The sequence below is a fragment of the Microbacterium hominis NBRC 15708 genome (assembly GCF_001592125.1).
In the GTDB taxonomy this organism is placed as follows: domain Bacteria; phylum Actinomycetota; class Actinomycetes; order Actinomycetales; family Microbacteriaceae; genus Microbacterium; species Microbacterium hominis.
Map to the genome: position 1 here is coordinate 57672 of NZ_BCWI01000002.1, position 56725 is coordinate 114396.

Annotated in this window: 49 protein-coding genes and 1 tRNA gene (2 of these 50 only partly in view); 19 read left to right on the top strand and 31 right to left on the bottom strand. The window is 71.9% G+C overall.

Annotated elements, in window-relative coordinates:
- Window positions 1–162, bottom strand: partial view of an FAD-dependent oxidoreductase gene (locus MHO01S_RS03860; protein ID WP_061781855.1) — the beginning only. 1398 nt of this gene lie to the left of the window's left edge; only the first 162 of its 1560 coding nucleotides appear in the window; its start codon is at window positions 160–162; its stop codon lies off the left edge, out of view.
- Window positions 163–249: 87 nt separating this feature from the next.
- Between MHO01S_RS03860 and MHO01S_RS03865 the strand changes: the two genes are divergently transcribed.
- Window positions 250–927: a TetR/AcrR family transcriptional regulator gene (locus tag MHO01S_RS03865; RefSeq protein WP_061781856.1), complete on the top strand. Its 678-nt coding sequence runs from the start codon at window positions 250–252 to the stop codon at window positions 925–927.
- Between the two features lie 1041 nt (window positions 928–1968).
- Here the strand turns inward: MHO01S_RS03865 and MHO01S_RS03870 are convergent.
- Window positions 1969–3708 (bottom strand): acyl-CoA dehydrogenase family protein, encoded by a 1740-nt coding sequence (locus MHO01S_RS03870; RefSeq protein ID WP_061781857.1) that lies wholly within the window; start codon window positions 3706–3708, stop codon window positions 1969–1971.
- A gap of 114 nt (window positions 3709–3822) precedes the next feature.
- Here MHO01S_RS03870 and MHO01S_RS03875 point away from each other — a divergent pair, with 114 nt between their 5' ends.
- From MHO01S_RS03875 to MHO01S_RS03885, 3 genes are all read left to right on the top strand, one after another.
- Window positions 3823–4869, top strand: a complete 1047-nt coding sequence (locus tag MHO01S_RS03875) for an ATP-dependent DNA ligase (RefSeq protein ID WP_060959783.1) — start codon at window positions 3823–3825, stop codon at window positions 4867–4869.
- 274 nt (window positions 4870–5143) lie between these two features.
- Window positions 5144–6463 carry a threonine/serine exporter family protein gene (locus tag MHO01S_RS03880; RefSeq protein ID WP_061781858.1) on the top strand — a complete coding sequence of 440 codons (1320 nt, stop codon included), beginning with the start codon at window positions 5144–5146 and terminating at the stop codon, window positions 6461–6463.
- Between the two features lie 37 nt (window positions 6464–6500).
- Window positions 6501–7679, top strand: a complete 1179-nt coding sequence (locus MHO01S_RS03885; protein WP_060959785.1) for an AI-2E family transporter — start codon at window positions 6501–6503, stop codon at window positions 7677–7679.
- A 33-nt stretch (window positions 7680–7712) separates the two neighbouring features.
- Here MHO01S_RS03885 and MHO01S_RS03890 read toward each other — a convergent pair whose 3' ends face one another.
- Window positions 7713–8396: a hypothetical protein gene (locus tag MHO01S_RS03890; protein ID WP_231735098.1), complete on the bottom strand. Its 684-nt coding sequence runs from the start codon at window positions 8394–8396 to the stop codon at window positions 7713–7715.
- Window positions 8397–8507: 111 nt separating this feature from the next.
- Here MHO01S_RS03890 and MHO01S_RS03895 point away from each other — a divergent pair, with 111 nt between their 5' ends.
- The 3 genes from MHO01S_RS03895 to MHO01S_RS03905 all read left to right on the top strand — a co-directional run bounded on the left by MHO01S_RS03895 (window position 8508) and on the right by MHO01S_RS03905 (window position 13141).
- On the top strand, window positions 8508–9734 hold the full coding sequence (locus MHO01S_RS03895; RefSeq protein ID WP_060959786.1) for a HupE/UreJ family protein: 1227 nt from the start codon (window positions 8508–8510) through the stop codon (window positions 9732–9734).
- Between the two features lie 147 nt (window positions 9735–9881).
- Window positions 9882–11882, top strand: coding sequence for a purple acid phosphatase family protein (locus MHO01S_RS03900; RefSeq protein ID WP_223848730.1), 2001 nt, complete (start codon window positions 9882–9884; stop codon window positions 11880–11882).
- 95 nt (window positions 11883–11977) lie between these two features.
- Window positions 11978–13141 carry a WxL protein peptidoglycan domain-containing protein gene (locus tag MHO01S_RS03905; protein ID WP_082808022.1) on the top strand — a complete coding sequence of 388 codons (1164 nt, stop codon included), beginning with the start codon at window positions 11978–11980 and terminating at the stop codon, window positions 13139–13141.
- 14 nt (window positions 13142–13155) lie between these two features.
- Here the strand turns inward: MHO01S_RS03905 and MHO01S_RS03910 are convergent, their stop codons facing one another.
- The 4 genes from MHO01S_RS03910 to MHO01S_RS03925 form a co-directional block, all read right to left on the bottom strand.
- Window positions 13156–13488, bottom strand: coding sequence for a hypothetical protein (locus MHO01S_RS03910; protein ID WP_061781859.1), 333 nt, complete (start codon window positions 13486–13488; stop codon window positions 13156–13158).
- Between the two features lie 94 nt (window positions 13489–13582).
- On the bottom strand, window positions 13583–14593 hold the full coding sequence (gene ligD / locus MHO01S_RS03915) for a non-homologous end-joining DNA ligase (protein ID WP_060960345.1): 1011 nt from the start codon (window positions 14591–14593) through the stop codon (window positions 13583–13585).
- A gap of 144 nt (window positions 14594–14737) precedes the next feature.
- The gene (locus tag MHO01S_RS03920; RefSeq protein ID WP_061781860.1) at window positions 14738–15748 is read right to left on the bottom strand and encodes an SseB family protein; all 1011 of its coding nucleotides are present in this window, start codon (window positions 15746–15748) and stop codon (window positions 14738–14740) included.
- Window positions 15749–15805: 57 nt separating this feature from the next.
- Window positions 15806–18223, bottom strand: a complete 2418-nt coding sequence (locus MHO01S_RS03925; protein ID WP_060960344.1) for an ATP-dependent helicase — start codon at window positions 18221–18223, stop codon at window positions 15806–15808.
- A 102-nt stretch (window positions 18224–18325) separates the two neighbouring features.
- Here MHO01S_RS03925 and MHO01S_RS03930 point away from each other — a divergent pair, with 102 nt between their 5' ends.
- From MHO01S_RS03930 to MHO01S_RS03935, 3 genes are all read left to right on the top strand, one after another.
- On the top strand, window positions 18326–18724 hold the full coding sequence (locus tag MHO01S_RS03930; protein WP_060960343.1) for a YccF domain-containing protein: 399 nt from the start codon (window positions 18326–18328) through the stop codon (window positions 18722–18724).
- 111 nt (window positions 18725–18835) lie between these two features.
- Window positions 18836–18911: transfer RNA gene (locus MHO01S_RS16435), tRNA-Met, on the top strand.
- Between the two features lie 133 nt (window positions 18912–19044).
- Complete coding sequence (locus MHO01S_RS03935; protein WP_060960342.1) at window positions 19045–19461, top strand: DUF8738 domain-containing protein; 417 nt, start codon at window positions 19045–19047, stop codon at window positions 19459–19461.
- Window positions 19462–19527: 66 nt separating this feature from the next.
- On the opposite strand, the gene MHO01S_RS03940 is transcribed toward MHO01S_RS03935, so the two are convergent.
- The 4 genes from MHO01S_RS03940 to MHO01S_RS03955 form a co-directional block, all read right to left on the bottom strand.
- Window positions 19528–22638: a S8 family peptidase gene (locus MHO01S_RS03940; RefSeq protein WP_061781861.1), complete on the bottom strand. Its 3111-nt coding sequence runs from the start codon at window positions 22636–22638 to the stop codon at window positions 19528–19530.
- Window positions 22639–22769: 131 nt separating this feature from the next.
- Complete coding sequence (locus MHO01S_RS03945) at window positions 22770–23858, bottom strand: ABC transporter permease (protein ID WP_060960340.1); 1089 nt, start codon at window positions 23856–23858, stop codon at window positions 22770–22772.
- A complete protein-coding gene (locus tag MHO01S_RS03950; protein WP_061781862.1) occupies window positions 23855–24787 on the bottom strand; it encodes an ABC transporter ATP-binding protein in 933 nt (310 codons plus the stop codon). Before MHO01S_RS03950 ends, MHO01S_RS03945 begins: the two co-directional genes overlap by 4 nt.
- A 56-nt stretch (window positions 24788–24843) precedes the next feature.
- Window positions 24844–25851 (bottom strand): glycerophosphodiester phosphodiesterase family protein, encoded by a 1008-nt coding sequence (locus MHO01S_RS03955; protein WP_060960338.1) that lies wholly within the window; start codon window positions 25849–25851, stop codon window positions 24844–24846.
- A gap of 159 nt (window positions 25852–26010) precedes the next feature.
- Here MHO01S_RS03955 and MHO01S_RS03960 point away from each other — a divergent pair, with 159 nt between their 5' ends.
- Window positions 26011–26937, top strand: a complete 927-nt coding sequence (locus MHO01S_RS03960) for a Bax inhibitor-1/YccA family protein (protein ID WP_060960337.1) — start codon at window positions 26011–26013, stop codon at window positions 26935–26937.
- A gap of 202 nt (window positions 26938–27139) precedes the next feature.
- Here the strand turns inward: MHO01S_RS03960 and guaA are convergent, their stop codons facing one another.
- The 6 genes from guaA to MHO01S_RS03990 all read right to left on the bottom strand — a co-directional run bounded on the left by guaA (window position 27140) and on the right by MHO01S_RS03990 (window position 33614).
- Complete coding sequence (gene guaA, locus MHO01S_RS03965; protein WP_060960336.1) at window positions 27140–28723, bottom strand: glutamine-hydrolyzing GMP synthase; 1584 nt, start codon at window positions 28721–28723, stop codon at window positions 27140–27142.
- Window positions 28720–29190 carry a DUF3817 domain-containing protein gene (locus MHO01S_RS03970; RefSeq protein ID WP_060960335.1) on the bottom strand — a complete coding sequence of 157 codons (471 nt, stop codon included), beginning with the start codon at window positions 29188–29190 and terminating at the stop codon, window positions 28720–28722. The genes guaA and MHO01S_RS03970 overlap by 4 nt, the downstream gene beginning before the upstream one ends.
- 78 nt (window positions 29191–29268) lie before the next feature.
- Window positions 29269–30090: an SURF1 family protein gene (locus MHO01S_RS03975; RefSeq protein ID WP_060960334.1), complete on the bottom strand. Its 822-nt coding sequence runs from the start codon at window positions 30088–30090 to the stop codon at window positions 29269–29271.
- On the bottom strand, window positions 30087–31208 hold the full coding sequence (locus MHO01S_RS03980) for a GuaB3 family IMP dehydrogenase-related protein (RefSeq protein ID WP_060960333.1): 1122 nt from the start codon (window positions 31206–31208) through the stop codon (window positions 30087–30089). Before MHO01S_RS03980 ends, MHO01S_RS03975 begins: the two co-directional genes overlap by 4 nt.
- 15 nt (window positions 31209–31223) lie before the next feature.
- Window positions 31224–31916: a TMEM175 family protein gene (locus MHO01S_RS03985; protein WP_082808023.1), complete on the bottom strand. Its 693-nt coding sequence runs from the start codon at window positions 31914–31916 to the stop codon at window positions 31224–31226.
- 9 nt (window positions 31917–31925) lie between these two features.
- The gene (locus tag MHO01S_RS03990) at window positions 31926–33614 is read right to left on the bottom strand and encodes an ABC-F family ATP-binding cassette domain-containing protein (RefSeq protein WP_060960332.1); all 1689 of its coding nucleotides are present in this window, start codon (window positions 33612–33614) and stop codon (window positions 31926–31928) included.
- A 211-nt stretch (window positions 33615–33825) separates the two neighbouring features.
- Here MHO01S_RS03990 and MHO01S_RS03995 point away from each other — a divergent pair, with 211 nt between their 5' ends.
- A complete protein-coding gene (locus tag MHO01S_RS03995) occupies window positions 33826–34932 on the top strand; it encodes an FAD-dependent oxidoreductase (protein ID WP_061781863.1) in 1107 nt (368 codons plus the stop codon).
- A gap of 23 nt (window positions 34933–34955) precedes the next feature.
- Here the strand turns inward: MHO01S_RS03995 and guaB are convergent, their stop codons facing one another.
- Window positions 34956–36458, bottom strand: coding sequence for an IMP dehydrogenase (gene guaB, locus MHO01S_RS04000; protein ID WP_061781864.1), 1503 nt, complete (start codon window positions 36456–36458; stop codon window positions 34956–34958).
- A 231-nt stretch (window positions 36459–36689) separates the two neighbouring features.
- Here guaB and MHO01S_RS04005 point away from each other — a divergent pair, with 231 nt between their 5' ends.
- From MHO01S_RS04005 to MHO01S_RS04020, 4 genes are all read left to right on the top strand, one after another.
- Entirely contained in the window at window positions 36690–38045 is a 1356-nt protein-coding gene (locus MHO01S_RS04005; protein ID WP_060960329.1) for a branched-chain amino acid ABC transporter permease, read from the top strand.
- A gap of 5 nt (window positions 38046–38050) precedes the next feature.
- Entirely contained in the window at window positions 38051–39040 is a 990-nt protein-coding gene (locus MHO01S_RS04010; RefSeq protein WP_060960328.1) for a branched-chain amino acid ABC transporter permease, read from the top strand.
- 130 nt (window positions 39041–39170) lie between these two features.
- Complete coding sequence (locus MHO01S_RS04015; RefSeq protein WP_197425781.1) at window positions 39171–40046, top strand: ABC transporter ATP-binding protein; 876 nt, start codon at window positions 39171–39173, stop codon at window positions 40044–40046.
- 56 nt (window positions 40047–40102) lie between these two features.
- Window positions 40103–40828 (top strand): ABC transporter ATP-binding protein, encoded by a 726-nt coding sequence (locus MHO01S_RS04020; protein ID WP_101307269.1) that lies wholly within the window; start codon window positions 40103–40105, stop codon window positions 40826–40828.
- Window positions 40829–41035: 207 nt separating this feature from the next.
- Here the strand turns inward: MHO01S_RS04020 and MHO01S_RS04025 are convergent, their stop codons facing one another.
- The 3 genes from MHO01S_RS04025 to groES form a co-directional block, all read right to left on the bottom strand.
- Entirely contained in the window at window positions 41036–42298 is a 1263-nt protein-coding gene (locus MHO01S_RS04025) for an ABC transporter substrate-binding protein (protein WP_060960326.1), read from the bottom strand.
- A gap of 181 nt (window positions 42299–42479) precedes the next feature.
- Complete coding sequence (rarD, locus tag MHO01S_RS04030; RefSeq protein WP_060960325.1) at window positions 42480–43412, bottom strand: EamA family transporter RarD; 933 nt, start codon at window positions 43410–43412, stop codon at window positions 42480–42482.
- Window positions 43413–43610: 198 nt separating this feature from the next.
- Entirely contained in the window at window positions 43611–43907 is a 297-nt protein-coding gene (groES, locus tag MHO01S_RS04035) for a co-chaperone GroES (RefSeq protein ID WP_005050391.1), read from the bottom strand.
- Between the two features lie 241 nt (window positions 43908–44148).
- Between groES and MHO01S_RS04040 the strand changes: the two genes are divergently transcribed.
- The gene (locus MHO01S_RS04040; protein WP_061781865.1) at window positions 44149–45417 is read left to right on the top strand and encodes an extracellular catalytic domain type 1 short-chain-length polyhydroxyalkanoate depolymerase; all 1269 of its coding nucleotides are present in this window, start codon (window positions 44149–44151) and stop codon (window positions 45415–45417) included.
- 23 nt (window positions 45418–45440) lie between these two features.
- On the top strand, window positions 45441–46637 hold the full coding sequence (locus tag MHO01S_RS04045; RefSeq protein WP_061781866.1) for a THUMP-like domain-containing protein: 1197 nt from the start codon (window positions 45441–45443) through the stop codon (window positions 46635–46637).
- Between the two features lie 16 nt (window positions 46638–46653).
- Here the strand turns inward: MHO01S_RS04045 and MHO01S_RS04050 are convergent, their stop codons facing one another.
- From MHO01S_RS04050 to coaA, 9 genes are all read right to left on the bottom strand, one after another.
- On the bottom strand, window positions 46654–47118 hold the full coding sequence (locus MHO01S_RS04050) for a hypothetical protein (protein ID WP_060960323.1): 465 nt from the start codon (window positions 47116–47118) through the stop codon (window positions 46654–46656).
- A complete protein-coding gene (tsaD, locus tag MHO01S_RS04055; protein ID WP_061781898.1) occupies window positions 47115–48170 on the bottom strand; it encodes a tRNA (adenosine(37)-N6)-threonylcarbamoyltransferase complex transferase subunit TsaD in 1056 nt (351 codons plus the stop codon). The genes MHO01S_RS04050 and tsaD overlap by 4 nt, the downstream gene beginning before the upstream one ends.
- Complete coding sequence (gene rimI, locus MHO01S_RS04060) at window positions 48167–48676, bottom strand: ribosomal protein S18-alanine N-acetyltransferase (RefSeq protein ID WP_060960322.1); 510 nt, start codon at window positions 48674–48676, stop codon at window positions 48167–48169. Before rimI ends, tsaD begins: the two co-directional genes overlap by 4 nt.
- The gene (tsaB, locus tag MHO01S_RS04065) at window positions 48673–49365 is read right to left on the bottom strand and encodes a tRNA (adenosine(37)-N6)-threonylcarbamoyltransferase complex dimerization subunit type 1 TsaB (RefSeq protein ID WP_061781867.1); all 693 of its coding nucleotides are present in this window, start codon (window positions 49363–49365) and stop codon (window positions 48673–48675) included. The genes rimI and tsaB overlap by 4 nt, the downstream gene beginning before the upstream one ends.
- 44 nt (window positions 49366–49409) lie before the next feature.
- Window positions 49410–49913: a tRNA (adenosine(37)-N6)-threonylcarbamoyltransferase complex ATPase subunit type 1 TsaE gene (gene tsaE, locus MHO01S_RS04070; protein WP_060960320.1), complete on the bottom strand. Its 504-nt coding sequence runs from the start codon at window positions 49911–49913 to the stop codon at window positions 49410–49412.
- Window positions 49910–51034 carry an alanine racemase gene (alr, locus tag MHO01S_RS04075; protein WP_061781868.1) on the bottom strand — a complete coding sequence of 375 codons (1125 nt, stop codon included), beginning with the start codon at window positions 51032–51034 and terminating at the stop codon, window positions 49910–49912. Before alr ends, tsaE begins: the two co-directional genes overlap by 4 nt.
- Window positions 51031–51426, bottom strand: a complete 396-nt coding sequence (locus MHO01S_RS04080) for a holo-ACP synthase (RefSeq protein WP_060960318.1) — start codon at window positions 51424–51426, stop codon at window positions 51031–51033. Before MHO01S_RS04080 ends, alr begins: the two co-directional genes overlap by 4 nt.
- A 311-nt stretch (window positions 51427–51737) precedes the next feature.
- Window positions 51738–53588 (bottom strand): glutamine--fructose-6-phosphate transaminase (isomerizing), encoded by a 1851-nt coding sequence (glmS, locus tag MHO01S_RS04085; RefSeq protein ID WP_060960317.1) that lies wholly within the window; start codon window positions 53586–53588, stop codon window positions 51738–51740.
- Window positions 53589–53648: 60 nt separating this feature from the next.
- The gene (gene coaA / locus MHO01S_RS04090; protein ID WP_060960316.1) at window positions 53649–54596 is read right to left on the bottom strand and encodes a type I pantothenate kinase; all 948 of its coding nucleotides are present in this window, start codon (window positions 54594–54596) and stop codon (window positions 53649–53651) included.
- 100 nt (window positions 54597–54696) lie between these two features.
- Here coaA and MHO01S_RS04095 point away from each other — a divergent pair, with 100 nt between their 5' ends.
- Entirely contained in the window at window positions 54697–55638 is a 942-nt protein-coding gene (locus MHO01S_RS04095; protein ID WP_060960315.1) for a Ppx/GppA phosphatase family protein, read from the top strand.
- Window positions 55639–55913: 275 nt separating this feature from the next.
- On the opposite strand, the gene glmM is transcribed toward MHO01S_RS04095, so the two are convergent.
- Window positions 55914–56725, bottom strand: partial view of a phosphoglucosamine mutase gene (gene glmM / locus MHO01S_RS04100; RefSeq protein ID WP_060960314.1) — the 3' portion only. It continues 532 nt past the right edge of the window; 812 of the gene's 1344 nt are visible here — the last part of the coding sequence; its start codon lies beyond the right edge, outside the window — the gene reads right to left on this strand; it ends in the stop codon at window positions 55914–55916.

Sequence of the window (56725 nt, forward strand, 5' to 3'; positions counted from 1 at the left end):
TCCGGCAGCATCCACCACCGTCACGCTGCGCCCGGCTCGGCGCAGCAGCAGGGCGGTCACGAGGCCGGTCAGCCCCGCCCCGACGATCACGACGTCGGCGGCGCGGGGCGCACCCGCGGTCGTGGGGACGGGGTCGGCGTCACGACGCCACAGCGATTCCATGGTGCCCACGCAATCCTCCGCGACGCCCGCGGGCAACCCGCTTGACAGCGCACGTGCGAGCGGCGGGGGCGCGTTAGGCTCACGGGCATGACCGACGCAAGTCCCACCTCCGCTCGCAACGCCGTCGTCGCCGCTGCGCTGGACCTCTTCGTCGCGCAGGGGTTCGAGGCGACGTCGGTGGAGCAGATCGCGCAGGCCGCGGGGGTCTCCCGCTCGACGTTCTTCCGCCAGTTCGGAGGCAAGGACGACGTCGTCTTCAGCGACCACGACGTCCTCCTCGCGCACCTGCGCGCGTCGCTCGCGACCGGCACGCACGGCGCCGGCACGAACCCGTGGGCCGCCGCGTGCGCCGCCTCGGTCGAGGTGTTCCGTCACTTCGCGGCCGAGCCGGAGCTCGCGCGTCGCCGCTACGCGGTCGTCCGCCAGGTGCCGGCGCTGCGCGATCGGGAGATCGTGACCGTCTTCCAGTACGAGCGACTGTTCGACGACTACCTGCGCTCGGCCCTGCCCGGCCTCGACCCGATCGACGCGGTCGCGTTCTCGGCGGCCGTCACGGCGGTCCACAACCACGTTCTGCGCCGGCTCCTGCGCGGCACCGAAGACATCCCCGAGTCGGTCCTCACCGACGCCTACGACGAGCTCATGCACCGCTTCGGCGTGCATCCCGACGGCGAGCGGGCGCAGAGCGACGACGTGGTCGTCGCGACGTTCCCCCGCCGGATGCCGATGGCCGAGGTCGTCCGGCGTCTGCGCGACGAGCTCTGACCGCGCGCCGCCTGCCTGCGCTGCCTGCCCGCCCGCCCGCCCGCACGCCCGAACTGCAAGGGCTCGCGCGCGGCGCGCCGCGATCGCGGCACCCCGAGCGGCGTGTCGCGCGGCAGGCCTTGCAGTTGCGGCGGGGGCGCTTTGGCTGCGCGGGATGACGGGGCGCGGGGCGTTTCGACTCGCTGCGCTCGCTCAACGACCGGGGTGGCGCGGGATGCCGCAGGCGCGGGGCGTTTCGACTCGCTGCGCTCGCTCAACGACCGGGGGGGCGGCACAGCGGCCCGCCCGAACTGCAAGGGCTCCCGCGCGGCGCGCCGTGATCGCGGCCTCCCGAGCGGCGTGTCGCACGGCAGACCTTGTAGTTGCGGCGCGGATGCCGGGGTGGGTTCGGGCGCGGGATGCCGGGGGTGGTGGCGCGGGATGCGGGATGCGCCGGCTCGGGACGCGGCAGGTGCGGGGCGTTTCGACTCGCTGCGCTCGCTCAACGACCGGGGGGCACGCGGCGGCCCGCCCGAACTGCAAGGACTCGCGCGCGGCGCGCCGTGATCGCGGCACCCCGTGCGGCGTGTCGCCCGGCGGGCCTTGCAGGTGCGGCGCGGGGTGCCGGCGGCGGGGGTGCGGGCGCGGGATGCCGCAGGCGCGGGGCGGTTCGACTCGCTGCGCTCGCTCAACGACCGGGGGGGCACGCAGCGGCCCGCCCGAACTGCAAGGGCTCCCGCGCGGCGCGCCGTGATCGCGACATCCCGAGCGGCGTGTCGCGCGGTGGGCCTTGCAGTTACGGCGTGGGATGCCGCAGGTGCGGGGCGTTTCGACTCGCTGCGCTCGCTCAACGACCGGGGGGCACGCAGCGGCCCGCCCGAACTGCAAGGGCTCGCGCACGGCGCGCCGTCATCGCGGCACCCCGTGCGGCGTGTCGCGCGGCAGGCCTTGCAGTTGCGGCGCAGGACGCGGCGCGGGACGCCGGCGCGGGGCCGCAGGCGCGGCGCGTTTCGACTCGCTGCGCTCGCTCAACGGCCGGGGGCGCGGCGGGCGGGCGGCGGGTCAGGCGGTCTCGCCGGAGGCGACCGTCTCGGCGAGCGCGTGCACGCGCGGCAGGTGGTGTGCGCCGTAGAAGTCGGCGGCCGTCAGCCGGGCGGCATCCGCCTCGTCCGCACCCTCGTCCGCCCCCTCGTGGGCCGCGACGGCCACGACGGCCAGCGCGTGCATCCACCCGCCGGCCAGCACGCCGAGGAGCATGAGGTACGGCACGCTGACGGCGTGGGCGTCCCGCGGCGAGGAGCCGAACGCGACCATCGCCGCGGTGGCGCGACGGGCGGCATCCACGGCCCGCTCGAGACGGTCGGCCGTGCGCGCCGCGACGTCGCCGCCGGCGGCCCGCAGGGCGTCGACCGTCCGCTCGATGTCAGCGAACAGCGCGGCCGCCGTAGCGCCCTGGTTGCGGATGACCTTGCGGCCGATGAGGTCGTTCGACTGGATCGCGGTCGTGCCCTCGTAGATCGGCATGATCCGGGCATCGCGGTAGTGCTGCGCGACGCCCGTCTCCTCGATGAAGCCCATGCCGCCGTGCACCTGGATCGCGTCGCTGGTGAGGGCCACGGCATCCTCGGTCGACCAGCCCTTCAGGATCGGCACGAAGAACTCGGCCATCGCGAGCACGTCGGCATCCTCGGTCTGCTCGGCGCGGTCGAAGAGGTCGGCGACGTACACGCCGAGGGCGCGCATCGCGAACACCTGACTGCGCATCGACAGCAGCAGCCGCCGTACGTCGGGGTGCTCGGCGATGGGCGCGGCCCCGTCGCGTCCCAGCACGCGCCCCTGTATGCGGTCTGCGGCATATGCGCGCGCCTGCTGCAGGGCGCGGTCTGCGATCCCGGTCGCCTGGAACCCCATGGCGATGCGTGCGGAGTTCATCATGACGAACATGCCCGCGAGCCCGCCGCCGACCTCGCCGACGAGATAGCCGCTGGCGTCCTCGTAGGAGAGCACGCACGTCGGGCTGCCGTGGATGCCGAGCTTGTGCTCGACCGCGACGGTCGTGACGGCGTTGCGGGCACCGAGCGATCCGTCGGCGTCGACGAGGTACTTGGGGGCGACGAACAGCGACAGTCCCTTCGCGCCCTCCGGAGCGCCGGGGGTGCGCGCCAGCACGAGGTGCACGATGTTCTCGGCCACGTCGTGGTCGCCCCAGGTGATGAAGATCTTCTGCCCGCGGATCGCATACGTGCCGTCGCCGCGCGGGGTCGCCGTCGTGCGGATCGCCCCCAGGTCGGTGCCGGCGGCCGGCTCGGTGAGGTTCATCGTGCCAGTCCATTGCCCCGACACCAGCTTGGTCAGGTACGTCTCGCGGAGTTCGTCGGAGGCCGCGGCATCCAGGGCGTGGATCTGCCCCGCGGTCAGCAGCCAGCAGAGCGCGAAGGCCGCGTTCGACGCGTTCCAGATCTCGCCGAGGCCCGCGCGCACCGCTCCCGGGAGCCCGTCGCCCCCCGCCGAGGCCGGCGCCTCCGCGCTGACCCATCCCGCCTCGACGAACGCGGCGTAGGCCTGGGCGAAGCCGTCGGGCAGCCGGACCTGGCCGTCGACGAGGCGTGCGCCCTCGCGGTCGCCGACCGTCTGCAGCGGGGCGAGCACGGATGCCGCGAACTCCCCGGCGCCCGCCACGATGTCGGCGCCGTCCTCCGCGGTCAGCTCCTCGCCGGTGGCGCGCGCGACGATGTCGACGCCGAACGCCTCACCGAAGAGGAAGGCGTAGTCGGCGGTGGGGGCCTGGTAGTCGGCGGCCATGGGGGCTCCTCGGTTCGGGCGATACTCAGTGAGACTGCGAACCATATTAGGTGATACTGAGTGTCATCGCGAGGCCTCTGTCGTCCGCGCCCGCCGAGGGACAGGATGGGGACCATGCCCTACGAGATCCCCGCCCCGATGCTCGCGAAGGCCGTCGCGGCCGTCCCCGACCCGACCAAGACGCCCGGTGGCCTGGCGTTCGAGCCGAAATGGGATGGCTTCCGCGCCCTCATCTCCTGGGACGGCACCGAGGTCGAGATCGGCTCGCGCGGCGCGAAGCCGCTCACGCGCTACTTCCCCGAGCTCGTCGCCGCCTGCGCCGAACTGCTTCCCGAGCCGTGCCTGGTCGACGGCGAGATCGTCGTCGCCCTCACCGCATCCGACGGGTCGCGCCGCCTGTCGTGGGACGCACTGTCGCAGCGCATCCACCCGGCCGCCTCGCGCGTCGCGCTGCTGAGCGCCGAGACTCCCGCGATGTTCATCGCCTTCGACCTGCTCGCGCGCGGCGACCGCGATCTGCGGGACGAGCCGTTCTCGACGCGCCGCGCGGAGCTGGAGCACCTGCTGGCCGGCGTTCCCGCGCCCCTGCACCTCACCCGGACCACGGCCGATCACGACCTCGCGACGCAGTGGCTCGCCCGCTACGAGGGTGCGGGCCTGGACGGCGTGGTGGCCAAGCCGCTCGCGGGTGCGTATGCACCCGGCAAGCGGACGATGTTCAAGATCAAGCACGCCCGCACCGCCGACGTCGTGCTCGTGGGCTACCGCATCCACAAGAGCGGCGAGGGCGTGGGCTCGCTGCTGCTGGGGCTGTACGACGAGACCGGCACCCTGCGCAACGTGGGCGGCGCGTCCGCGTTCAGCGACGCTCGGCGCCGCGAGCTCGTCGACGAGCTGGCACCGCTCGTCGTCACGGATGCCGAGGGCGCGGCGGTGACCGGAGAGACCGAGCGCTCGCGCTTCTCGGCGACGAAGGACACCTCCTTCGTGCGGCTGCGCCCCGAACGCGTGCTCGAGGTGCGCTACGACCAGCTGGAGGGGGCGCGCTTCCGGCACACGGTGCAGTTCGATCGGTGGCGACCCGACCGCGACCCGCGATCGTGCACCTTCGCGCAACTGGAGCAGGTGAGCGCGTACGACCTCGCCGACGTCCTCGCCTGAGGACGCGCGGACGGCGGCGCTCGGATCCGGCCCGCGCAGCACCGCACGGGCCGGATCCGGCTCTTCCGCACGTCGCCCGCATCGGCGCCGGGTCCCGGCGGCCGGACATGCGATCCGATGGTGCGGCTGGTGAGGGACGCTCTCCCCTCCTCCGTGATGCCGACGATACGCGCGCTCGCGCCCGCGCTCATCCGTCGGCGACCGTGAAAATCGCGGCCCGTTCTCCCGGCCCGTCCCCCTCGCCGCGGCACGGCGACGATGCGAGGATCGGACCATGGTCCCCGCCCCTTCCGACGAGCCGGACGCGCCCGCGCCCGCGCCGGAGCCGACGCCGACGCAGGAGCTCGCGCTCGAACCGGTGCAGTTCATCGCGCGCACCGACGCGGTGCTGCGCCTGGGCACCCTCATGCTCGGTGCGGGCGCATCGTCGGCCCGCGTGCGCGACAGCATGGTGCGCGCGGCGGCGGCGCTCGGGATCGACGACGTGCACTGCCGCGTCGGCATGACCGACATCGTGCTCACCACCGGCCGCGGCCAGCTCTTCCGCACCCGGGTCGCCGAGGTGCCGCGTCCCGCGGTCGACGCCGACCGCATGACCGCCCTCAAGCAGCTGACGGCGCGGCTGACGCCCGGCACCACCCCGTCCGGTCTGCAGGACGAGCTGCGCCGGATCGAACGGATGCCGCGACGCTACGCGGAGCTCACCCGCGTGCTCGCGGCCGCGTTCGCCTGCGCCGCGTTCGCCCTGCTCAACAACGGCGGCTGGCAGGAGTTCGTCGCGGTGGGCATCGCCGCCGCCGCCGGTCAGTGGGTGCGCATGCTCATCCACCGCCTGCGCACCAATGAGTTCCTGCTGGTGTTCGCCTCGGCGATGACGGCCCTGCTCGTCTATCTGGCCGTCGCACAGGTCTTCGTGGCCGCGGGCGTGCCGGGCGGTCAGCACGACGCGGCCCTGACCAGCGCGGTGCTCTACCTCGTGCCGGGCTTCCCGCTCGTCACCGGCGCCCTGGATCTTGCCCGCCTGGACCTCAACGCCGGCATCGCCCGCGTCACGTACGCCGTACTGATCCTCCTCGCCACCGGAACGGCGGTGTGGGGCGTCGCGACGCTGTTCGATGCGACGGTGACCCAGGTGGCGACTCCCGAGTTCGCCGAGCCGCTCCTCTCGCTCGTGCGCCTCGCGGCGGGCTTCGTCGGCGTCCTCGGCTTCGCGCTGCTCTTCTCGACGCCGTGGGCGATCGCATTGGTCGCGGCCAGCCTCGGCGCCGTCGCGAACGTCGGGCGGCTGGCGCTCGTCGACGCGCACGTGAACCCGGCCGTCGCGGCGGCGGCCGCAGCCCTCGCGGTGGGCCTGGGGGCCTACCTGTTCGGCGAGCGCCTGCGTGCCGCCCGGGTGACCCTCACCGTGCCGGCCGTGCTGATCATGGTGCCGGGCGCGGCCGCGTACCGCTCCATCGCGGGTGTCATCGGCGGTGACACGGTCGCGGCGATCCAGAACGCGACCACCGCGGTGTTCGTGGTGGTGGCGCTCGCCATCGGCCTCACGGTCGCCCGGGTGCTGACCGAACGGGAGTGGTCACTGCCGGCACGGTGACGTCGTGCGCGCGCCCGCCGTCGTCTACGGTCGAGGCATGGGCCTGTTCCGCGACACCTCCCGCACCGTCCGCATCGACCAGCGCGGCGCCGACGCGGTGACCGTGCGCCCGGCCGGCAAGCCGTGGAGTCTGTGGGCCGACGCGTTCGGGGCGCTCGCGATCCGCGCCGCCCAGATCCTGGTCGTCGTCGCCCTCGCCGCGGGGGTGATCTGGGGCATCCGCCAGCTGACGGTCGTGACCATCCCCCTCGTGATCGCCCTGATCCTCGCGTCGGCCTTCGCCCCGCTCATGAGCTGGCTGCGCCGGCGCGGCGTCCCTTCCGTCGTGGCGACGCTGCTGACGCTGCTCGCGATCGTCGTCGTGCTGACGGCGGTCGGCTGGCTGATCGTCTGGGCCGTCCGTGATCAGTGGGACGAGCTGGCTACGCAGGCACAGGGCGGGTTCTCCGACCTCTTGGCGTGGGCGAACACGCTGCCCTTCCAGATCGACCGCGCCCAGATCGACGAGTGGATCGCGACGCTCACCGATTTCGTCACGAGCGCGCAGTTCGGCAGCGGGGCGCTGGCGGGCGTCAGCGCGGTCGCCAACTTCATCACGGGACTCGTGCTCATGGTCGTGATGCTGTTCTTCTTCCTCAAGGACGGCCCGCAGATGTGGGCGTTCCTGCTGCGTCCCTTCCGCGGCGAGTCCTACGAGCGCGCGCTGCGCGTCGGGGACAAGACGGTCACGGTGCTCGGCTCCTACGTGCGCGGCACGGCGACCGTGGCGGCGGTGGATGCCATCGGCATCCTCATCGGCCTGCTCATCCTCCAGGTACCGCTCGCGCTGCCGCTGGCCGTGCTGGTCTTCCTGCTCGCGTTCATCCCGATCGTCGGGGCGACGCTCGCCGGCATCCTGGCGGCCCTCGTCGCGCTCGTCGCGAACGGCTGGCTCGTCGCGCTCCTGGTCGTCGGCGTGGTCGTCCTGGTCAACCAGCTGGAGGGCAACCTGCTGCAACCCGTGCTGATGGGGCGGTCGATGCACCTGCACGCGTTCGTGATCCTGGTCGCGTTGACCGCCGGCACCGTGCTCGGCGGCATCGTCGGCGCCGTCCTCGCGGTGCCGCTCACCGCGGTCGCGTGGGGCATCGTGCAGGTGTGGGACGGGCCGCACACGCCCGCGCGCTGGGCGCGTCCGCACCGCGGAGAGGCGAGGGCCGCCGAAGCGGCGCGCTGACGCCGGTCCGTCCCGCGCCGGTCCGTCCCGCGCTCAGGGGATCCAGACGACGACGCCGTTCTGGCCGCTCAGCAGCGCCGCGACACCCGCGTCGACCGCGTCGCGGCAGCGTTCGGGGGTGAAGCTGGCCGGGTCGTGATGCGCGGCCTGACCGAGGTCCTCTCCCCGGAAGCCCGCACCCGCCCAGTCCACGGCGAGCACGTTCTCCGTCGGCTCCGCCAGCTCGCCGCCGAGCACGAGGAACGGCTGATCGAGGTGGCTGGCCGTCACGATCGCGAGCGGGTCGACCAGCGCGTCGCCCGCCGACATGATCACATCGGGATGCATCCCGATCGCCTCGGAGATCGCGGGGATCGGATCGGTTCCCGCCCGCACCTCGCGAAAGTCTGCCCCGACCTCCCGCGCCCAGGTGCGCACGGCCTCGGCCATCGTGGCGGTGCCCGCCTCGTCGCCCATCGTCAGCAGCACCACGCGGTACCCCCGCGACGGGTGGGCGCCGAGCCACGATCCCGGGCTCGGCGTCATGGTCGCGGCGGGCGCGAGCGGCGTGGCGGGCAGGAACCCGGGCTGCGCCGCGGCGACGAGCGTGGGAGAGGGATGCGGCGAGCTCCAGTCCGCCGCGCATCCGACGAGGGATGCCGCGACCACGACGATCGCCAGTCCCGCGGCCACGGAGCGCGGACGCGCGGGCAGGGGACGGAGCCGAGCGGGTCGCACCCCTCCAGCATCGCCGTCGATGCGGCGGGCACCGCTACCGGCGGCACGTCGTTCGTCCAAGGTTGTCACACGGGTCAACCTCCGTTCACCGAGCACGCGCACGCTCACGCCGTGACCGTTCGCCGCCTCCCCACCGCCCTCCTCGTCGCGTTCACTGCCGTGCTGGCGGTGGCCCCCGCACTCGTGTCGGCATCCGCCGCCCTGGCGCACGGCTTCAGCTCGGTCGTCTTCGCCGACCTGTCGCACGACGAGGACGGACGAACGGTCGCGACGCTGCAGCTCGAGTACGACCTGCTGGTGGTCTCGGCGGCCGACACCCAGCAGGACGACGACTTCTTCCGGGCGGGCACGGCCGCTTTCGATGCACGCGACGACGCGGCGATGGCCGCGGCGGTCAGGGATCATCGCGACACCGTCTCGCGCTACCTCGACGAGCGCTTCACGGTCCGCACGACCGGCGGCGACGCGGGCACGTGCACGCTCGGCGCACTCGATACCGTGACGATGACCGTGCAGGAAGGGGTGCCCTACGTGGTCCTCCCGCTCGCGGTGGACTGCCCTCCGGGAGAGGCGCACGTCGTGCGCAGCACCCTGTTCCCCGACGAGGAGGGCTACGTCACGGGCACGAAGACGATCCTGACCTACGACATCGACCTGCACGCCGGGTCGGCCGCCCTGGACGCCTCGACACCGGAGTTCTCGACCGCGCAGAGCACGTGGGAACGCTTCTGGGAGTTCTTCCGCCTGGGCGCCGAGCACCTGCTGACCGGCATCGACCACATCCTCTTCCTGCTCGCGCTCATCGCCGGCTCGCGAAAGCTCCGGGAGATCGTCCTGGCCGCGACGGTGTTCACGATCGCCCACTCGGTGACCTTCATCCTCGCCGCGACCAAGGTGGTGAGCCTGCCGAGCATCATCATCGAGCCCACCATCGCCCTGTCCATCGCGATCGTGGCCGCCTGGTATCTGTTCCGCCTGTGGCGCGAGGGTGAGGCCGCCACCGAGCTGACCCGTGACTCGGGTCCACTCGGGCTCGACCGCGCCGGCTGGCTGCGGCTCCTCGTGGTCTTCTGCTTCGGCCTGATCCACGGCCTCGGCTTCGCCTCCGCCCTCGGCATCGACGAGCCGTGGTCGTGGACGCTGCTGTGGTCGCTGCTCGTGTTCAACCTCGGCATCGAAGCCGTGCAGATCGGCCTCATCGCGCTCGTGTTCCCGGTGCTCGTGCTGCTGCGGCGACGCACTCCCCGTCTCGCGATGTGGGCCACCGGCGCCCTCGCGGTGGCCGTCACCCTCGCGGGCCTCATCTGGTTCGTGCAGCGCGTCTTCGGCTGGGACTGAGCCCGCTCTGGGCGAACCCTCAGAGTTTCGCCGCGACGTCACCGCTCCGGGGCGAGATGTTCACCGCGGTGTCATCCCCGAGGCGGATCGTCCAGATGACGCCCCTCGCGGCGCCTGCGTCGGGCCTTCGCCACGCATCCCTCACCCATGAACGGACAGACCATGCCGCACTCCGCCGAACTGCGAGCGCCGCGCCTCCCGCGCCGGTCGATCGCCTGGATCACCGCCGCCACGCTGTGCGCGACGGCCTTCGCGGGAGTCGTCGCGACTCCCGCCCTCGCCGACACCCCGACGACGCAGACCGGCGTCATCCTCGGCGTCGGCGCCGACGAGACCCAGCGCATCGTGAGCTGGTACACCTCCGCCGACACGGCCCAGGTCGTGCAGGTCGCGCCCACGGCCGCGCTCGTGGGCGGCGCCTTCCCGGCATCCGCCGTGACGTTCGCCGCGACCGGCGGCGCCAACATCGCGACCAGCGGCGGCTACAACCGCCACGCGACCATCACCGGCCTGCAGGAGAACACGCAGTACTCCTACCGCGTCGGTGCCGAGGGCGCGTGGTCGACGACCACGACCTTCCAGACGCACTCCTTCGAGGGCGACTTCGACTTCCTCTTCTACGGCGACCCGCAGATCGGCTCGTCGGGCGATGTCGCGAAGGACACCGCCGGGTGGGTCGACACGGTCAACGTCTCGCTGCAGTCGAACCCGAACGCGGAGCTGCTCGTCTCGGGCGGCGACCAGGTCGACAAGGCCAACACGGAGGCGCAGTGGGACGGCTTCCTCGCCCCCGCGCAGCTTCGCAGCTACCCGTGGGTCGCCACGATCGGCAACCACGACGTCGGCGGCAAGGCGTACGAGCAGCACTTCTACACCCCCAACACCGACCGATCGAGCCAGTACTACGTCAACGGCGACCCGACCTCCAACACGTCGGGCGGCGACTACTGGTTCATCCACAAGGACGTGCTGTTCATCGACCTGAACTCGAACAGCTACACCTCCTCGTCGGGCGGCGGCGGCGACGCGGCTCACATCCAGTACGTCACCGACGTCATCAACGCTCACGGCGCACAGGCGAAGTACACCGTGCTCGTCTACCACCACGCGATCTACTCCCCCGCCGACCACGCGCAGGATGCCGACAACAAGGTGCGCCGCGTCGACTTCCCGACCACGTTCTCCCAGCTCGGGGTCGACCTGGTGCTCCAGGGCCACGACCACAGCTACTCGCGCTCGTACGAGATCAAGAACGGCCAGAAGGCGAACGCCGACGAGAAGCCCGGTCAGAACGAGGTCTTCGAGGGCCCCGGGGGCGTCGTCTACGTGACGGCGAACTCGGCCTCCGGCTCGAAGTACTACGACCTCACCGCGCCCGTCGCCGGTGACGCCACCTCCGGCGCGGGCAACGGCGCCGACCCGCAGAACCCGTCGAACTACTGGTACAACTCGGTCGAGAACCAGGAGCACGTGCGCACCTTCGTCAAGGTGCAGGTGCAGAAGGACGCCCTCGTCGTGCAGAACGTGCGCTCCGGCACGTGCGACGCGCCGAACGCGGCCGTCGAGCTGCGCAAGGTGCTGTGGTGCGGCCCCGCGAACGGCACGCAGGCGGCGCAGCCCGTCGGCTCGGTGCAGGACGAGGTGACCATCCACCCCAACCACGGCGACGGTCAGGACATCCAGGTCGACGTGCCCGACGCCGCCCCCGGCGAGTTCGGCTGGACCATTGACGGACACAACGGTCTCGTCGACCTCGGCACCGCCACGGAGAAGAGCAACAGCTACTTCGAGGCCACCGGTCAGATCAACCCGATCACCGTCACCGACACCCGCCGCGCCGTCGCCCCCTGGTCGATCGCGGCGAAGGTCGGCGACTTCACCGACGGTGACAAGTCGTTCTCGGGCTCGTACCTCGGCTGGACCCCGAAGCTGGTGACCGCCGGCGGCGGCGCCGTCGCGGGCGCGACCGTCGGCTCCGGCTACGACGGCGGCACGGGTCTGTCCGACTCGCGTGTGCTCGGCTCGGCCGCGCAGGGCCACGAGCGCGGCACCGCCACCCTCGGCTCCGACCTGGATCTGAAGATCCCGGTCGACGTCGACAAGGGCAGCTACCGCGGCACGCTCACCCTCACGGCGATCAGCAACTGATCTCCACCCCACCCCGCGCCCCGGGGCGGATCGGCGCACATCGCCGCCGATCCGCCTCGGGACGCACCCGTTCCCACCCCACGCCGGAGGACCCCATGTTCCGCTCCCGCCGCTCCCGCCGCTCTCTCCCCACGGCGCTGGCCGCTCCCCTGCTGGCCGCGGCCGTCCTCCTCGGGGGCGTCGCGCTGCCCGCCGCCTCCGCTCACGCGGTCACGGATGCCGCCGCCGCCGACTCCGCGGACGACGTCACCTGGACGGTGCGCACCGCCTCGAACGGCTTCGGCGCCGAGCGCACCTCGTACACGTACGCGGTCGATCCGGGCCAGAGCGTCAGCGACGCCCTCGTCGTGAGCAACCACGGCAGCGCGCCGCTGCAGCTGGCGGTGTACGCCGCCGACGGCTACACGGGCGCGGGCGGGCAGCTCGACCTGCTGACGCCCGCGGAGACCTCCGTCGGCATCGGCGCCTGGACACGTGCCGCCGCGACCACCGTCACGGTGGCGCCGGACGAGTCGGCGACCGTGCCGTTCGAGGTGTCGGTGCCCGCGACCGCGACCCCCGGCGACTACGTCGGCGGCATCGTCACCTCGCTCGCGTCGTCGGCCGATCAGGGCATCTCCGTCGACCGCCGCCTCGGCGTCCGCATCGGGCTGCGCGTCTCGGGGGCGCTCGCCCCCGCGCTGACGATCGAGAACCCGCAGGTGAGCTGGGGAGGCACGTGGGGACTCGGCCGCGGCGCGGCCACCCTCACCTACACGCTCCACAACACCGGCAACACGACGATGGGGGCCCAGCAGGCGGCCTCGATCGCGGGCCCCTTCGGCTGGTTCCCGACGGATGCCGGCGACGTCGCGCCCGAGGTCCAGATCCTCCCCGGCGAGACCCGCGACGTGCAGATCACCGTGCCGGGCATCGCCGGCATGCTCGCCCTCGTGGCCTCCGCGACGGTCACACCGATCGTCGTGGACGCGTCCGGTTCGACGAGCGCGCTGGAGCCCGTCGCGACCCAGACGATGGGTCTCGCCGTCCCGTGGCTGCTGCTGATCCTCGTGCTGCTCGCCGCCGCGATCGCGCTCGGCGCCGTCTGGTTGCGCCGCCGCGCCGCCGCGACGCGGCGACGGCGCGAGGACGAGCGCGTCGCCCGCGCCGTCGCCGACGCCCTCGCGGAGGCCCAGGGCACGGTCGGCGCGGAGGATGCCGCGGACACCGTCGCGCACGGGCCGAGCGCGGCCGGCACCCGCGCGTCCGGCGCGGACTGACGACCCGGCGATCGTCAGGATCGACGCGCGGCGCGGGCACGCAGCGCTGCCCCGGCGGCGAGCAGCGCCGCCCCCACCGCGGCGAACGCGAGCGCGCCGGCCACCTGGTCGCCGGTCGACGCGAGGCCCCCGGCGTCGGAGCCGCCCGATGCGTCCGCGGGCGGGGTCACGGGCGGCGCGCGGCGATCGTGGGGAGGAACGACGACCGCGATGACCATGGTCGAGCCGCCCCCGTCCGCGCTCGCGCCGTCGTCGGCCGCGTATGCGAGAGAGGTCGGCCCGGCGAGCAGGGCGATCGTGGCAGCTAGTGCGGCGAGACAGCGCGTCGCGGCATCCCTCGCACCCATTCCCGCCCCCTTCCGCGCCGCAGCGCTCGCGCGCCACGATAAGCGGCGCGGGTGTCGCCGCGGATGCCGGTGGGCGACGCGGCGGTGAACCCGCTCAGTCCTTCTTCGCCCGACTCGGCTGCACCCGCGGGGGCTCGCCGGGCATCTTGGGGAACTCCGGCGGGAACGGCAGCTCGCCGAGCCCCGCCTCGAGGTCGCGCTGCCACCACTGGAGCAGCGTGTCGATGCGGCCCGGGGAGCGCTGCAGCCCCTCCCAGGGGTCGCCGATCGCGGCGAGACGCTCCGGGACGGTGCGCACCGTGAACGCCGTGGGATCGACGCCGTCCGCCAGCTCGTCCCACGTGATCGGCGTCGCGACCGTCGCGGACGGGAGAGCGCGCGGACTGTAGGCGCCGGCCATCGTGCGATCGCGGTTGGCCTGGTTGAAGTCGACGAAGATGCGCGCGCCGCGCTCCTCCTTCCACCAGTCCATCGTGACGGCATCCGGCAGCCGTCGGGCGAGCTCGCGCCCGGCGGCGATGACGGCGTGCCGCACGTCCAGGAACTCATGGGTCGGCTCGATCGGGCAGAACACGTGGATGCCGCGATTGCCGCTCGTCTTCAGCCACGGCTCGAGCCCGGCCTCGCGCAGCACCTCGCGCAGCGCGGGCGCGACCGCCGCGGCATCCGCGAAGTCGGTGCCCGGCTGGGGGTCGAGGTCGATCCGCAGCTCGACGGGGTTGTCGGTGTCGTTCGCGAGCGAGGCCCACGGATGGAAGACGACCGTGTTCATCTGCACGGCCCACACGATCGCCGCCGCCTCGTCGAGCACGACCTGCGGGTGGCGGCGACCGCTGTTGTACGTGCACATGACCTCGTGCACGTAGTCGGGCGCGCCGCGCGGCGGGTTCTTCGAGAAGAAGCGCTCACCGTCGACCGTGTCGGGAAACCGCTCGAGCGAGACCGGCCGGTGGCCGTTGGCGCGCAGGAACGGCTCCGCGACGGCGAGGAAATACTCGGCGAGCTCGCGCTTGGTGATGCCCGACTCCGGCCAGATCACGCGGTTCGGGCTCGACAGCGACACCTCTCGGTCGCCGACCTCGATCGTGATGCGCTCCGATGCCATGCCTCGACCCTAGGGGGCGCCCGGCGGCGGCGACAGGGGTCTCAGCGACGGCAGCGGATTCGGATCACTCAACCGGATGCGGACGGCGCGGCGCGCGGCATCCGCATCTGTGTCGCGCCCCCGATTCCGCGAGCGCCCGGGGTGTCAGTCGTCGGCGAGGGCGATCACGCCGGCGAGGGCGGCGCGGTCCAGCTCGATCCAGGGACCGCCGGGGTCGACGACGACGCCGGTCAGACCCGGCTCGGATGCCAGCGCCCGCCCGAGCTGCACGGGCTGCACGGGAAGGGGCCGATCGCCGCGACCGAGGGCGACGACCTCCAGCGGATGCGAGAACACCTCGATGCGTCGCAGTCCCTCGGGGGTCCGCGCCTCGGCGAGCCCCATCCGCCCCTCGGCGTCCGTGCCGCCGGCGACCCAGACGGGAAGGCGCGACAGGGCGTCGGCGACGCGGGCGGGCGTGCTCTCATCGCGCGGTCCGGACAGGAGCGCCTTGATCTCGAAGGTGGGCTCGCTCTCCTCGATGGCGCGGCTGAGCAGCGGCGCGGGAAGGATCACCCGGGCACCCGGCGTGGCGTGGTCGAGGTAGATGCCGTCGTACCCGCCGGCAACGGCGTTGCGCAGCACCTCGAGCGCGGGCTGGCCGATGACCGAGGTCGACGCACCCCCCTCGGACTCGACGCTGGCCTGCAGCGCGGCACCGCCGCTGAAGGCGAGGAGGAAGCGCTTGCCCTCGAGCGATGCGATCGCGAGGTTGATCTGTTCTCCCGCGGCGAGCAGCGCCTGCACGTCGCCCTGCGCGCGGAGGAACAGCTGCCCCTGCAGCGCCTGGCGCATGACGTTCATGATCTCGGTGTTCTGCGGTTCGTCCGACAGCGCCGCGAGAGCCGCCTGCAGCAGCCCGTTGTCGATCAGGCCCGGAACGATCTCTTGAGCCTCGGGCGCGGTCGCGGCGGGCCGGGTCGCCGCCGCGGGCGGGGCGGAGGCGACCGCGGGGTCGGTGCCGAACGTCGAGACGGAGATGCGCACCTCGGGCACCGCTTCGGCCGCGGCCTCGGTCGGCGCGGACGCGTCGGCGGCGGACTCGGCCGGATCGACCGCGGGCGTCGCCGCATCCTCGGTGGTGTCGGATCGGCCGCGACGCGAGAACAGTGCCATGCGTCCGAGCCTAGCCGCGGCGCCCCGACGCTGCCGCCGCCGGCGCAGAGCGCTGCGCTACAGCTTCTCGATCGGCGCGATCTTGATCAGCAGCTTCTTCTGGCCGGCCCGATCGAACCGCACGTGCGCGACGCGCTTCGCGCCCTCGCCCGTGATCTGGTCGACGCGACCCTCGCCGAAGTCCTCGTGGCGGATGCGGTCGCCGGGAGCGAGCTCCATGTCGCCGTTGTCGCGCACCTTCGCCGGAATGCGGTTCGTGAACTTGGTCAGGTCGCCCGCCGGCTTCTCGCGTCGCGGCAGGGGGACGAGATCGTCGCCGTAGCGCGATCCGCCCGATCCGCCGAAACCGCCGCCCGGACGCCGCGCGTTGAGCGCGCGCGAGGGGCCGCCGCCGCGGGAGTTGATGTCTCCGGGCGACTGCCGCCAGTCGATGAGCTCGTGCGGGATCTCCTGCAGGAACCGGCTGGGCATCGCGACCGAGACCTCGCCGAACTGGGCGCGCGTCATCGCGAGCGACAGGTGCAGCCGCTTGCGGGCGCGGGTCAGGGCGACGTAGAACAGGCGCCGCTCCTCCTGCGGGCCGCCCGGCTCGCCGGCCGAGATCCGGTGCGGGATCAGATCCTCCTCGACGCCCGTGACGAACACGGCGTCGTACTCCAGCCCCTTCGCCGTGTGCATCGTCATGAGCGACACCGAGCCCGACGCGTCGGCGAGGTCGTCGGCATCCGAGACGAGCGCGACCTCCGTGAGGAAGTCGAGGATCGTCCCGTCGGGATTGTTGCGGGCGAACTCGCGCGTCACCGCGACGAGCTCGTCGAGGTTCTCGACGCGCGCCTCGTCCTGCGGATCCTTCGACATCCGCAGGGCGTCGAGGTAGCCGCTCTTGCCGAGCAGAAGGTTCAGCCCGTCGGTGACGGAGGTGGGGGGCGGCGCCTCGCCCGAGGCGGGCAAGAGGATGGCGGTCGCCTCGGCGAGCACGGCGTCGAGCTGGGCGATGGCGGCCTGGATCTTCGGCCCGACGCCGAGGGCGGACGCATTGGCCAGCGCATCGCGGAAGGTGATGCCCTCGTCCGCGGCGTAGCGGGCGATGGCCGTCTCGGTGACGTCGCCGATGCCGCGGCGGGGCTTGTTGAGGATGCGGCGGACGCTCAGCTCGTCGGCCGGGTTGGCGACCGCGATCAGATACGCGAGCGCGTCCTTGATCTCGGCACGCTCGTAGAACTTCGTGCCGCCCATGATCTTGTACGGCACCGCCGCGCGGATGAAGATCTCCTCCAGCGCACGGGACTGCGAGTTGGTGCGGTAGAAGACGGCCATCTCGCCGTACGCGAGTCCCGCGCGATGCAGGGCCTCGACCTCGTCAGCGACGAACTGCGCCTCGTCGTGCTGGGAGTAGCCGGTGAAGCCGACGATCTTCTCCCCCGCGCCGACGTCGGTCCACAGCTTCTTGTCTTTGCGGTCGAAGTTGTTGCTGATGACGGCGTTGGCGGCGGTGAGGATGTTCTGGGTCGACCGGTAGTTCTGCTCGAGGAGCACGACCTTCGCACCCGGATAGTCGCGTTCGAACTCGGTGATGTTGCGGATGTCAGCGCCGCGGAAGGCGTAGATCGACTGGTCGGAGTCGCCGACCACGGTCAGCGAGGCGCCGTCGGTCTCGTCGAGCAGCGCCCCGACGTCTTCGATGGGCCGGGTGAGCTCGTGGATGAGCGCGTACTGCGCGTGGTTCGTGTCCTGGTACTCGTCGACCAGGATGTGCCGGAACCGGCGCCGGTAGGTGTCGGCGACGTGCGGGAAGGCGCGGAACAGATACACCGTCTGCGCGATGAGGTCGTCGAAGTCGAAGGCGTTGGCGCGCTGCAGCGAGCGCTGATAGTCGGCGAAGATCTCCGCGAACAGACGCTCGGCGGGGTCGCTCATGTTGGCCGTGCGGGCGAAGGACTCGGCATCCGCGAGCTCGTTCTTGAGCTTCGAGATGCGGCTCTGCACGGATGCCGGGGTCAGGCCGAACGCGTCGGCCTCGTACTGCTTGACGAGACGTTTGACGAGCGCCCGAGAGTCGCCCGAGTCGTAGATGGTGAAGCTCTTGGTGAAGCCGAACTGGTCGGCCTCGCGGCGGAGGATGCGCACGCACGCGGAGTGGAACGTCGAGATCCACATCCCCTGCGCGGTGTCGCCGATGAGCTGCCGGACGCGCTCGCGCATCTCGCCGGCGGCCTTGTTGGTGAAGGTGATCGCGAGGATCTGACTCGGCCACGCCTCGCGGCCGCGCAGCAGCGAGGCGATGCGGCGCGTGAGCACGCTGGTCTTGCCCGATCCGGCGCCGGCGACGATGAGGAGCGCCTGTCCGCGATAGGTGACCGCTTCGCGCTGCGGGGGGTTGAGCCCGGCCAGGAGGTCGTCGTCGACGCGCGCCCCCGTGCCGCGCGCGGCATCCGTGGGCATGCCGACGATGACGGGCTTGATCGGGTCGCTCATATCCCGACAAGTCTAGGTCGCGGCTCCGACACCGCAGGCGCCGCACGGACGCGGGGACACGGTGACACGGCGAGCGGCACCCGTTGCGGCGACAATGGACCCATGCGCACGATCCTCAACATCGTCTGGATCATCTTCGCCGGCTTCTGGCTGTTCGTCGGCTACGTGATCGCCGGGGTGGTGCTGTGCATCCCGATCATCACGATCCCGTGGGCGATCGCCTCGTTCCGCACCGCCGGCTACGTCATCTGGCCATTCGGACGCACGATCGTGCCGAAGCCCACCGCGGGCGTGGGATCCTTCCTCGGCAACGTCGTCTGGGTGATCCTCGCCGGCTGGTGGCTTGCGATCGGGCACCTCGTCAGCGGCATCGCGCTCTGCATCACCATCATCGGCATCCCGATGGCGATCGCCGACTTCAAGATGATCCCGATCTCGCTCATGCCGCTCGGCAAGGACATCGTGTCGACCCGCCAGGGCGCGTTCGACCGCACGCTGTGATGCGGCGGCCGGAAGCCCGTCACGCGCGGACACATAACGCAAACACAGGTCACACATCTAGGCACGACGGGCGTGGCGGGTTAGCGTGATGGCGTCCCCACCTCGGGGCATCGCGGCGATCCGGGCGGACCCGGGCACCGGTTCATACCCGGTCGCGTTGCGGGTTCGACTCCCGCCGTCGCGTCCAACTCCCCCGATCCTCGAACCGCGGATCGCGCACGGCTTCGCCTCAGGCGAACCCGTCCTCCCCGCGCATTCGCAGGCGCAGGGCCTACCCTCGCTTCATCCGGCATCCGCATCGCCGGCCCGAGGAGGCTCTCATGCGCAGAACACCGATCCTGGCCGTGATCGCCCTGGCGGCGCTCGCCCTCACGTCGTGTGGGTCGGGGGCCACCGACCCGGCCTCGGAGTCGCCCGCCGCGTCGGCGTCGAGCCGACCTCCCCTGCAGACGGCCACGCCGGGACCCGTCGGCCCGACGGGCGCTGCCGTGGAGGTGCCGCAGAGCCGCTGGGATGCGATCGTCGCCGATCTGACCGCACGCGGGGTGAAAGGCACCCCGCAGCTCGTGTCCTCCCAGGCCGTGACGTTCAACGACGGCTCTCTCGGGTGTGCGACGCCCGGCCAGAGCTACACGCAGGCGCAGATCGACGGCCTGCGCATCATCGTGAGCGTCGACGGCACGACCTACGACTACCGGTTCGGCCAGGGCGCCGAGCCGAAGCTCTGCACGGCCTGATCCCTGACCGGGCGCACGACGGAGGGGACGGATGCCGCGGCATCCGTCCCCTCCGTCGTGGCGGGCCTACTTCTTGAGCGGCAGCAGCAGCGCCTCATCGGCGCCGGACTGGTTGTCCATCACGACCACCATCGAGCCGAGCGGCTTCTGCGCCTCGATCTGCTTCGCGTTGAAGCTCACGTCGACGCTCGCCGAGCCGCGCTGCGGGACGGTGACGTACTGCCCGTTGCTGATCGCCGGAGCGGTCGGGTCGTAGGTCGCCCACCCGTCCACGGCATCCGACGCGTTGTTGGACGCGAAGGTCTCGGCCGTGTACGAGAAGGCACCGGTGATGCCGAGGTCGCTGGCGCGGACCGGCAGCAGCAGCGTGCTGCTGTCGGTGGGCGCCTGCGTGAGGAACCCGGCCGCCGCCAGCTCCTTCGTCTTCGCGTTGACGATGAACACCTCCGAGAGACCGTTCGTGTCTCCGTTGCGCACGGCGCCCGAGTCCGCCGACAGGACGATCCAGTCGGCCTGGCCGTCGCGATCGGTGTCGATCACGATGTCGTACTCGTTGGCGGCGGCGTTGGACCACCGGTGATGCATGTTCATCGCGAAGACCATCAGGTGATCGTCTCCCTCGGCGAACGACTGCACACCGACGGCACGGATGTCATACCCCGTGTCGGGCAGCGACGCCGCGGCATCCTTCGGGTCCGACAGCCCCCAGGTGTAGACGTCGGCACCGGCCGGAAGAGCCCCGGCGAGGTTGCGCAGCGTCAGCTTCTTGGTGCCGTCGGCGACCTTCTGCTTGCCCCCGAACCACGGACCGTTCGCGGTCGCCTTCACCGTGCTGTCCGCACGGGGGACGAGCAGATACGGAACGCGCAGAGTCGAGTCGGCCGCGCTCAGCACGATGTCGCCGGAGATCTCCGAGAACGCGAACTGATCGGACGCCCCCACAGAGCTCGGCACGTCCTTCGCGGCCGCGGCGACGATGAGCAGCAGCTTCGCCGTTCCCCCCGCCGGCACCGTGATCGACCGGTTCGAGAGGATGATCCGCGCCTTCTTCGACTGCGCCGAGGGCGCCGTCGAGACGTCGTAGCGTACGGCGGTCGGGCCGTCGTTGCGCACGGTGACCGTCTTGACCCCGCCGAAGCCGAGCGGCGACTCCTGGAAGCCGAAGCTCAGCGCCGACTCGCGGGCCCAGCCGCTCTCCGTGCGGAAGGCGTCTCCCGTCGCGGTCACCGTGGTGGCGACCGCCTGCGCCGCGTCGACCAGGCCCACGCCGCCGAGAGTCAGGCTCTGGCCGGCGACCTTGTCGGGGTCTGCAGTCGACACGACGGATGCCGCGATCTGCGGAGCCGTCCAGGACGGGTGCGCCTCGGCCGAGAGCGCGGCGACGCCGGCCACGTGCGGGGCGGCCATCGAGGTGCCCGACAGGATGGCGGCGCCGTTGCCCGAGCCGACCGCGGCCGACGAGATCGACACACCGGGGGCGGCGACGTCGGGGCTGATGGCGCTGTCTCCGGACCGCGGACCGGACGAGCTGAACGACGCGTAGCCGCGGAAGCCGGGGTTCGCGATCTGGGTGGCCACGAGGCTCGCCGTGGCGCCGGAGACGAAGACCGGGCCGTTCGAGGACCGCACGCCGAGGAACGGGATCGTCAGATCGAACGCCTCGCCGGTGTCGGGGTTCGCGGTGACGGCACCTTCGTACGGCGGCAGATCGTCGGTCGTGTTGACCATGACGACGGCCGCGGCACCGGCCTGCTGGCCGTAGATCGCCTTCGCGACGCGGGCGCAGGAGCCGCGGTCGACGACCGCGAGCTGCTTGCCGCCCGGCACGATGCCGGCGGCCGTGAAGGCGGCCGCGGAGCAGCCCAGCACGTTGTCGCCCGTCAGACGCACGACCGAGAGGTCGCCGAGGCCGTCCAGCGAGGCCCCGTTGGCGTTGATCGCCTCGACGGGGGCGCCGTCGACCGTGACCGTCGCGCCCGGGAAGCCCTCGGCGCTGTCCACGGCGGACACCGAGATGACGCCGTCGCCCGTGCCGGGAGAGCCGGTGAGGTAGGGGTTGTGTCCGGCGTTGCCGGACGAGGCCACGACGACCACACCGGCGCCCACCGCGTTGGCCGCGGCGACGGCGTCGGGGTCGTCGCCCCGGCCGAAGGACGAGCCGAGCGACATGTTCACGACGTCCATGCCGTTGTCGACCGCCCAGTCCAGGGCGGGCACGACGACGTCGGTCGATCCCTCGCAGCCGAAGACGCGCACCGCGTAGAGGTCGACCTGCGGCGCGACGCCGGGGCCGACGCGGAAGGTGTTCGACGGGGTCGTCGTGTCGTAGGGGCCCGGATAGGTCGTGCCGTCGGCGAGGACGCCGGAGCCGCCCGTGGTGCCGGCGACGTGCGAGCCGTGGCCGTTGCAGTCGAGCGGGTTGTCGTCGGGGTGCGGCACGGGCTGGTACGACGCGCTGGTCGGGTCGGCGTTGTAGTCGTCGCCGACGAGGTCGATGCCGCCCTTGACGCGCGGCGCGTCGGGGCCGTAGAGCGCGGGGTCGGCCGGCTGCGCCGACGTCGCGGCGGCCGCCTGGAACGCCTCGACGGTGCCGGGCCCGCCGAAGGTGGCGTGCGTGTAGTCGATGCCCGTGTCGATGATGGCGACCTTGACGTTCTGGCCCGTGTAGCCCGTGCTCTCCCACACCTGCGGGACGCCGAGGAACGGCACCGACACCGCGTTGTCGACCGAGTAGGTGCGCACCGGGTGCACGGCGACGACGTTCGGCATCGACGCGATGGCGTCGAGCTCGGCCGCGGGCACCTTCGCCTGCAGGCCGTTGTACGCCGACTGCATCTCGGCCTGGACCGACCCGCCCTTGTCCTCGATCGCCGCACTGACGGGCTCCTGGGCATCCTTGAGCCGGCTCTTGACGTCGCCGCGCTCACCGTCGCTCAGCTCCCGGCCCTGCTCGGCTTCGACGACCGCCACGGGGTCGCCGGTCATCTCCACGACCACCGTCACGAGGCCGTCGGCCCCGATCGCGGCCGACGTGAACGAAGTCGAGACCTTCCCGGCGGATGCCGCGGGCAGGAACCGTGACGAGGGATCGCTGCCGTCGGGAGTGGCCGCGTACGCGGCTGCGGAGGGCAGGAGCAGCGCTAGCGCGCCGGCTGCAGCCAGAATGCGTCGTCGCAAAGGGGGACCGCCTTTCGTGCAGGGGGAGGTGCCACATCGGGGTGTGACGCGGCTGTATGGAGGCTATGCACCCCCTGCATACGGCGAAAGGAGGATGAGAGGATCCTCATCCATTGGCACTGCCGCCGCCGTCAGGCGATGCGCGTGCCCGGAGGCAGCTTCCGCGCGGGGGTGCGCGTGCGGGCCCAGGCCCACCACAGCAGCAGCGCGGCGAGCGCGATCTGCACCGCCAGTCCGACGAACCAGCTCGGCACCGTGCCGTCGATGACCTGCTGGGGCGAGCGCCGGTCGCCGTCGTCGACGTACATGCGGGGGTCGCAGTCGTCCCACCGCTGCTCGAGGGACGGCGGCACCTGAGCCGAGCGGACGGAGAGCTTGAGCGAGCCGAACAGGTCGTCCGGGTACCCGTACTCGTTGTAGGTCGTCGGCGTCGCATCGCCGAGGATGACGAAGGGGTTGGCCGACAGCATCCACCAGACGTAGTCGAAGCGCGGTACCCGGTAGGTGCTGGTCGTCCACTCGCCGCACACGATCCGACCCGGATCGTTCCCGCAGTCGTCGCCGCCGTCGCGGCACAGGGGCAGGCCGTCGGGCCCGATCTCGTACGACCGCGTCAGCGAGGTGCCCTCGCTGGCGACGGCGGAGCCGATGAGCCCGAACCCGAGCGGTGTGCCCACGGCGAGCGCGGCGACGACGAGATAGGTCGTCGCCACGGAGAACAGCGGACGGGCCAGCACGCCCGACAGCGCGACGCCGATCGCGGCGATCACGCCGGTCTCCAGGACGAGCACGGCGAGCGACACGACGACCGTCAGTGCGTTCACCCCGCCCGCGAACGTCGAGATCACGAGGAACGGCGCTGCGACCGCGGCGAACGCGAGCCCCGTGATCCACCCCGCGAGGAACTTGCCGAGCAGGATCTCGCCGGCCGTCACCAGCGTGACCTGCACGGGCGCGAGGGTCGCGGCATCCCGGTCGCCGTTGATGCTGTTGCCGCTGAGGGTGGGCGAGACGAGGAGCACGAGCAGCAGGGTGACGTAGACGACGACGGAGAAGACCCCCGGCCCGCTCTGACCCCACCCGCCGTAGGCGAGGAACGCGAGGGCGGTCACACCGATGAGGACGAGGGCGAAGACTCCGAGCAGCACGTACCACGAGACGGTGCGCACGCGTTGCAGCAGCTCGAGACGGGCGATCGTCCACAGCCGCGCGGCGCTCATGAGCGGTCTCCTTCGAGGTCGAGGAAGGTGTGTTCCAGCATCCCCGTCGCGGCGGCGAACTCCGCCACCGGCAGGCCCGCTCCGACGAGGGCGGCGAGGGCGGATGCCGCGTCCGCGTCGCTCGCGAACGCGACGAGGAGGTCGCGGCGGTCGATCGGCACGAGCGCGGCGTCGAGTCCCAGGGTCTGCGCCACCGGGAGCACCGCTGCCGTCGCGTCGCGGTCGGCCAGCCGGATGCGCCAGGAGCGCTGACGCGTCGCCGCCGCGGCGACGCGGTCGCCGGCGACCGTGGATCCCTCGACGAGGAACACGGCGTCGTCGACCACCTCCTCCAGCTCCGAGAGGATGTGGCTGGAGAGGAGGATGGTGCGCCCGTCGGCCGCGAGCCGGCGCAGCAGCACGCGCAGATCGATACGCGCCTGTGGGTCCAGACCCGACGCCGGCTCGTCCAGGAGCAGCACCCGCGGGTCGTGCACGAGCGCCCGCGCGAGCCCCAGCCGCTGCTTCTGGCCCCGCGACAGCACCCGTGCGGGGGCGTCGGCGAGCGCGGACAGCCCCACCTCGGCGAGCAGGCGGGCGGCACCCTCGCGCGCCGGGTCGGGTTCGATGCCGTACAGGCGCGCGGTCATCGTCAGCGTCTCCCGGGCCGTCAGCGACGGCCAGGCGCCGAGCGCGTCCGGCATCCACCCGAGCACCGCGCGGGCCGACGCCGGGTCGGCGACCGGGTCGATCCCGCCGATGCGGATGGTGCCGGCATCCGGCGCCAGCAGCGACGCCAGCATCAGCATCAGGGTGGTCTTGCCGGAGCCGTTGGGGCCCACGAGACCCGTCACGGCGCCGGCGCGGGCGTCGAAGGAGACGTCGCGCACCGCGTGGACGGCGCCGAACGAGCGGCGCACCCCGGTGACGACGATGCCGGAAGGGCTCATGCCCTCACCCTATGCGGTCGCTGTGGAAGGACACCGCCGCGCCGCCGGCCGCTGCGTCAGCGGAAGAACGCGACCCCGAGGTCGGCGTGATCCACGAAGACGCCGTCCACCCCGGCATCCGCGATCACCCCCCACTCCCCCGCGTAGTCGCCGAACGCGGCCTTCGACCGGCCCCGCCGGTACGCCGCCAGGAGGAAGGCGTTCTCGGGACGGCAGGTCCACGTGAACACCCGGAGCCCGCGCTCGTGCGCGTCGGCGACGACGCGGGCCGGACCCGTGGCACGGCCCAGCCGATCGGGGGCGAGGATCATGCGTTTGTCGACGCTGATCGCGTCGACCTCGCCGGCGAGGCGGTCCAGACCCGCCGGCGTCGCCTGCTCGCGGTAGGTCGGTGGCGTGCTCCCGGCGGCGGAGAGGAGGTCGTAGGCGGTGCCGCTCGCCTCGAGCAGGTACACGTACGTGCCCCGGATGCCGCGGGCGCGCAGCCGCATCAGCACGTCCTGCTCGAAGGACTCGAGGTACAGCGGCAGTTCGCCGTCGGCCCACCCCGCACGCCGGAGCTCCGCGGCGACGAGGGCGTCGAGGTCGACGCCGAGGCCGGCGAAGTACGTCGCGTGCTTGATCTCCAGCACGACGCCGATCTCTCGCCCCTGGTCACGGGACGCCGTCCGCACGAGGTCCAACACGTCGCGGAGGCGCAGCGGCGGCTCCGCCCCGTCGAACGCGGCACTGGACGGGCGCAGCTGGGGCAGCCGCTCGCGGCAGCGCAGCGTCGCCAGCTCGTCCCACGTGAAGTCCTCCGTGAACCACCCCGTGTGCTCCACCCCGTCGATGGTCTTCGTGGTGCGCCGCGCGGCGAACTCGGGGTGCTCGGCGACGTCGGTCGTCCCGCCGATCTCGTTCTCGTGACGCACGACCAGCACCCCGTCGGCGGTGACGACGACATCCGGCTCGACCGCGTCCACGCCCAGCGCGAGGGCGAGCGCGTACGACGAACGGGTGTGCTCGGGCCGATACCCCGGGGCGCCACGATGACCGATGATCAGGGGCCGGACGGCAGGCATGCCTCCCAGGCTAACGAGAGCGGCTATGACCTCTCCGAGCGCCTTCACAGCAGCGACACAGCCGGGCCCTGACGCCGCGCGACACCCGTCCGATAGCCTGGTGTCACAGCACCTCACTGTGCACCCGTCCGGTGCACCCCTAGGGAGTGGAAAGAGACCATGGCCTCCGGCAACTTCGCATTCAACAACCCGGCGTTCCAAGAGCAGCGTCCCGGCCTCACGCCGCCGGCCGCGCCGCAGCCCGGCGCCCAGACCGCCTACGCCGCGACGTCGCACCAGGTGACGGATGCCGCGGTGAACGCCCAGCTCGAGGGCGCCTTCGCGGCGCCCGCCGCCGCGTCGCACCAGACCGGCCGGATGACCGTCGAGGACACCGTCGCGAAGACCGTCGGCCTGTTCGCGATCCTCCTCGTCACGGCCGTCGTCGGCTGGGTGTGGACCCTGGGCGGCGCGTTCTCGCCGGAGCAGCTCACCACCACCTCGCAGGTGACGATCGTGCCCTGGATCATCGGCATGCTCGGCGGGTTCGTGCTGGCGATGGTGATCTCGTTCACGTCGCGCAAGAAGGTCCGCCCCGCGCTGATCTTCGCCTACGCGGCGTTCGAGGGCCTCTTCGTCGGCGGCATCTCGGCGTACTTCGAGTTCATCTGGCCCGGCATCGTCATGCAGGCCACACTGGCGACCCTGTCGGTCGTCGGTGTCACCCTGGCCCTCTTCGCCAGCGGCAAGGTCCGCGCGAGCGCGCGCGCCACGAAGATCTTCATGATCGCGATGATCGGCTACCTCGTCTTCGGCCTGCTGAACGTCGTGCTGATGATGTTCGGCGCGGCGGGCGAGGGCGGCGCCTTCGGTCTGTACAGCAACATCAAGATCGCCGGCATCCCCCTCGGCCTGATCATCGGTGTGCTCGTGGTCATCATGGCCGCGTACTCGCTCGTGCTCGACTTCGACCAGATCCAGCAGGGTGTGCGCAACGGCGCGCCCCGCGAGTACGGCTGGCTCGGCGGCTTCGGCATCATGGTGACGGTCGTGTGGCTGTACATCGAGATCCTGCGCCTCATCGCGATCGCGCGCGGCAACAACTAGTCGCCCCGCGCCCCGCGCGCACGAAGGCCCGTCCGGCTCCCCGGGCGGGCCTTCGGCTTTCCCGGCAGAGCCCGCGCGCGCACGGCATCCCTGATCACGCCATCCAGACGGACGACGAAACACGACCCGGCCCGCACGATGACCGGGCAACGACGGATGCCGGGACCCGGGGCAGTCCCCGCGATCCCGGCATCCGGTCAGATCACTCCCACTCGATGGTCCCCGGGGGCTTCGACGTGACGTCGAGCACGACCCGGTTGACCTCGCGGACCTCGTTGGTGATGCGGTTGCTGATCTTCGACAGCACGTCGTACGGCAGGCGCGTCCAGTCGGCGGTCATCGCGTCCTCGCTCGAGACGGGACGCAGCACGATCGGGTGGCCGTACGTGCGGCCGTCGCCCTGCACGCCCACCGACCGGACGTCGGCCAGGAGCACCACCGGGCACTGCCAGATCTCGCCGTCCAGGCCCGCCTTCGTCAGCTCCTCGCGGGCGATGGCGTCGGCGTCACGCAGGATCTCGAGGCGGTCAGCGGTGACCTCACCCACGATGCGGATGCCGAGGCCGGGCCCCGGAAACGGCTGGCGGCCGACGATCGCCTCGGGAAGCCCCAGCTCGCGACCGATCGCGCGCACCTCGTCCTTGAAGAGGGTACGCAGCGGCTCGACGAGCTCGAACTGCAGATCCTCCGGGAGCCCGCCGACGTTGTGGTGGCTCTTGATGTTCGCGGTCCCCGCACCGCCGCCGGACTCGACGACATCGGGGTACAGCGTCCCCTGCACGAGGAACCGGATCGGCTCGCCCTCGGCGGCCGCCTCGGCGACGAGGTCGGCCTGCACCTTCTCGAAGGCGCGGATGAACTCGCGGCCGATGATCTTGCGCTTCTGCTCCGGGTCGCTCACGCCGGCGAGGGCGGTGAGGAAGGTCTCGCGGGCGTCGACCGTGATCAGGCGCACGCCGGTGGATGCCACGTAGTCGTTCTCGACCTGCTCGCGCTCGCCCTTGCGCAGGAGGCCGTGGTCGACGAAGACGGCGACGAGCTGGTCGCCGACGGCCTTGTGCACGAGCGCCGTCGACACCGCGGAGTCGACGCCGCCGGACAGCGCCGACAGCACGCGGCCGCTGCCGACCTGCGCGCGGATGCGCTCGACCTGCTCGGCGATGACGTTGCCGCTGTTCCAGTCGGCGGCCAGTCCCGCCGCCTTGTGGAGGAAGTTGACGATGACGTCCTGGCCGTAGTCGGAGTGCTTGACCTCGGGGTGCCACTGGACGCCGTAGAAGCACTTCTCGGCGTTGCCGAAGGCGGCGACCGGCGTCGCCGCGGTCGAGGCGAGCACCTCGAAGCCCTCGGGGGCCGCGGCGACCTGGTCGCCGTGGCTCATCCAGACGTTCTGCTCGACGGGCTGACCGCCGAGCAGCACACCGCCGTCATTCGCGACCACGGCATCCGTCGCGCCGTACTCGCGCAGGCCGGTGTTGGCGACCTGGCCGCCCAGCTGCTGCGCCATCACCTGGAAGCCGTAGCAGATGCCGAGCGTCGGCACGCCGAGCTGCAGCACGGCCGGGTCGAGCGTCGGGGCACCGGGCTCGTACACGGAGGACGGACCGCCGGAGAGGATGATGGCCACCGGGTTCTTCGCCTCGACGTCGGCGGCGGTCACGGTGTGCGGCACCAGCTCGCTGTAGACGCCGGCCTCGCGCACCCGTCGCGCGATGAGCTGCGCGTACTGGGCTCCGAAGTCGACGACGAGGACGGGACGCTGAGCGGTCTCGGTCTGGGTGGTCACCGGCTGCCTTCCGTGGCGGGGATCGGGGCGGAGGACTCGTCGGCCTCGCGCTGCGCGAGGTAGGCCCGCACCTCGCGGGCGACGCGCGCCTCCATGAAGAACGACAGGAGCGGGACGATGCCGCCGAGCGCGAGCACGATGAACCGCACGAAGCCCCAGCGCATGAGGCTCCACACGCGGAAGCACGCGAAGAGGTACACGACGTAGAACCAGCCGTGCGCGATGAGGATGCCGGTGGACAGGTTGATCGCGCCGCCGGTGAGGTCGCCGCCGCCGTCGAGCGTGACCGGGTGCAGCCAGAGCGCTCCCCCGGCGCCGCCGGCGAACAGCTCGTAGCCGAACGCATACTTGACGATCATCTCGGCGCACAGCGACAGGAGCATGACACCCGTGATCACCGAGGCGATCTGGTAGAACCTGAGCGCCCCGCGGATCGCCGGAAAACTGGCGAGTTTGGGCTGAGGCATGCCGTCAAGTCTAGTCGGCGACGCCCGCCGGTTCGGCCGCCGCGGATGCGGCGACGGCGGCGGTCGGCGCCCCGCGCATCACACGGTCTCCCGCGCTCGCGCGGCCTGCTCCTCCTCGAGCGCCTCGACCTCTTTCTCCCACGCGTCGCGGGCCAGCCGGTACCACATGTAGAACGCGAAGCCCGCGAAGATGGCCCACTCGACGGCGTAGAAGATGTTCAGCCAGTTGATGGCGGAGCCCTCGGCGGGAGCCGGCGAATCGATCGCGACGAGCCCGCCCACGAGCGGCTCGCCGGCATCGGCGACCAGGTACGGGCGGTACACCGAGAGCTCGTCCGTGTCGTGCCACCAGCTCAGCAGGGCCGCCGGCGACATCCGGGTCATCTCGGTGGGCGCGGCGCCGCGCGGCGGCGCCATGGGGCCCTCGTCGGCGATGAGCCGACCGGTGAGCGTGAGCGCGCCGCCGGGGTCGGCGTTGAGGGCGGATGCCGCGGCATCCGCGACCGCGCGGTCATCCGTCCAGCCGACGGCGACCGCGAGCGAGGTCGGGGTCGCGGCGTCGGTGCGGAACTGCCCGGTCACCCAGTAGCCCTGTCGCCCGTCGTTGAACCGGGACGAGACGACGAGGAAGTCATCGGCGACGAAGGAGCCCGAGACCTCGACGCGCTGACCGACCAGCGGCTCGGGCAGATACGCACCGGGCTCGGTGATCTCCGCGATCGGGCGCACCTGCTCGGTGGCCCCGGGAGCGGGCGGCGACGTGTCGATCGCGCGGCCGAGCTGCCACTGGCCGAGCCAGGCGAAGACGGCCGCGACGACGAGCGCGAACACGAGCATGCCGAGCCACCAGGGGCGCAGCATGACCTCGCGCAGCGTGGGCGGGAACGGCTCCGTGGTCATCGACCTGCCATGTAGGGCGCGACGACGACCTCGACGCGCTGGAACTCCTTGAGGTCGGAGTAGCCCGTGGTGGCCATCGACTTCTTGAGCGCGCCGATGAGGTTCGCCGTGCCGTCGGCGACCGGGGCCGGCCCGTACAGGATCTCCTCGAGCGGCGCCACCTGCCCGACCTCGACGCGCTTGCCGCGCGGGAGCTTCGGGTGGTGGGCCTCGGGACCCCAGTGGTGTCCGCGGCCGGGCGCGTCGGTTGCGCGCGCGAGGGCGACGCCGAGCATGACGGCATCCGCGCCCATCGCGAGGGCCTTCACGATGTCGCCCGAGGTGCCGACGCCGCCGTCGGCGATGACGTGCACGTAGCGGCCGCCCGACTCGTCGAGGTAGTCGCGGCGGGCCCCGGCCACGTCGGCGACGGCGGTCGCCATCGGCGCGTGGATGCCGAGGGTGGCGCGGGTGGTCGAGGCCGCTCCGCCGCCGAAGCCCACCAGCACGCCCGCGGCTCCCGTGCGCATGAGGTGCAGCGCCGCCGTGTACGTGGAGGCGCCGCCGACGATCACGGGGACGTCGAGGTCGTAGATGAACTTCTTGAGGTTCAGGGGGGCGTCGACGCTGGAGACGTGCTCGGCGGAGACGGTCGTGCCGCGGATGACGAAGAGGTCGACGCCGGCCGCGACGACCGTCTCGTACAGCTCCTGGGTGCGCTGAGGGGTCAGGGCACCGGCGACCGTGACGCCGGCATCGCGGATCTCGGCGAGGCGGTCGCGGACGAGCTCGGGCTTGATCGGCTCGGCGTACAGCTCCTGCATGCGACGGGTCGCCTCGGATGCCGGCAGCGACCCGATCTCCTCGAGCAGGGGCTCCGGGTCGTCGTACCGCGTCCACACCCCTTCGAGGTCGAGCACGCCGAGGCCGCCGAGCTGGCCGAGCATCACGGCCGTGCGCGGGCTCATGACCGAGTCCATCGGGGCGCCGAGGACGGGGATCTCGAAACCGAAGGCATCGATCGACCAGGCGGTCGAGACGTCCTCGGGGTTGCGGGTGCGCCGCGAAGGCACGACCGCGATGTCGTCGAACGCATAGGCGCGGCGGGCGCGCTTGGCGCGGCCGAGCTCGATCTCCATGGTCACATCCCCAGCCTACCCGCGCTCTCCGCCCGCCCCCGCGGTATCGGCACCCGCGGCATCCCCTGCGGGATGCGGCCGCGTGAGGCGGAGGATGAGCGCGGCGAGCACGCCGTTGAGCAGGAAGGCGAGGAAGGCGTACGACCCGATCCACGGCGACAGCGCCACGGCGACGGCGGCGCACGTGACCGCCGAGATGCCGCCGGCGCTCGCCGCGCGGACGTTCTCGACCGCCTCCGGGCGCAACAGCTGCCCGCCGCGGGCGGCGGCCCACCTCCAGGACAGGTGACCGAACAGCGCCACGAGGAAGAAGTCGACGGGCAGCAGGACGCGCCCCGCGAGGAAGTCCGAGTACTGCGAGGTCAGCGCCGTCGTGAACGGGATGAGGACGACGAACAGCAGCCGGGCGTTGTTCAGCCACAGCAGCGTCGTGTCGACGTCGGCGATGTCGCGGAACTGCCGCAGGTGGATCATCCACATGCCGCTCAGCAGCGCGAAGCTCACGGCGAACGAGGACACGTTCGGCCACAGTCCCGCGAGGGCCGCCCACATGTCGGCATCCGAACCGATCTCGCCGAACGAGGCGGTCGTCAGATCGAGCACGAGCAGCGTCGCGGCGATCGCGAAGACGGCGTCGGAGTACGCCTCGACGCGGGAGGTGCCACCGGAAGCCGCGCGTCGGCGGCGCGGCCGCGTCGTCTCGCTCACGCGCTCAGGCTAGCGCGGCCGCGCGACGCGCGCCTCGTCCCAGACCGGCTCGGCGGTCTCCACGACGCGGCCGTCGGCGCCGAAGACGAGGAAGCGATCGAACGAGCGCGCGAACCACCGATCGTGGGTCACGGCCATCACGGTCCCCTCGAACCGCTGCAGCGCGTCCTCCAGCGCCTCCGCCGAGACGAGATCGAGGTTGTCGGTGGGCTCGTCCAGCAGCAGCAGCGTCGCGCCCGACAGCTCCAGCAGCAAGACCTGGAACCGGGCCTGCTGCCCACCCGAGAGGCTGTCGAACGTCTGCTCGGCCTGACGGACCAGTCCGTACCGGTCGAGGGCCGAGCTGGCCGCGTCGCGCGGCAGGCCGGGGCGCCGGTCGTCGCCGCGGTGCAGGATGTCGAGCAGCGACCGGCCGGAGAACTCCGGATGCCGGTGGGTCTGCGCGAACCAGCCGGGAGTGACGCGGGCGCCGAGCACCGCACGACCCGTGTGCGCCACCGGGTCGAGCTCGGCTCCCACCTCGGTGACATGGCCCTGCAGCCGGTCGGGGTCGGTTCCCCCGCGCGCCAGGAGGCGCAGGAAGTGGGACTTGCCCGACCCGTTGGAGCCGAGCACCGCGATGCGGTCGCCGAACCAGACCTCGAGGTCGAACGCCGTCATGAGGCCGGTCAGCTCGAGCCCCTCGGCGACGACGGCGCGTTTGCCCGTCCGCGCGCCGCGGAGGCGCACGTCCAGTGTCTGCGCCGGCGGGCGCTCCTCGGGCGGCCCGGCCTCCTCGAAGCGGCGCAGCCGCGTCTGCGCCGCCCGGTACCGGGAGGCGAATTCGTCGCTGGCCGCCGCCTTCGCCTTCATGTCCGCGACGAAGCGCATGAGCTTCGCGTGCTGCTCGTCCCAGCGCCGGCGCAACTCGTCGAGGCGCGCCATCCGGTCTTCGCGGGCGGCGTGATACCCGTCGAACCCGCCGCCGTGCACCCAGGCCGTGCTGCCCGCCCCGCCGGCTTCGAGGGTCACGATGCGGTCGGCGGCGCGAGCGAGCAGCTCGCGGTCGTGCGAGACGAGCAGGACGGTCTTCGCCGTCTCGCGCAGGCGCTCCTCGAGCCAGCGCTTGCCGGGGACGTCGAGGTAGTTGTCGGGCTCGTCCAGCAGGAGCACCTGGTCGGGACCGCGCAGCAGCGCCTCGAGGGCGAGCCGCTTCTGCTCGCCGCCCGACAGCGTCGTCAGCGCGCGGAACCGGGCGCGCGCGAACGGCACGCCCAGGGCCGCGGTCGTGCACGTGTCCCACACGGTCTCGTACTCGTAGCCACCCGCTTCGGCGTAGTCGGCGAGCGCGGCCGCGTAGCGCATCTGCGTGTCGAGGTCGTCGCGGTCGATGATGGCCGACTCGGCATCCTCGAGCTCGCGCGCGGCGGAGCGGACGCGTGCCGGGGCGACGGAGATGAGCAGGTCGTGGATCGTCTGGCCCGCCTCGCCGTGGCCGACGAACTGGTCCATGACGCCGAGTCCTCCGTCGATGGTGACGACTCCCGAACGCGGCGCGAGCTCGCCGCGGATGATGCGCAGCAGCGTGGTCTTGCCCGCGCCGTTCTGGCCGATCAGCGCGGTGGTCCTGCCGTCGGCGACCCGGAACGTCACCTCGTCCAGCAGCGGGCGCCCGTCCGGCAGCGTGAACGAGACGGCGGCGATGTCGATGTAGCCCATGACGGGTCCTTCCGCCCTCGCCGCGTCGCGGGCGCAGAGCCGACCAGCCTAGCGTGTTGTCCTCCGGGCGACCAGCGCGCGCCTCCGAGCGACCGGCGCGAGCCGTCGCGCGGCCACCGCCGCGCCCGCGGGCCGCCGACCCGCGGCGTCACGAACGCGCCGTCGACGGGCGCGGTGGCCCAGGATGGATGCCGGAACGAGAGGAGACGGCATGGCGCAGCGCATCGTCGTGATCGGCGGCGGGGTCATGGGCCTGGCGACGGCCTGGCAGCTGACGCTGCGCGGAGAACAGCCGATCGTGCTCGACCGCTTCGCGCGGGGCCACCGCCAGGGCGCGTCGCACGGGGCGACACGCAACTTCAACAACGCGTACGGCGAGGAGCACTACCTCGACCTGCTGGCGCGCGCCCGGGAGGGATGGGACGGGCTCGGCATCGTCGAGGGCGAGCCGCTGCTGCGTCTGCACGGCCTGGTGACGCACGGCGCGGGCCTTCGCGACGCCCCCGTGCCGGTGGCCGAGATCGCCCGCCGCCTGCAGGAGCGCGGCATCCGCGCCGAACTGCTCGACGCCGCCCAGGCGCATCGCCGCTGGCCCGGGATACGGTTCGAGGACGTCGTGCTCCACTCCCCCGAGGGCGGGGTCGTCCGCGCCGACGCGGCGCTGCGCGAATGGGAGCGGCGGATCGTCGCCGCCGGCGCCGCGGTGCGGTGGCAGACCCCGGTCCACGCGGTGCGTCCCGATGCGGACGGCGTCGACGTCGTGCTCGACGGCGAGACGCTGCGGGCGGATGTCGCGGTCGTGACCGCGGGGGCGTGGACCGATCGGCTGCTGGCGGGCGCCGACCCGGACCTCCGTCTGCCTCCCCTGCGGGTCACCGAGGAGAGCCCGGCGCACTTCGCCGCCGTCGGTCCCGGTCCCTGGCCGTCGTTCAACCACATCGGCGTCCCGGGAGAGCGTCCGGGCGGGGTCTACGGCATGCCGACACCCGGTGAGGGCGTCAAGGTGGGGTTCCACGCCGTCGGAGACGAGGTCGATCCCGACGCCCGGCCGCACCGGCCGACGCTCCAGCGCGAGCTGCGGGAGTACGTGCGGGAGTGGTTCCCGGGCCTGGACGCCGACAGCGCGGCGCCGATCTCGTGCACGTACACGTCCACTCCGGATGCCGCGTTCGTGCTCGACCGCGTGGGACCGGTCGTGGTCGGGGCGGGCTTCTCGGGCCACGGCTTCAAGTTCGCGCCGGGCGTGGGCGCGACCCTCGCCGCGCTCGCTCTGGACCCGTCGGCGCGGGCCGCCGCGCCGTTCCGCCTGCCGTCCTGACGACCGGCGACGGCCGGCGACCGCTACTTCTTGTAGTTGGGCGCCTCCACGACGATCTGCACGTCGTGGGGGTGGCTCTCCTTGAGCCCGGCCGCCGTGATGCGGACGAACTTGCCCCGGGCCTTGAGCTCCTCGATGGTGCGGGCGCCGACGTAGAACATCGACTGACGGAGGCCGCCGACGAGCTGGTAGGCCACTGCAGAGACCGGACCGCGGTACGCGACCTGACCCTCGATGCCCTCGGGGATGAGCTTGTCGTCGCTCGGGATGTCGGCCTGGAAGTAGCGGTCCTTCGAGTAGGACGTCTTCTTGCCGCGCGTCTGCATCGCACCGAGCGAGCCCATGCCGCGGTAGAGCTTGAACTGCTTCCCGCCCTGGAAGACGATCTCGCCCGGCGACTCGTCGGTGCCCGCGAGGAGCGATCCGAGCATGACGGTGTCGGCGCCGGCGACGAGAGCCTTGGCGATGTCGCCGGAGTACTGCAGGCCGCCGTCGGCGATGACGGGGATGCCGGCCTCGCGCGCGGCCTGGTAGGCCTCCCAGATCGCGGTCACCTGGGGTACGCCCACGCCCGCGACGATGCGCGTCGTGCAGATCGAGCCCGGGCCGACGCCGACCTTGACGGCATCCACGCCCGCATCGATGAGCGCCTGCGCGCCCTCGCGCGTCGCGACGTTGCCGCCGATGACGTCGATGTGGGCGAACGACTCGTCGGCCTTCAGGCGGCGGACCATGTCGATGACGCCCTGCGACTGGCCGTTGGCCGTGTCGACGACGATGACGTCGACACCCGCGTCGCGGAGGGCCTCGGCGCGCTCCCACGCGTCGCCGAAGAAGCCGATCGCCGCTCCGACGCGCAGGCGCCCCTGGTCGTCCTTCGTCGCGAGCGGGTACTTCTCGCTCTTGTCGAAGTCCTTGATCGTGATGAGGCCCGCGAGCTTGCCGTCGTCGTCGATGAGCGGGAGCTTCTCGACGCGGTGCTGCGCGAACAGCGCGATGACCTCGTTGGCGCCGATGCCGACGCGCCCGGTGACCAGGCCCTCGCTGGTCATGACGTCGCGCACCTTGGTGGTCTGGCGCTCGAAGCCCGACACGAAGCGCATGTCGCGGTTCGTGATGATGCCCAGCAGCTGCCCGTCCTCGTCCACCACGGGGAGCCCGGAGATGCGGTACTGGCCGCACAGCTTGTCGACCTCGTCGATGGTGGCGTCGGGGGTGGTCGTGATCGGATCGGTGATCATGCCCGACTCGCTCCGCTTGACCTGGTCGACCATGGCGGCCTGCTCGGCGATGGCGAGGTTGCGGTGCAGGATGCCGAGACCGCCCTCGCGGGCCATCGCGATCGCCATCCGCGCCTCGCTGACGGTGTCCATCGCCGCCGACAGCAGCGGCGTCGCCACGGTGATCCGGCGGGTGACGCGCGACGACGTGTCGGCCTCGGAGGGGATGACGTCGGTGTGCCCCGGCAGGAGCAGCACGTCGTCATAGGTCAGTCCGACGAAACCGAACGGGTCGTTGTGCTCCACGTGCTCTCCTGTTATCTCGCGCGCGCGAATTCGGGTGTGTACCGATTGTAAGTCGCGGGCGGCGGCGCGCATTCCGCGGCCCGTTCCCGCGGCGGACTTCCGCTCCCCCGGAAACATGAGGCGGGTAGGCGAAACAATGGCGACACATTACGCTCGTACCGTCGTTGATCAATGTCGAGGCGACCGCACCACCTGCCATGGTGTGCCGGACTGGAGGAACCTTTGCGTCCCATGACCGCCACCGCACGAACGCCCCAGAGGTGGCTCGTGCTCATCCTCGGAGCGCTGCTCGCAGCGTCACTCTTGATCGTCGGCGGGGCTGCGAGCGCCGCGCACGCCGCCGGCGCCCCCGATACGCCCGGCGGGGATCAGGAGAAGACCGACTACTACTTCGGCGGGGTGATCACGTTCGAGGACAAACCCGTCGCCGATGTGGGGATGTCGGTGAAGGGCGGCGGCTTCGAGGCGAAGACCGTCACCGACGCCCAGGGCAAGTGGCGACTGTACGTTCCCGACAAGGACACCTACACGCTCGTCGTCGATGAGACCACGCTCCCGGAAGGCGTCATCGTCGACGCGTCGAACCTGCCCGAGGGACTCCAGCCCATCCAGGGCACGACGGGATCCTTCGAGGTCGAGTTCGGGCTCACGAAGACGAAGATCGTCAACCTGTTCCTCGGCCAGGGTGAGCGCGTCACGCAGTCGTTCGTCGACCAGCTCGCGGTGCGGCTGGTCAACGGTCTGAACTTCGGACTGCTGCTGGCCCTCGCCGCGATGGGCGCGGCGCTCATCTTCGGCACGACCGGTCTGTCGAACTTCGCCCACGGCGAGATGGTCACGTGGGGCGCGCTGCTCGCCCTGCTGTTCAGCACGACCTGGCAGCTTCCGCTGTGGCTGGGGGTGACGGCGGCGGTTCTCGGCGGCGGCGCCCTGGGCCTGGTCCTGGATGCCGGCCTGTGGCGGCCTCTGCGCCGCCGCGGGCTCGGCGTCGTCCAGCTGATGATCGTGAGCATCGGCCTGTCGCTGGCGCTGCGCTACACCTATCAGTACTTCGTGGGCGGCGCGACGAGCCAGCTGCCGGGGTCGAGCCCGGCGCCGATCGAGTTCGGCCCGATCTCGCTGTCGTACATCGACCTCATCAGCATGGGGGTGAGCGTCATCGTCATCCTCGGCGTCGCCTACTTCCTGCTGCGCACCCGCATCGGCAAGGCGACGCGCGCGATCTCCGACAACCCGCAGCTCGCCGCCGCATCCGGCATCAACGTCGACCGCGTGGTGCGCATCGTGTGGGTCCTCGCGGGAGCGCTGGCGGCCATCTCCGGCGTGCTGTGGGCGTACTTCCGACCGGGCGTGCGCTGGGACATGGGAACGCAGATGCTGCTGCTGATCTTCGCCGCCATCACGCTCGGTGGGCTCGGCACGGCATTCGGCGCACTGCTCGGTGCGCTCATCGTCGGCATCGTCGTGGAGACCTCGACGCTCTGGATCCCGTCGGATCTCAAGTACGCGGGAGCCCTCGTCGTGCTCATCATCATCCTGCTGGTCAGGCCGCAAGGTCTGCTGGGTCGCAGAGAAAGGCTCGGGTGACGGCCATGGATTGGGGCGCCATCATCGGCAACACGCTCGGCTATCTGCTGAGCCCCGTCACGATCGCTTACGCGCTGGCCGCGACCGGCCTCGCGGTGCACTTCGGCTACGCGGGCCTCCTGAACTTCGGCATGGCCGGGTTCATGGCCCTCGGCGCCTACGGCTACGCGATCTCGATCCTCACCTTCGGGCTCCCGTGGTACCTCGCGATGATCGTCGGCCTGCTGCTGGCCGCCGTCTTCGCGGTCATCCTCGGCATCCCGACCCTGCGGCTGCGCGCGGACTACCTCGCGATCGTCACGATCGCGGCCGCGGAGATCGTGCGCCTGCTGTTCACCACGCAGGTGTTCGACGAGTGGACGAACTCCGCCGACGGCCTCGGCAACTACAACGGGAGCTTCCAGTCGGCCAACCCGTTCCCGTCGCTGCCCGGCGGCGCGCGCTACGGCTGGGGGCCCTGGCAGTTCACGGCGCAGCAGCTCTGGGTCGTCGTGTTCGGTCTGGTGCTGCTCGCGGTGTCGATCTTCGTGGTCTGGGCGCTCATGCGCAGCCCGTGGGGACGCGTGCTCAAGGGCATCCGCGAAGACGAGGACGCCGTACGCTCCCTGGGCAAGAACGTCTTCGCCTACAAGATGCAGGCGCTCGTCGTCGGCGGCGTGATCGGCGCGCTCGGCGGCATCGTCTACGTGCTGCCGTCCGCGGTGATCCCGTCGAGCTACACGACGGCGCTCACCTTCTTCCTGTGGACGATCCTCCTGCTCGGCGGCGCGTCGACCATCTTCGGTCCGTCGCTCGGTGCCGTCCTGTTCTGGATGGTGATGGCCCTGCTCGGCAACCTCCTGCCCGAGATGGCGAAGGCCGGCTGGCTGCCGATGAGCGACATCCAGGCGGGCACGCTGCGCTTCATCCTCGTGGGCGTCGCCCTCATGCTCATCGTGATCTTCCGGCCGCAGGGCATTCTCGGCGACAAGAAGGAGATGACCTTTGTCAAGTGATCAGAACCCCCAGGGCGTCCCCGACGCGACCGCGCCGGTGACGACCGCGACGGGCAGCATCCGCCGCCCGAAGAAGACCGGTCTCGCCACGGGCGCCGCCGTCCCGGGGGTGGCGAAGGTCGACCCGATCATGGTGATCGACGACGTCACGCGACGCTTCGGCGGCCTCACCGCCGTCGACGTCGACCACCTCGAGATCCCGCGGCACGCCATCACGGCGCTCATCGGCCCCAACGGCGCCGGCAAGACGACCCTGTTCAACCTGCTGTGCGGCTTCGACAAGCCCAACTCGGGCACGTGGTCGTACGACGGGAAGAACCTCGCCGGCATCCCCGCCTTCAAGGTGGCCCGGATGGGGCAGGTGCGCACGTTCCAGCTGACCAAGGCGCTGTCGCTGCTGACGGTGCTCGAGAACATGAAGCTCGGCGCGCCCAAGCAGAAGGGCGAACGGTTCTGGTCCGCCTTCATCCCGGGCATCTGGCGCGGGCAGGAGACGGCGAACGAGGAGAAGGCCCGCGGCCTGCTGCAGCGCTTCAAGCTCGACACCAAGGAGAAGGACTTCGCCGCATCGCTGTCGGGCGGCCAGCGCAAGCTCCTGGAGATGGCGCGGGCGCTCATGAGCGATCCGCAGCTGGTCATGCTGGATGAGCCGATGGCGGGCGTGAACCCCGCGCTCACGCAGTCGCTGCTGGATCACATCCTGGATCTGAAGGATCTGGGCGTGACCGTGCTGTTCGTCGAACACGACATGCACATGGTGCGCCACATCGCGGACTGGGTGGTCGTCATGGCCGAGGGCCGCGTCGTCGCGGAGGGCCCGCCGGACTCGGTCATGCAGGACAAGGCCGTCATCGACGCGTACCTCGGCAGCCACCAGGACGTCGACCTCGGGGTCGTCACGGGCCGCATCCCGGGAGAGCTCGACGAGTCCGCCAAGGAACTGCTCGAGGAGATCGAGGACGTCGAGGCCGCGAGCATCGCCGAGGCCGAGGAGGAGAAGAAGTGAGTGCATCCACGGGCCCGGGAGCCGTCGCGCAGGCCGCACCCGCGGCATCCGACGAGATCGTCGTCGAGGTCTCCGATCTCACCGCCGGCTACCTGCCGGGCATCAACATCATCAACGGCGCGAACCTCGTCGCCCGCAAGGGCGAGCTGATCGGCATCATCGGTCCCAACGGCGCCGGCAAGTCCACGCTGCTGAAGTCGATCTTCGGGCTCGTGAAGGTGCGCGGCGGCGACATCACGGTGAACGGCGAGTCGATCGTGGGCCTCAAGGCCGACAAGCTCGTCCAGCGCGGGGTGGCGTTCGTCCCGCAGACGAACAACGTCTTCCCGTCGCTGTCGATCGAGGAGAACCTGCAGATGGGGCTCTACCAGAACCCCAAGATCTACGCCGCCCGCCTCGAGTTCGTGACCGGCATCTTCGCCGAGCTCGGCAAGCGCCTCAAGCAGCGTGCCGGCTCGCTGTCCGGCGGCGAACGGCAGATGGTGGCGATGAGCCGCGCCCTCATGATGGACCCGTCGGTGCTGCTGCTCGACGAGCCGAGCGCCGGGCTGTCGCCCGTACGTCAGGACGACGCCTTCATCCGCGTCTCCGACATCAACAAGGCGGGCGTGACGACGATCATGGTCGAGCAGAACGCGCGCCGCTGCCTGCAGATCTGCGACCGCGGCTACGTCCTCGACCAGGGCCGCGACGCGCACGAGGGCACGGGGCGCGACCTGCTGAACGACCCGCAGGTCATCGGTCTCTACCTGGGTACGCTGGGCACGGACGAGGAGCACTGAGCACCCCGTCCGGCACGACCGAAGAGGCCCCCTCCCGCCGCGAGGGGGCCTCTTCGCGTACCGGGATGCCGTGGCATCCATCCGCAGCGGCGCCGCGGGCGGCGGGCCGCGCCGGCACACGGCGGGCCGCGCCGCACGCGGCGGGTCGCGCCGCACGCACGGGAAAGGGCCCCGGATCGCTCCGGGGCCCTCTCTACGCGTCGAGTGTCAGCGCGTGTCGATGCGGGTGTGCATGTTGTCGGCACCGAACTGGAAGATGCCGATGGACGCCTGCGTCGGGTCGCCGTGCTCGTCGAAGGTGATCGGGCCGGAGTAGCCGTCGTAGTCGGCCACGCCGCCGCCGAGGATGATGTCGGCGCACTCGGAGAACGAGGTGCACTTCTTGCCATCGCCCGAGCCGCCGGAGACCTCCTGCAGCTTGCCCGCCATGTCGGCGCCGGTGGTCGACTTCGCCGCGAGGGCGGAGAGGGCCAGCAGCACGACCGCGTCGTAGGACTCGGCCGCGTACGAGTAGTCCTCGAGCGCGGCGTTGCCGGCGGCGGTCCACGTGGTGTTCAGACGCTCCTTGAAGTCGTCCTCGAGCACCGGTCCGGGCGTGGTGCCCTTGGCGCCTTCGAGCGACACGGAGACCTTGTCGCCCCACTGCTTGAGGTTGCCGTCGACGAGGTAGAAGTTGCTCGCCGGCAGACCCGCGTTGACCAGGAGCGGAGCGATCGTCGCGAACTGGTCGAACGTGACGAGCACGACCGCGTCCGGCTTGGCGGCCGCGATCGTCGCCACCTGGGCGTCGAACGAGCTGTCGCCGTCGTTGTAGGACGCCTCGGCCACGACCTTGCCGCCGGTGGACTCGAAGACATCCTTCACGACACCGAACAGACCGGTGCCGTAGGCGTCGTTCTGGTAGATGATGCCGATGTTCTTGTGGCCGTCCTCGGCGATCAGGTTGCCGAGCACCTCACCCTGCAGCAGGTCGCTGGGGGCGGTGCGCCAGTACAGGCCCTTGTCGTCCCAGTTGGTGAAGTCGGGCGAGGTGTTGGCGGGCGAGAAGGTGATGATGCCGGCCGCGACGTTGGAGTCGAGGAACAGCTTCGTGACACCCGATGCCGCCGCACCAATCATGGCCGAGACGCCGGCGCTCTGCAGCTTGGGCACCGTGGTCTCGAAGGCCTTGTTGTCGGCGTCGCCGGAGTCGCCGGGGGTGAAGTCGACCGTGATGCCCTTGGCCGCCTTGTTCACCTCGTCGACGGCGAGCAGGACGCCGGCCTCCTCGGGCGGGCCGAGGAAGGCGAGGCTACCCGTCTGCGGCAGCACGCTGCCGATCTTGAGGGTCAGGTCCTCGGCCGGGCCGCTGCTTTCGCTGGGCGTAGACGAGCCGCCGCCGGCACAGCCGGCGAGCAGAACGGCGCTGACGGCGGCCACGGCGATACCGCCGAGCACCTTGCCAGCCCGCGAACGTGTGAAGACGCTCATGTTGCTCCTTGATCTGGTTGACACGGGGCGAGCTCGGGAGCCTCCCCAGTGGGTCAAACCTAACGGCCTGGTCGCGTCCGGATTGTTGCGATGCGTTAACGGTGTGAAACGGAACGGTCACGGTGCGATAACGGTCGCGGCGGGCCGCGCGGCGGGTCTCGCGGTGGGCCGCGCGGTGGGCTCAGACCAGATCGACGACGTCGGCTGCGCCACGGGCGCGCCGCCCGGCGATCAGCGAGTCGGCGCTGAGGACGATGAGCGCCACCCAGACGAGTCCGAACCCGATCCACCGCTCCAGCGGCATCGGCTCCTGGAGGATCCACGCGCCGGTGATGAACTGCAGGATCGGCGCGACGAACTGGAGCAGGCCGATGACGGTGAGCGGGGCGCGGCGGGCGCCGCTGGCGAACAGCAGCAGCGGCACGGCCGTCACGACGCCGGCGAGGGTGACCAGCACGGTGTGGCCGGCTCCCTGGGTGCCGAAGACGAGACCGGTCGTGCTCGCGACGACGACGAGCTGGATGAGCGCGATCGGGGTGAGCCAGAGGGACTCGAGCGTGAGGCCGCTGATCGCGTCGACGCGCGGACCGATCTGCTTCTTGACGAGCCCGTAGGCGCCGAAGCTGGCGGCGAGGGTGAGGGCGATCCAGGGGAAGGAGCCGTACGCGACGATGATGACGATCACCGCGAGGCCGGCGAAACCGATGGCGACCCACTGCGCGGTGCGCAGGCGCTCCTTCAGCACGATGACACCCAGCAGGACGGTCACGATCGGGTTGATGAAGTAGCCCAGGCTGCCCTCGATGACGTGCCCGGTCAGGATGCCGATGAGGAAGACCTGCCAGTTCACGTAGATCAGCAGACCCGCCACGATGGTCCAGAAAACGAGACGGCGGTCGCGCAGGATCGCGAACAGCTTGCCCCAGGTGCGCGTGACCGTCAGCAGCACCGCGCAGAACAGCAGCGAGAAGAGGATGCGCCAGACGACGATCTCCCACGGCCCGATCGGGGCGAGCGTCAGGAAATAGAGGGGCATGAAGCCCCACAGGAAGTAGGCCGCGAAGGCATAGATCCCGCCGAGCCGCTCTTCGCGTGCGGTGTCGGCGGGTGTCATGAGACAAAGCCTACGACGGTCCTGACACTTGGATGCCGCGGCATCCTGCCGTTCAGCGTGCGCGAACCGCCATGTTCTGTGCGAGCCGCCACATTTCGGACGGGACGGGCCGTGGCGGCTCGACCGGGGTGTAGCGGCTCGCGAGGGGATGCAGAAGGGCCCGGATGCCGAGGCATCCGGGCCCTTCTGTGCGAATCGTCAGCGGACGACGACCGCCAGCACGTCGCGAGCGGACAGGACGAGGAACTCGTCGCCGCCGAACTTCACCTCGGTGCCGCCATACTTGCTGTAGATGACGCGGTCGCCGACGGCGACGTCGAGCGGGACGCGGTTACCGTTGTCGTCGATGCGGCCGGGGCCCACGGCCACGACCTCGCCCTCCTGGGGCTTCTCCTTGGCGGTGTCGGGGATGACGAGGCCACTGGACGTGACCTGCTCAGCCTCGACCTGCTTGATGACGATGCGGTCCTCGAGCGGCTTGATGGAAACCGACACGGTCTACCTCTTTCTTGCTGGGCGTGATGCTTCAAGACTCGTTAGCACCCACAGGGGTGGAGTGCTAACAGAAGTCTAGGGCGGAGTTGGCACTCGTGCAACGCGAGTGCCAACCGTGCGACACGGAACCCCCCTGTTACATGAATCATGTTTCACCTAACATCGGCTCTGGGCTCCCCTGAGCCGGGACCGCCGGGCAATGGTGCCCGGTCGAAGGCGGGAGCCGGATCGGAGCAGACCGATGACATCCCCCCGCATCCCCCGACGCCGCGCCGTGGCGGCGATGCTGACGGCCGCCGCACTCGCGGCCGCCGGACTGCTCGCCGGGCCGCTGGCGACACCCGCCACGGCGGCGACCGGGTCGTGGACCACCGAGTCGATCGCCGGCATGAACGTGCGCCTCTACACGCCGGCGAGCGCGCCGACGCTCGGCGCCGGTCGCGCCCTCATGGTCAGTCTGCACGGTTGCGTCCAGACGGCCTCCACCCTGCAGACGGCCGGCAACTGGGCGGCGACCGCCGAGAGGTACGGTATGGTCGTCGCCCTGCCCGACGCCCCCAGCGGCGGCGTCGTGCTGGGCTGCTGGGACTACTACGACGCGAACCACTCGCGGACCTCCCCCGCCCGCCACGACGACAACCTCCTCGCTCTCGTCTCCACCCTCACCGCACGCGGCACCCTGGGCATCGACGCGGCGCAGGTGTATCTGTCGGGACTGTCGTCGGGCGGCGGCGAGACCATGGTGATGGGCTGCCTCGCCCCCGACGTGTTCGCGGGCATCGGCATCAACGCCGGGCCCACCGTCGGCACCACGTCCGGTCAGATCGGCAGCGTCGCCGTGTCGCAGACCCAGGGCCGGAACACCTGCACGACGTTCGCCGGCTCGGCATCCGGAGCCTTCGCGACGCAACTGACCTCGGTGGTCTACGGGTCGAACGACACGACGGTCGCTCCCGGCTACAACACGCTGAACGCGCAGATCATGGCGGGCATCTACGGCGCCGGGTCGACCTCGACGTTCGCGCTCACCGGTCTCGCCGGAACGAACACCGCGGGCTCGGGCACGCTCTACGCGGATGCCGCGGGTCCCCGTGTCTCGCTGATCCAGAACACCGGGCTCGGACACAACTGGCCCGCGGGCGGCGGCCCGGGCGGATCGTACGTGTCGACGAACAGCATCGACTACCCGGCCTACGTCACGGGCTTCTTCTTCCAAAACAACCGACGCGTCGACCGCTCGGGCACTCCGACGCCCACCCCCACGCCCACCCCCACGCCCACCCCTACCTCCACTCCGACGCCCACGCCGACGCCGACCGCGCCGGCGGGCTGTGTGACCGCGTCCAACGCGGACCACAAGGCGGCGGGCCGCGCCACGAGCTACGGCACCAACCCCTACAACCCGTACTACGCGGTCGGGAGCCTCGACTACCTGGGACAGGGGGATGCGACCGTGACGAGCCTGCAGCAGGTGTCGGCGACGCGGTGGACCAAGGTGGCCGGCTGCTGAGCCGACCCGCATAGGCTGGCCGGATGGAACGCGCCGAGCTCACCGCCCTGCTGACCGCCGACGGTCTGCGGCTGGTCGATGAGCTCGGCGCGATCGATTCCGCCGACGACGTCGCCCGCACGGTCTCACGGCTGCGCGCCGCGGGGCTGTCGCCCGAGCTGGTCTCGGCCGCCGTCGGCCAGGCGCGGCTGCGCACCCGCGCCCGCGCCAAGTTCGGCGAGTTCGCCGACCGCATGCTGTTCACGAGGGCGGGGCTGGAGCAGGCGACGCGGCTGTCGATCGCCGCCCGTCACGCCGGCCGCTTCCGCGATGCGGGCGTACGGCGCGTGGCCGACCTCGGATGCGGCATCGGCGGCGACGCGCTCGCCCTGGCCGGCATCGGGCTGGAGGTGCTGGCCGTCGACGCCGACGAGACCACCGCCGCCCTCGCCGCCTACAACCTCGCGCCCTTCGGCGACGCGGCGACGGTGCGCCACGCCCGTGCCGAGGAGGTGCCGCTCGACGGCATCGACGCCGTCTGGCTCGATCCCGCTCGGCGCGCGGCGGGACACGCCGAGACCGCCCGGCTCGGCGCGGCCGACTGGTCGCCGTCGCTGGACTGGGTGTTCCCGCTGGCCGCGCGGATGCCCGCGGGCATCAAACTCGGGCCCGCCTTCGACCGCGCCCTCATCCCGGACGATCCCGCCGGAGTGGAGGCCCAGTGGATCAGCGTCGACGGGTCGACGATCGAGCTCGTCCTCTGGACGGGCGCGCTCGCCCGCCCGGGGGTGCGGCGGGCCGCCCTCGTCCTCCGCGCGGGCGCCGCCTCCGAGCTGACGGCCGACGCGGACGCGCCCGACGCCGAAGTGCGCCCGCTCGGCAGATTCATCCACGAGCCCGAGGGCGCCGTCATCCGTGCCCGGCTCATCGGGGAGGTCGCGCGCCGGCTCGACGCCGGCATGCTCGCCCCGGGCATCGCCTATCTCACCTCGGATGCCGAGGCCACGAGCCCCTTCGTGCAGACCTTCCGCGTCCGCGAGCAGCTGCCGACCGATGTCAAGGCGCTCGCCCGCGCACTGCGCGAGCGCGAGATCGGCACGCTCGAGATCAAGAAGCGGGGCGTCGACGTCGATCCGGCCGCACTCCGCACGAAGCTGAAGCTGCGCGGCCCCGGCACGGCCACCCTCATCCTCACCCGCGCGGGGACGTCACGGGTGGCGGTGCTCGCCGACCGGGTGTGACCCCACGGCGGCGGCGTCAGCCGAACAGAGGCCCCTGGGTGGAAGCCCACCACAGCCATCCCGCACTGTAGGCGAGCGAGAGCAGGCTCAGACAGAGTGCCCACACCGCGACGGCGCGACTCTCCCACGGCCGGCGAATCGCCACGATCGCCAGCACCGCGCCGACGAGGCCGATGAGGAAGCCCCAGCCCACGAGCATCGAGACGATGAGGCCCAGCACGGCGAAGGTGAGCGCCCACGGGGCGCTGCGCGGCAGGACCTCGGGCGGCGGTGCCCAGCGCACCTCGGGCTCGGGCATCCAACTCGACTCCCCCTCCCCCGCGACCACGGGCGTCGCCAGCGGCACGGGTTGGGTGAACTCGCGCTGGAAGCCGCCCCGGTGCTCACCGGGGAGCGCCGCGGTCGCCGCGGGCGCCACGTCGTCGGAGGGCGCCTCGACGCGCGGCTCGGGCGGAGGTGCGGGGGTACGCTCGTCGCTCATCCGGCCACCTGGATCTCGGTCACGGGCAGGGTCGAGTCCGCACCGAAGCCGAGGTGCGAGGCCGGGCGTCCGTGAGCGATGAGCTCTGCAGCCAGCGCGGCGATCATCGCTCCGTTGTCGGTGCACAGGCTGAGCGGCGGGATGCGCACCGCGACGCCGGCCTCCGCCGCGCGCGTCAGCGCGACCTCGCGCAGGCGCCGGTTCGCGATGACCCCGCCGCCGAGGAGCAGCCGCGGCACGTCGTGACGCGCGCACGCGTCGAGCGCCTTCGTGACGAGCACGTCGACGACCGCTTCGCGGAACGAGGCGGCGACGTCGGATACGTCGGGTGCCCGCCCGTCGGCCTCGGCCTGCTCGACCCATCGCGCGACGGCCGTCTTCAACCCGGAGAACGAGAAGTCGTAGCGGTGCGCCGCCATGTCCGACGCACGCGACAGCCCTCGCGGGAACCGGATCGCCGCCGGGTCTCCGGTTGCCGCGGCGCGATCGATCTCCGGGCCGCCGGGATAGGGCAGCCCGAGGATGCGCGCGATCTTGTCGAAGGCCTCCCCCGCCGCGTCGTCCAGCGTCTCGCCGAGCAGCTCGACGTCCGACACGAGGTCGCGCACGAGCAGCAGAGAGGTGTGACCGCCGCTGACGAGGAGCGCGATCGTCGGGTACTCCACGTCGTCGCCGGTCAACAGGTCGGCGGCGATGTGGCCCACGAGGTGGTTGACGGCGTACAGGGGCTTGTCCAGCCCGACGGCGAGCGCCTTCGCCGCGCCGATGCCGACCATGAGCGCGCCGGCCAGGCCCGGTCCGCTCGTGACGGCGACCGCGTCGAGGTCGGACAGGGCGATCCCCGCCTCCGCGACCGCGGCGTCGATCGCGGGCTGCAGCGCCTCCAGGTGGGCGCGGGCGGCGACTTCCGGCACGACGCCGCCGTAGCGGGCGTGCTCGTCCATGGAGCTCGCGATCGTGTTGCTCAACAGGGTGCGGCCGCGCACGATGCCGATGCCGGTCTCGTCGCAGCTCGTCTCGATGCCGAGCACGAGGGGTTCGGTGGCCGTCACGAGCACGCTCCCGCATCCGTCGAGGTGGCGCCCGCCGCCGCGGTGCGGGCGGCGGCCCACCCCGCGAGGTCGAGCTTCATGACGACGGCGTCCACGTCGTCGGGCTGGTAGTAGCGGGGACGGCGGGCGATCTCGATGAAGCCCTCCGAGAGGTACAGCGCGGACGCCGTCGGGTTGTCGGCGCGCACCTCGAGGAACACCTCGCGGGCGCCGCGCTCGCGCGCCGCGTCGAGCAGGGCGCGCAGGAGCAGGCGTCCCCGGCCCCGTCCACGGTATGCCGCGCCGATCGCGATCGTCTGGATGTCGGCGTCGGCCGCGCACGCGACGGCGCGCACCCCGCCGTAGCCGACGAGCCGGCCGCCCTCGACGTCGACGAGGTAGCGCGCGTGCGGCGACGCGAGCTCCTTGCGCATCATCGCCGCGCTCCACGCGTCGGTCGGGAACGAGGCGCGCTCCAGCTCCATGATGGCGGGAAGGTCGTCCGCCGCCGCGGGTCGCAGGCTCATCCGGCCGCCCCCGGCGGACGGGCGGCGGCGCTGCGCGGGAGGGTGACGTCGGGAGCGCGCAGATACAGCGGCTCGGGACCGGCGAGGGTCCGCCCGGCGGCCACCGCGCGCGCCGCGAGCACGGCGAGCACGGGCGCGCTGACCGCCGCGACGTCGTGTCGCACCGCGCCGGTGCGGGCGAGGAGGTCGTCGATGTCGGCGCGGGGGCTGAGGGCGGGGCCGTCGGTGCGGATCGGGATGCCGTCGGCATCCACCCCCTCGTACACCGAGTACGCGACCTCGCGCCGGCGGGCGTCCGTGACGACGGCGAACCGCTCCGGCTCGGCGAACGGGTCGACCAGGGCGGTGGCCAGAAGGATCTCGAGAGCGGCGGCGTCGTGGCTGGGCACGGCGACCACCGGCAGCTCCCGGGCCAGGGCGAAGGCCCGCGCCGCGGCGATGCCGACCCGCAGCCCCGTGAAGGGTCCCGGACCCATGCCCACCGCGACGTGGGTGAGCACGACCGGCGCGCTCACGCCGGTCTGACCGAGCGGACCGCGTTCGGCCTCGACGAGCGCCTGCCGCAGCAGGTCGCCGATGACCTCGGCATGGCCGAGCGGGTTCGCGCTCGCGCTCTCCGCCCGCACGGCCCCGTCGGGATCGACGATGCCGACGGCGGTGCCGAGCGAGGTGTCGATGCCGAGGATCACCGTTCCAGGGTAGTCGGGGTGCGCGCGCCGGCGGGCAGGACGGCTCAGCCGTGGCGGGTGATGCGGACGAGGCGCGGGGCGGCGTCCTCCATCGCGGCCGCGTGGGGGCCGGCCGTGCCGCAGGCGTTGTCCACCCCGGTGCCGCTCCAGCCGCGGTCGATCTCGACCTCCCACCAGCGATCCGCCACGGCATCCGCGAAGGGCGCCGCCCACTCGGCGATGACCACGGCGTTCTCGAAGTCGATGTCGAGGTCGTCGAGCTCGCCGTCGGTGCCGAGACGATACGCGTCCACGTGGACGAGGGCGGGGCCGTCGCCCAGCGACGGATGGGTCCGCGCGATGACGAACGTCGGACTCTGCACGCGTCCGCGCACCCCGAGGGACGCGGCGATGCCGCGGGTGAGGGTGGTCTTGCCCGCCCCCAGCGGCCCCGTCAGCACGACCAGGTCTCCCGCGCGCAGGGCCGCTCCGAAGGAGCGTCCGAGGTCCTCCATGTCCGCGGGCGATGCGACCTCGCGCTCGCCGAGGAATCCGTCCAGTCCGCTCATGCGTTCACCTCCCGCCGCGGCACGCGCGGGCCGATGCGCGTCACGATCTCGTAGTTGATGGTGCCCGCGGCATCCGCCCACGCCTCCACCGGCGGGGCGCCGAGGGTCGGATCGCCGAACAGCACCACCTCATCGCCGACCGCGACCGGATGATCGCCGACGTCGACGACGAACTGGTCCATCGCGATCCGGCCCGCGACGGGGAACACCTCGCCGCCGATGCGCACGGCCGCCCCGCCCGAGGCGGCGCGGGGGACCCCGTCGGCGTACCCCGCCGGCACGAGCGCCAGCGTGGACTCCTGCGCGGTGCGGTGACGGTATCCGTACGAGACGCCCTGCCCGGCCGGCACCCGGCGGACGGCGGCGACGGCCGCGCGCAGCGTCATCGCGGGACGAAGGCCCAGGTCTGCCGATGTGCGCTCGGGGAACGGCGACAGCCCGTAGATCGACACGCCGAGCCGCACACAGCCGAAGCGCGACTGCGGAAGGGCGATCGCCGCGTGCGAGGCGGCGATGTGTCGCAGCTGCGGGGCGAGGCCGTGGGATGCCGCGAGCGCGAGTGCGTCGGTGAACCGCCCGATCGCGGCGCGGTCGTCGTCGGCCGACGCGTTGGAGAGGTGGCTGAAGATCCCGATGACGCGCAGCCGCCCGATGCGCTCGAGCCGTGCGGCTTCCGCGAAGGCGGTGGCGTAGGCGGCCGGAGCCAGACCGTTGCGGCCGAGGCCCGTCTCGAGCTTGAGGTGCACGCCGACGGGACGGTCGCCGGATGCCGCGGCCGCCGCGGCCTGCAGCTGGTCGAGGCTCGACACACCCAGCTCGATACCGCGGCCGGCGGCCTCGGCGAAGCGGGCTCCGGGGGCGTGCAGCCACGCCAGGATCGGGGCGTCGATGCCGGCGCGTCGCAGCGCGAGCGCCTCGTCGATGTCCGAGACGCCGATCCGCCGCGCGCCGCCGTCGAGGGCGGCGCGGGCCGAGCGGACCGCGCCGTGCCCGTACCCGTCGGCCTTGACGACGGCGATGACCTCGGATGCCGTCAGCTGTCGCAGATGACGCACGTTCGCGCTGATCGCGGACGTGTCGATGAGCGCTTCGCGCAGCACGCCCTCCGGAAGTCGGCTCACGCGTCCCCCTCGATGTCGCGGATGATCGGCCCGTCGCCCACCGCGGACTCGGCGACGACGTAGGCCGCGGCCAGTCCGGCGTCATGGCTGAGCGAGAGGTGGATCATGCCGATGCCGCGGGCGGCGACCGTCGCGGCGGTGTCGCCGCTGAGCGCGAAGACGGGGCGCCCCGAGGGCTCGCTCGCGACCTCGATGTCGGTCCAGTGCACGCCGTCAGAGCCGCCGAGCGCCTTGATCAGCGCCTCCTTCGCCGCGTAGCGTGCGGCGAGCGAGTGCGGCTTCAGGCGACGCTCCGCGGGCGCGAAGAGGCGCTCGCGCAGTCGCGGCGTGCGCTCCAGCGACCGCTCGAAACGCGGGATGTCGACGAGGTCGACGCCGATTCCGATGATCACGGCATCCCCCTGTTCTGCTCGACGGCGTTGTGGTCGACCTGTTCTGCTCGGCGGCGTGGTGGTCGACCTGTTCTGCTCGGCGGCGTCGTGGTCGACCTGTTTTGCTCGGCGGCGTCGTGGTCGACGCCGCGTCGCCCGCGCCCCCGCCAGCCTACTGGCGCCGCATCCCGATCGCCGCGGCCGGCCTGCCCGCGCTCGCGCTCGCGAGAAACCACTGCCGTACCGAGAAACCCGCCACGGAGTGGCTTCTCGGCACGCAAGATGCGTCTCGCGGTGCGGCGCGAGACGCGCGGCGGCGCGCGGCGCGAGGGTTACTCGACCGTGACGGACTTCGCGAGGTTGCGCGGCTGGTCGACGTCCAGGCCCTTCGCCGTGGCGAGGCCCATCGCGAACACGTGCAGCGGCACGACGGCCAGCAGCGGCTCGAACAGGGGCCCGGCGAGCGGGATGCGCAGCACCTCGTCGGCGAACGGGAGCACCGCGGCATCCCCCTCTTCGGCGACGACGATCACGCGGGCGCCGCGAGCGCGGATCTCCTGGATGTTGGAGACCACCTTCTTGTGCAGCTCGGCCGACTCGCGCGGCGACGGCACGATGACGAACACGGGCTGGCCGGGCTCGATGAGCGCGATCGGGCCGTGCTTGAGCTCGCCGGCGGCGAAGCCCTCGGCGTGGATGTAGCTGATCTCCTTGAGCTTCAGCGCACCCTCGAGGGCGATCGGGTAACCGACGTGACGGCCGAGGAAGAGCACCGACTGCGTGTCGGCCATCCAGCGCGAGAACTGCTCGATGTGCGTCTGCTCCTCGTCGAGCACGCGCTGGATCTTGCCGGGGACGGCCTCCAGCTCGCGCACGTGCAGCGCCTGCTCGGCGTGCGAGATGGTGCCGCGCACGCGCGCGACGTGCAGCGCGAGCAGGTACAGCGCGGTGATCTGGGCGACGAAGGCCTTGGTGGATGCCACGGCCACCTCGGGTCCGGCGTGCGTGTAGATCACGGCATCCGACTCGCGCGGAATCGTCGCGCCCTGCGTGTTGCAGATCGACAGCGTCTTCGCGCCGTGCTCGCGCGCGTACTTGACCGCCATGAGCGTGTCCATCGTCTCGCCGGACTGGCTGATCGAGACGACGAGGGTGTCGTCGCCGATCACCGGATCGCGGTAGCGGAACTCGTGGGCGAGCTCGACGTCGACGGGGATGCGCGTCCACTGCTCCAGCGCGTACTTGCCGGTCTGGCCCGCGTACGCGGCGGTGCCGCACGCGATGACGACGATGCGACGGATGCCGGTGAACAGCTCGTCCAGGCCGTCCAGCTCGGGGATGGTCACGGCGGCGTCGTGGAGGCGCCCGCGGATGGTGTTCGCGACGGCCTCGGGCTCCTCGGAGACCTCCTTGGCCATGAACGACGACCAGCCGCCCTTCTCTGCGGCCGAGGCGTCCCAGACGACCTCGAAGGGCTCCACCTCGACGGGCGCGCCGGCGAAGTCGGTCACCTCGACGCCGGCCGGGGTGATCGCCACGATCTCGTCCTGCCCGATCGCGAGGGCGTTGCGGGTGTGCTCCACGAAGGCCGCGACGTCGGATCCGAGGAAGTTCTCCCCGTCGCCGAGGCCGATGACCAACGGCGAGTTGCGGCGGGCGCCGACGACGAGTCCCGGCTGGTCGCGGTGCATCGCGAGCAGGGTGAACGCCCCCTCCAGGCGCGCGACGACCGTGCGGAACGCGGCGACGAGGTCGCCCGAGGCCTGGTACTCGCGGCCGAGGAGGACCGCCGCGACCTCGGTGTCGGTCTCGGAGCGGAACGTGAAGCCCTCGCTGAGCAGCTCGGCCTTGAGCTCGGAGAAGTTCTCGATGATGCCGTTGTGGATGACGGCGAGCTTGTCGTCGTCGGCCAGATGCGGATGCGCGTTCGCGTCGGTCGGGCCGCCGTGGGTCGCCCAGCGCGTGTGGCCGATGCCGGTGGTGCCGTCGGGCATGGGGTGGGCGGCGAGGTCGTCGCGCAGCACCTGGAGCTTGCCGGCGCGCTTGCGCATGTCGAGATCGCCCTGACCGTCGATCACGGCGATGCCGGCGGAGTCGTAGCCGCGGTACTCGAGGCGGGCGAGCCCGGACAGGAGGATGGCCTGGCTGTCGCGCGGGCCCACGTATCCGACGATTCCACACATGGGGTCCATGCTAGGTCCGGGTATTTGCGCGGATCCCTCACAAACGCCGTGAGATTGCGCTCAGAGTTTGCGCAGCCGCACCGACTCGACGGCGTGCGCCGCCGCCTTCTTCAGCACGAGGGTCGCCCGATGCCGCGTGGGCGCGACGTTCTCGCGGAGGTTCGGCAGGTTGATGTCGTTCCAGTAGCCGAGCGCCGTGGTCACGGCCTCCTCGTCGGACAGCTCCGCGAACACCTTGAAGAACGAGTGGGGGTTGCTGAAGGCGCCGCGCCGCAGGGCGAGGAACCGGTCGACGTACCACTGCGCGATGTCGGCCTCGTCGGCATCCACGTAGATCGAGAAGTCGAACAGATCGCTGACGGCGACGTCGTTCGGCGTCGGGGGCGGCGAGAGCACGTTCAGTCCCTCGACGATCACGACGTCCGGGCGGCGCACGGTGACGTGGGCGTCCGGGACGATGTCGTACCGCACGTGGGAGTAGAACGGCGCCCGCACCTCCGCCGCACCCGACTTGACCTCGGTGAGGAAGCTGACGAGGGCGCGCCGGTCGTACGACTCGGGGAACCCCTTACGGGCCATCAGCCCGCGCCGCTCGAGCTCGGCGTTGGAGTAGAGGAAGCCGTCCGTCGTGACCAGCTCGACGCGCGGCGTGCCGGGCCAGCGGCTCATCAGCTCGCGCAGCAGCCGCGCGATGGTCGACTTGCCCACGGCCACCGAGCCGGCGACGGCGACCACGAACGGCGTCGTGGAGTCGGGCTCGCCCAGGAACGCCGCGGTCTCGGCGCCCAGCCGCTTGGTGTTCTCGGCGTAGGTGCTCAGCAGTCGGCTGAGCGGGAGGTACACCTCGCGCACCTCGGCGAGGTCCAACCGGTCGCCGATGCCGCGCAACTGCACGACCTCGGTCTCACTGAGGGGGGTGGGGATGCCGGCCGCCAGCCGGGCCCACTCGGAACGGTCGATCTCGCGGTACAGCGAGTCGATGGCAGTCGTCTCGTCTTCGGTGGACATCGGGCCTACTCTATCCATGCGGCGGCTCCGCCCCGCGAGGGGATGCCGGGCCCGCGCCGGCTGTGACGGCGCGGAACCCATCTGTGGATACGCTGAACGCATGCGTCTCGGAGTCCTCGACATCGGCTCGAACACCGTCCACCTGCTCGTCGCCGATGTCCACCCCGGAGGACGCCCCCAGGCCACCACGAGCCAACGCACGGTGCTGCGCCTGATGCGCTACCTCGAGCCCGACGGATCGATCAGCGAGACGGGCGTGACGGCGCTGGTGGATGCCGTCACCCAGGCGCGCGCGGTCGCCCAGGCCGAGAACGTCGTCGAGCTGCTCGCCACCGCGACGAGCGCCGTGCGCGAGGCCGCCAACGGCGCCGACGTGATCGCCCGGATCGAGGCGGCACTCGGGCAGGAGCTGCAGGTGCTCGGCGGCGAGTCCGAAGCCCGTTTCACCTTCCTCGCCGTGCGTCGCTGGTTCGGCTGGTCGGCGGGCCAGATCCTGCTCTTCGACATCGGCGGCGGATCGCTCGAGGTGGCCTCGGGCGCCGACGAACTGCCGGACGTCGCCGCCTCCGTCCCGCTGGGAGCCGGCCGGTCGACGGTGGAGTTCCTGCCGCACGACCCGCCCGGGGAGGATGCCGTCGAGGTGCTGCGCGACCACGCGCGCGGCGTCCTGGCGCCCGTCGCCGAGCTCATGTCCGGCCAGCCGCGGCCGAATCACGTGGTCGGATCGTCCAAGGCGATCCGCTCCCTCGCCAAGCTCGCGGGCTATCCCGCCCCCGGCTGGAGCGGCAGCGAGCGGATGCTGCTGCCGCGCGGCGCGCTGGGCTCGTGGATCCCGCGGCTCGCGCGCATCCCGGCATCCGCTCGGCAGGAGCTGCCCGGCATCACCGCCGATCGCACGTTCCAGATCGTCGCGGCGGCCGTCGTGCTGCACACCGCGATGACCGCACTGGACGTCGACGAGCTCGAGGTGAGCCCGTGGGCCCTGCGTGAGGGCGTGCTGCTGCGGTACATCGAGTCGCTGAGTTGGCAGGAACCGGCCTGACGCCGCGCATCGACCGGTCGGGAGCTTCCCCGGCCGTCCGCGCGCGGCATCCCCGGGTCAGGAGGGGGAGCGACCCCTCCGTCTGGGGGATGCGGGGGGACATCGACGGAGGGGTCGCGCACCCCAGTCGTCAAACCCGTCGCACCCCGTCCCTGTCGGGTCAGGGCGCGGGGAATGGGCATGTGAGTGCACGCCCAGGGTAGAGTCGCCGCCGATCGCGGCGCCACTGCTGCGGCGACGTTTAACAGACGCTTAACGTGCGGCGCCCACGGCGTTCAGCCGCGGACGATGTCCGCGAGCTCGTCGGCGATGCGCTGGGCGTCCTCCTGCGAGGCCGCTTCGACCATCACCCGCACCATCTGCTCGGTGCCGGAGGGCCGGATCAGCACCCGTCCGCTGTCGCCGAGGGCCGCTTCGGCGACCTGCACGCCCGCCAGGACGTCCGCGTCGGTCGCGCGCGAGCGCTCGACGCCGCGCACGTTGATGAGCACCTGCGGGAACACGGTCATCACCGCGGCGAGCTCGGCGAGCGACCGGCCCGTGCGGGCCATCTCGGCGCACAGGTGCAGCCCCGTCAGCACCCCGTCGCCGGTGGTCGCGTAGCGGCTCATGATGACGTGCCCGCTCTGCTCACCGCCGAGCGAGTAGCCGCCCTCGTTCATGCGCTCGAGCACGTAGCGGTCGCCGACGGCCGTCTGCTCGACGGCGATGCCCTGTGCGGCCATCGCGCGGTGCAGTCCGAGGTTGCTCATGACGGTCGCGACGAGCGTGTCGTTCTTCAACCGCCCGTCGCGCTTCATCGCCACGGCGAGGATCGCCATGATCTGGTCGCCGTCCACCAGGGTGCCGTCGGCATCCACCGCGAGGCAGCGGTCGGCGTCGCCGTCGTGGGCGATACCGACGTCGGCGCCGGTGCGCACGACCTCCGCGGCGAGACGCTCCATGTGCGTCGAGCCGTAGCCGTCGTTGATGTTGATGCCGTCGGGGTCCGCGCCGATGACGGTGACCTTCGCCCCGGCGTTGCGGAACGTCTCGGGCGAGACCCCGGATGCCGCGCCGTGCGCGCAGTCGAGAACGACGTGCAGGC

Excerpts from the sequence above, each read along its gene's own strand:
- ligD (WP_060960345.1), bottom strand. The coding sequence starts at position 14,593 with ATGGCATCGGAGCGCATCACGATCGAGGTCGGCGACCGAGAGGTGTCG.
- MHO01S_RS03955 (WP_060960338.1), bottom strand. The coding sequence starts at position 25,851 with ATGCCTGCCGTCCGGCCCCTGATCATCGGTCATCGTGGCGCCCCGGGG.
- MHO01S_RS04005 (WP_060960329.1), top strand. The coding sequence starts at position 36,690 with ATGACCGCCACCGCACGAACGCCCCAGAGGTGGCTCGTGCTCATCCTC.
- glmS (WP_060960317.1), bottom strand. The coding sequence starts at position 53,588 with ATGTGTGGAATCGTCGGATACGTGGGCCCGCGCGACAGCCAGGCCATC.
- MHO01S_RS03990 (WP_060960332.1), bottom strand. The coding sequence starts at position 33,614 with ATGGGCTACATCGACATCGCCGCCGTCTCGTTCACGCTGCCGGACGGG.
- MHO01S_RS03995 (WP_061781863.1), top strand. The coding sequence starts at position 33,826 with ATGGCGCAGCGCATCGTCGTGATCGGCGGCGGGGTCATGGGCCTGGCG.
- MHO01S_RS03935 (WP_060960342.1), top strand. The coding sequence starts at position 19,045 with ATGCGCAGAACACCGATCCTGGCCGTGATCGCCCTGGCGGCGCTCGCC.
- MHO01S_RS03975 (WP_060960334.1), bottom strand. The coding sequence starts at position 30,090 with ATGACCACGGAGCCGTTCCCGCCCACGCTGCGCGAGGTCATGCTGCGC.
- MHO01S_RS03925 (WP_060960344.1), bottom strand. The coding sequence starts at position 18,223 with ATGAGCGACCCGATCAAGCCCGTCATCGTCGGCATGCCCACGGATGCC.
- MHO01S_RS04050 (WP_060960323.1), bottom strand. The coding sequence starts at position 47,118 with ATGAGCGACGAGCGTACCCCCGCACCTCCGCCCGAGCCGCGCGTCGAG.
- MHO01S_RS04010 (WP_060960328.1), top strand. The coding sequence starts at position 38,051 with ATGGATTGGGGCGCCATCATCGGCAACACGCTCGGCTATCTGCTGAGC.
- MHO01S_RS04025 (WP_060960326.1), bottom strand. The coding sequence starts at position 42,298 with ATGAGCGTCTTCACACGTTCGCGGGCTGGCAAGGTGCTCGGCGGTATC.
- MHO01S_RS04040 (WP_061781865.1), top strand. The coding sequence starts at position 44,149 with ATGACATCCCCCCGCATCCCCCGACGCCGCGCCGTGGCGGCGATGCTG.
- MHO01S_RS03865 (WP_061781856.1), top strand. The coding sequence starts at position 250 with ATGACCGACGCAAGTCCCACCTCCGCTCGCAACGCCGTCGTCGCCGCT.
- MHO01S_RS03875 (WP_060959783.1), top strand. The coding sequence starts at position 3,823 with ATGCCCTACGAGATCCCCGCCCCGATGCTCGCGAAGGCCGTCGCGGCC.
- MHO01S_RS03930 (WP_060960343.1), top strand. The coding sequence starts at position 18,326 with ATGCGCACGATCCTCAACATCGTCTGGATCATCTTCGCCGGCTTCTGG.
- tsaE (WP_060960320.1), bottom strand. The coding sequence starts at position 49,913 with ATGAGCGGACTGGACGGATTCCTCGGCGAGCGCGAGGTCGCATCGCCC.
- MHO01S_RS03970 (WP_060960335.1), bottom strand. The coding sequence starts at position 29,190 with ATGCCTCAGCCCAAACTCGCCAGTTTTCCGGCGATCCGCGGGGCGCTC.
- MHO01S_RS03885 (WP_060959785.1), top strand. The coding sequence starts at position 6,501 with ATGGGCCTGTTCCGCGACACCTCCCGCACCGTCCGCATCGACCAGCGC.
- coaA (WP_060960316.1), bottom strand. The coding sequence starts at position 54,596 with ATGTCCACCGAAGACGAGACGACTGCCATCGACTCGCTGTACCGCGAG.
- MHO01S_RS03920 (WP_061781860.1), bottom strand. The coding sequence starts at position 15,748 with ATGGCACTGTTCTCGCGTCGCGGCCGATCCGACACCACCGAGGATGCG.
- MHO01S_RS03880 (WP_061781858.1), top strand. The coding sequence starts at position 5,144 with ATGGTCCCCGCCCCTTCCGACGAGCCGGACGCGCCCGCGCCCGCGCCG.
- MHO01S_RS03905 (WP_082808022.1), top strand. The coding sequence starts at position 11,978 with ATGTTCCGCTCCCGCCGCTCCCGCCGCTCTCTCCCCACGGCGCTGGCC.
- MHO01S_RS04095 (WP_060960315.1), top strand. The coding sequence starts at position 54,697 with ATGCGTCTCGGAGTCCTCGACATCGGCTCGAACACCGTCCACCTGCTC.
- MHO01S_RS03910 (WP_061781859.1), bottom strand. The coding sequence starts at position 13,488 with ATGGGTGCGAGGGATGCCGCGACGCGCTGTCTCGCCGCACTAGCTGCC.
- MHO01S_RS03980 (WP_060960333.1), bottom strand. The coding sequence starts at position 31,208 with ATGGAGATCGAGCTCGGCCGCGCCAAGCGCGCCCGCCGCGCCTATGCG.
- rimI (WP_060960322.1), bottom strand. The coding sequence starts at position 48,676 with ATGAGCCTGCGACCCGCGGCGGCGGACGACCTTCCCGCCATCATGGAG.
- MHO01S_RS03870 (WP_061781857.1), bottom strand. The coding sequence starts at position 3,708 with ATGGCCGCCGACTACCAGGCCCCCACCGCCGACTACGCCTTCCTCTTC.
- rarD (WP_060960325.1), bottom strand. The coding sequence starts at position 43,412 with ATGACACCCGCCGACACCGCACGCGAAGAGCGGCTCGGCGGGATCTAT.
- MHO01S_RS03950 (WP_061781862.1), bottom strand. The coding sequence starts at position 24,787 with ATGAGCCCTTCCGGCATCGTCGTCACCGGGGTGCGCCGCTCGTTCGGC.
- MHO01S_RS03900 (WP_223848730.1), top strand. The coding sequence starts at position 9,882 with ATGAACGGACAGACCATGCCGCACTCCGCCGAACTGCGAGCGCCGCGC.
- MHO01S_RS04015 (WP_197425781.1), top strand. The coding sequence starts at position 39,171 with ATGGTGATCGACGACGTCACGCGACGCTTCGGCGGCCTCACCGCCGTC.
- MHO01S_RS03945 (WP_060960340.1), bottom strand. The coding sequence starts at position 23,858 with ATGAGCGCCGCGCGGCTGTGGACGATCGCCCGTCTCGAGCTGCTGCAA.
- MHO01S_RS04045 (WP_061781866.1), top strand. The coding sequence starts at position 45,441 with ATGGAACGCGCCGAGCTCACCGCCCTGCTGACCGCCGACGGTCTGCGG.
- MHO01S_RS03960 (WP_060960337.1), top strand. The coding sequence starts at position 26,011 with ATGGCCTCCGGCAACTTCGCATTCAACAACCCGGCGTTCCAAGAGCAG.